The sequence below is a fragment of the Intestinirhabdus alba genome, from assembly GCF_009711095.1.
Lineage (GTDB): Bacteria > Pseudomonadota > Gammaproteobacteria > Enterobacterales > Enterobacteriaceae > Intestinirhabdus > Intestinirhabdus alba.
Window position 1 is genome coordinate 1 of the sequence record NZ_WMJZ01000023.1, and the last position, 56,968, is coordinate 56,968.

The 56,968-nt window shown below is 59.3% G+C and carries 52 protein-coding genes (1 of these 52 cut by a window edge); 27 read left to right on the top strand and 25 right to left on the bottom strand.

The annotated features are described in order from the left end of the window. The coding region (locus GJV78_RS23025) for a hypothetical protein (RefSeq protein WP_167519601.1) at positions 1–639 on the top strand (639 nt) is incomplete at its 5' end. Positions 640–802: 163 nt separating this feature from the next. Here GJV78_RS23025 and feoC read toward each other — a convergent pair. From feoC to greB, 5 genes are all read right to left on the bottom strand, one after another. Continuing rightward, a complete protein-coding gene (gene feoC / locus GJV78_RS15845) occupies positions 803–1,039 on the bottom strand; it encodes a [Fe-S]-dependent transcriptional repressor FeoC (protein ID WP_155109240.1) in 237 nt (78 codons plus the stop codon). Between the two features lie 11 nt (positions 1,040–1,050). Next, positions 1,051–3,378, bottom strand: a complete 2,328-nt coding sequence (feoB, locus tag GJV78_RS15850) for a Fe(2+) transporter permease subunit FeoB (RefSeq protein ID WP_155109241.1) — start codon at positions 3,376–3,378, stop codon at positions 1,051–1,053. A gap of 18 nt (positions 3,379–3,396) precedes the next feature. Continuing rightward, complete coding sequence (gene feoA, locus GJV78_RS15855) at positions 3,397–3,624, bottom strand: ferrous iron transporter A (RefSeq protein WP_155109242.1); 228 nt, start codon at positions 3,622–3,624, stop codon at positions 3,397–3,399. A gap of 448 nt (positions 3,625–4,072) precedes the next feature. Then, positions 4,073–6,400, bottom strand: a complete 2,328-nt coding sequence (locus GJV78_RS15860) for a Tex family protein (RefSeq protein ID WP_155109243.1) — start codon at positions 6,398–6,400, stop codon at positions 4,073–4,075. A gap of 99 nt (positions 6,401–6,499) precedes the next feature. Then, complete coding sequence (gene greB, locus GJV78_RS15865) at positions 6,500–6,973, bottom strand: transcription elongation factor GreB (protein WP_155109244.1); 474 nt, start codon at positions 6,971–6,973, stop codon at positions 6,500–6,502. 531 nt (positions 6,974–7,504) lie between these two features. Between greB and ompR the strand changes: the two genes are divergently transcribed. Next, on the top strand, positions 7,505–8,224 hold the full coding sequence (gene ompR / locus GJV78_RS15870; protein ID WP_155109245.1) for an osmolarity response regulator transcription factor OmpR: 720 nt from the start codon (positions 7,505–7,507) through the stop codon (positions 8,222–8,224). Continuing rightward, positions 8,221–9,573 carry a two-component system sensor histidine kinase EnvZ gene (gene envZ / locus GJV78_RS15875; RefSeq protein WP_155109246.1) on the top strand — a complete coding sequence of 451 codons (1,353 nt, stop codon included), beginning with the start codon at positions 8,221–8,223 and terminating at the stop codon, positions 9,571–9,573. Before ompR ends, envZ begins: the two co-directional genes overlap by 4 nt. Positions 9,574–9,648: 75 nt before the next feature. Here the strand turns inward: envZ and pckA are convergent, their stop codons facing one another. After that, on the bottom strand, positions 9,649–11,271 hold the full coding sequence (gene pckA / locus GJV78_RS15880) for a phosphoenolpyruvate carboxykinase (ATP) (protein WP_155109247.1): 1,623 nt from the start codon (positions 11,269–11,271) through the stop codon (positions 9,649–9,651). A gap of 380 nt (positions 11,272–11,651) precedes the next feature. Between pckA and GJV78_RS15885 the strand changes: the two genes are divergently transcribed. Next, positions 11,652–13,355, top strand: a complete 1,704-nt coding sequence (locus GJV78_RS15885) for a DUF4153 domain-containing protein (RefSeq protein WP_155109248.1) — start codon at positions 11,652–11,654, stop codon at positions 13,353–13,355. Between the two features lie 39 nt (positions 13,356–13,394). On the opposite strand, the gene hslO is transcribed toward GJV78_RS15885, so the two are convergent. The 4 genes from hslO to igaA form a co-directional block, all read right to left on the bottom strand. After that, positions 13,395–14,273 carry an Hsp33 family molecular chaperone HslO gene (gene hslO, locus GJV78_RS15890; protein WP_155109249.1) on the bottom strand — a complete coding sequence of 293 codons (879 nt, stop codon included), beginning with the start codon at positions 14,271–14,273 and terminating at the stop codon, positions 13,395–13,397. 24 nt (positions 14,274–14,297) lie between these two features. After that, entirely contained in the window at positions 14,298–14,699 is a 402-nt protein-coding gene (gene hslR, locus GJV78_RS15895) for a ribosome-associated heat shock protein Hsp15 (RefSeq protein WP_155109250.1), read from the bottom strand. Between the two features lie 10 nt (positions 14,700–14,709). Continuing rightward, the gene (gene yrfG / locus GJV78_RS15900; RefSeq protein WP_155109251.1) at positions 14,710–15,381 is read right to left on the bottom strand and encodes a GMP/IMP nucleotidase; all 672 of its coding nucleotides are present in this window, start codon (positions 15,379–15,381) and stop codon (positions 14,710–14,712) included. 242 nt (positions 15,382–15,623) lie between these two features. Next, positions 15,624–17,759, bottom strand: a complete 2,136-nt coding sequence (igaA, locus tag GJV78_RS15905; RefSeq protein ID WP_155109252.1) for an intracellular growth attenuator protein IgaA — start codon at positions 17,757–17,759, stop codon at positions 15,624–15,626. A gap of 558 nt (positions 17,760–18,317) precedes the next feature. On the opposite strand from igaA, the gene nudE reads away from it, so the two are divergent. Next, on the top strand, positions 18,318–18,878 hold the full coding sequence (nudE, locus tag GJV78_RS15910; RefSeq protein WP_155109253.1) for an ADP compounds hydrolase NudE: 561 nt from the start codon (positions 18,318–18,320) through the stop codon (positions 18,876–18,878). 197 nt (positions 18,879–19,075) lie between these two features. Here the strand turns inward: nudE and mrcA are convergent, their stop codons facing one another. Then, complete coding sequence (gene mrcA, locus GJV78_RS15915; protein ID WP_167519602.1) at positions 19,076–21,628, bottom strand: peptidoglycan glycosyltransferase/peptidoglycan DD-transpeptidase MrcA; 2,553 nt, start codon at positions 21,626–21,628, stop codon at positions 19,076–19,078. A gap of 120 nt (positions 21,629–21,748) precedes the next feature. Here mrcA and GJV78_RS15920 point away from each other — a divergent pair, with 120 nt between their 5' ends. The 12 genes from GJV78_RS15920 (at position 21,749) to trpS (ending at position 31,940) form a co-directional block, all read left to right on the top strand. Next, positions 21,749–22,531, top strand: coding sequence for a type IV pilus biogenesis protein PilM (locus tag GJV78_RS15920; RefSeq protein ID WP_155109255.1), 783 nt, complete (start codon positions 21,749–21,751; stop codon positions 22,529–22,531). Continuing rightward, positions 22,528–23,067 (top strand): PilN domain-containing protein, encoded by a 540-nt coding sequence (locus tag GJV78_RS15925; protein WP_155109256.1) that lies wholly within the window; start codon positions 22,528–22,530, stop codon positions 23,065–23,067. Before GJV78_RS15920 ends, GJV78_RS15925 begins: the two co-directional genes overlap by 4 nt. Further along, positions 23,051–23,503 carry a HofO family protein gene (locus GJV78_RS15930; RefSeq protein ID WP_155109257.1) on the top strand — a complete coding sequence of 151 codons (453 nt, stop codon included), beginning with the start codon at positions 23,051–23,053 and terminating at the stop codon, positions 23,501–23,503. Before GJV78_RS15925 ends, GJV78_RS15930 begins: the two co-directional genes overlap by 17 nt. Beyond that, a complete protein-coding gene (locus GJV78_RS15935) occupies positions 23,500–23,898 on the top strand; it encodes a HofP DNA utilization family protein (protein WP_155109258.1) in 399 nt (132 codons plus the stop codon). Before GJV78_RS15930 ends, GJV78_RS15935 begins: the two co-directional genes overlap by 4 nt. Beyond that, entirely contained in the window at positions 23,810–25,048 is a 1,239-nt protein-coding gene (gene hofQ / locus GJV78_RS15940; protein ID WP_155109259.1) for a DNA uptake porin HofQ, read from the top strand. Before GJV78_RS15935 ends, hofQ begins: the two co-directional genes overlap by 89 nt. A 403-nt stretch (positions 25,049–25,451) precedes the next feature. Continuing rightward, entirely contained in the window at positions 25,452–25,973 is a 522-nt protein-coding gene (gene aroK / locus GJV78_RS15945; protein WP_155109260.1) for a shikimate kinase AroK, read from the top strand. Positions 25,974–26,031: 58 nt separating this feature from the next. Then, positions 26,032–27,120: a 3-dehydroquinate synthase gene (gene aroB, locus GJV78_RS15950; protein WP_155109261.1), complete on the top strand. Its 1,089-nt coding sequence runs from the start codon at positions 26,032–26,034 to the stop codon at positions 27,118–27,120. A gap of 96 nt (positions 27,121–27,216) precedes the next feature. Continuing rightward, positions 27,217–28,545 (top strand): cell division protein DamX, encoded by a 1,329-nt coding sequence (gene damX / locus GJV78_RS15955; protein ID WP_155109262.1) that lies wholly within the window; start codon positions 27,217–27,219, stop codon positions 28,543–28,545. A 115-nt stretch (positions 28,546–28,660) separates the two neighbouring features. After that, complete coding sequence (dam, locus tag GJV78_RS15960) at positions 28,661–29,497, top strand: adenine-specific DNA-methyltransferase (protein WP_155109263.1); 837 nt, start codon at positions 28,661–28,663, stop codon at positions 29,495–29,497. 17 nt (positions 29,498–29,514) lie between these two features. Continuing rightward, the gene (gene rpe, locus GJV78_RS15965; RefSeq protein ID WP_155109264.1) at positions 29,515–30,192 is read left to right on the top strand and encodes a ribulose-phosphate 3-epimerase; all 678 of its coding nucleotides are present in this window, start codon (positions 29,515–29,517) and stop codon (positions 30,190–30,192) included. Continuing rightward, entirely contained in the window at positions 30,185–30,943 is a 759-nt protein-coding gene (gene gph / locus GJV78_RS15970; protein WP_155109265.1) for a phosphoglycolate phosphatase, read from the top strand. The genes rpe and gph overlap by 8 nt, the downstream gene beginning before the upstream one ends. Next, positions 30,936–31,940 carry a tryptophan--tRNA ligase gene (gene trpS / locus GJV78_RS15975; RefSeq protein ID WP_155109266.1) on the top strand — a complete coding sequence of 335 codons (1,005 nt, stop codon included), beginning with the start codon at positions 30,936–30,938 and terminating at the stop codon, positions 31,938–31,940. The genes gph and trpS overlap by 8 nt, the downstream gene beginning before the upstream one ends. Before the next feature lie 48 nt (positions 31,941–31,988). On the opposite strand, the gene GJV78_RS15980 is transcribed toward trpS, so the two are convergent. From GJV78_RS15980 to tsgA, 8 genes are all read right to left on the bottom strand, one after another. Then, complete coding sequence (locus GJV78_RS15980) at positions 31,989–33,050, bottom strand: ABC transporter substrate-binding protein (RefSeq protein WP_155109267.1); 1,062 nt, start codon at positions 33,048–33,050, stop codon at positions 31,989–31,991. Between the two features lie 33 nt (positions 33,051–33,083). Beyond that, positions 33,084–33,854, bottom strand: coding sequence for an ABC transporter ATP-binding protein (locus tag GJV78_RS15985; protein ID WP_209439259.1), 771 nt, complete (start codon positions 33,852–33,854; stop codon positions 33,084–33,086). A 3-nt stretch (positions 33,855–33,857) separates the two neighbouring features. After that, positions 33,858–34,895 (bottom strand): ABC transporter permease, encoded by a 1,038-nt coding sequence (locus tag GJV78_RS15990; protein ID WP_155109268.1) that lies wholly within the window; start codon positions 34,893–34,895, stop codon positions 33,858–33,860. Between the two features lie 590 nt (positions 34,896–35,485). Then, positions 35,486–35,653: a YhfL family protein gene (locus GJV78_RS15995; protein ID WP_155109269.1), complete on the bottom strand. Its 168-nt coding sequence runs from the start codon at positions 35,651–35,653 to the stop codon at positions 35,486–35,488. 417 nt (positions 35,654–36,070) lie between these two features. Further along, positions 36,071–37,444, bottom strand: coding sequence for a siroheme synthase CysG (cysG, locus tag GJV78_RS16000; protein WP_167519603.1), 1,374 nt, complete (start codon positions 37,442–37,444; stop codon positions 36,071–36,073). 240 nt (positions 37,445–37,684) lie between these two features. Beyond that, positions 37,685–38,011 (bottom strand): nitrite reductase small subunit NirD, encoded by a 327-nt coding sequence (gene nirD / locus GJV78_RS16005; RefSeq protein WP_155109270.1) that lies wholly within the window; start codon positions 38,009–38,011, stop codon positions 37,685–37,687. Further along, entirely contained in the window at positions 38,008–40,551 is a 2,544-nt protein-coding gene (gene nirB, locus GJV78_RS16010) for a nitrite reductase large subunit NirB (protein WP_155109271.1), read from the bottom strand. Before nirB ends, nirD begins: the two co-directional genes overlap by 4 nt. A 260-nt stretch (positions 40,552–40,811) precedes the next feature. Then, positions 40,812–41,993, bottom strand: a complete 1,182-nt coding sequence (gene tsgA, locus GJV78_RS16015; protein ID WP_155109272.1) for an MFS transporter TsgA — start codon at positions 41,991–41,993, stop codon at positions 40,812–40,814. Positions 41,994–42,300: 307 nt separating this feature from the next. On the opposite strand from tsgA, the gene ppiA reads away from it, so the two are divergent. The 5 genes from ppiA to argD all read left to right on the top strand — a co-directional run bounded on the left by ppiA (position 42,301) and on the right by argD (position 45,848). After that, positions 42,301–42,873, top strand: coding sequence for a peptidylprolyl isomerase A (gene ppiA, locus GJV78_RS16020; protein WP_155109273.1), 573 nt, complete (start codon positions 42,301–42,303; stop codon positions 42,871–42,873). A 311-nt stretch (positions 42,874–43,184) separates the two neighbouring features. Then, positions 43,185–43,352 carry a YhfG family protein gene (locus GJV78_RS16025; RefSeq protein WP_167519604.1) on the top strand — a complete coding sequence of 56 codons (168 nt, stop codon included), beginning with the start codon at positions 43,185–43,187 and terminating at the stop codon, positions 43,350–43,352. Then, on the top strand, positions 43,342–43,944 hold the full coding sequence (locus GJV78_RS16030; protein WP_155109275.1) for a putative adenosine monophosphate-protein transferase Fic: 603 nt from the start codon (positions 43,342–43,344) through the stop codon (positions 43,942–43,944). The genes GJV78_RS16025 and GJV78_RS16030 overlap by 11 nt, the downstream gene beginning before the upstream one ends. A 34-nt stretch (positions 43,945–43,978) precedes the next feature. Next, the gene (pabA, locus tag GJV78_RS16035; RefSeq protein ID WP_155109276.1) at positions 43,979–44,542 is read left to right on the top strand and encodes an aminodeoxychorismate synthase component 2; all 564 of its coding nucleotides are present in this window, start codon (positions 43,979–43,981) and stop codon (positions 44,540–44,542) included. An 85-nt stretch (positions 44,543–44,627) separates the two neighbouring features. Continuing rightward, positions 44,628–45,848 carry a bifunctional acetylornithine/succinyldiaminopimelate transaminase gene (argD, locus tag GJV78_RS16040; RefSeq protein ID WP_155109277.1) on the top strand — a complete coding sequence of 407 codons (1,221 nt, stop codon included), beginning with the start codon at positions 44,628–44,630 and terminating at the stop codon, positions 45,846–45,848. 17 nt (positions 45,849–45,865) lie between these two features. Here argD and GJV78_RS16045 read toward each other — a convergent pair whose 3' ends face one another. Both GJV78_RS16045 and crp read right to left on the bottom strand, forming a co-directional pair. Further along, positions 45,866–47,950, bottom strand: coding sequence for a YccS/YhfK family putative transporter (locus tag GJV78_RS16045; protein ID WP_155109278.1), 2,085 nt, complete (start codon positions 47,948–47,950; stop codon positions 45,866–45,868). 45 nt (positions 47,951–47,995) lie between these two features. Beyond that, positions 47,996–48,628, bottom strand: a complete 633-nt coding sequence (gene crp, locus GJV78_RS16050; protein ID WP_000242758.1) for a cAMP-activated global transcriptional regulator CRP — start codon at positions 48,626–48,628, stop codon at positions 47,996–47,998. 304 nt (positions 48,629–48,932) lie between these two features. On the opposite strand from crp, the gene GJV78_RS16055 reads away from it, so the two are divergent. Then, on the top strand, positions 48,933–49,337 hold the full coding sequence (locus GJV78_RS16055) for an OsmC family protein (RefSeq protein ID WP_155109279.1): 405 nt from the start codon (positions 48,933–48,935) through the stop codon (positions 49,335–49,337). A 31-nt stretch (positions 49,338–49,368) separates the two neighbouring features. Here the strand turns inward: GJV78_RS16055 and GJV78_RS16060 are convergent, their stop codons facing one another. The 4 genes from GJV78_RS16060 to GJV78_RS16075 all read right to left on the bottom strand — a co-directional run bounded on the left by GJV78_RS16060 (position 49,369) and on the right by GJV78_RS16075 (position 52,306). Beyond that, entirely contained in the window at positions 49,369–50,238 is an 870-nt protein-coding gene (locus tag GJV78_RS16060) for a phosphoribulokinase (protein WP_155109280.1), read from the bottom strand. 29 nt (positions 50,239–50,267) lie between these two features. Beyond that, complete coding sequence (locus GJV78_RS16065) at positions 50,268–50,486, bottom strand: YheU family protein (RefSeq protein ID WP_155109281.1); 219 nt, start codon at positions 50,484–50,486, stop codon at positions 50,268–50,270. Further along, the gene (locus tag GJV78_RS16070) at positions 50,483–51,505 is read right to left on the bottom strand and encodes a hydrolase (RefSeq protein ID WP_155109282.1); all 1,023 of its coding nucleotides are present in this window, start codon (positions 51,503–51,505) and stop codon (positions 50,483–50,485) included. The genes GJV78_RS16065 and GJV78_RS16070 overlap by 4 nt, the downstream gene beginning before the upstream one ends. 81 nt (positions 51,506–51,586) lie before the next feature. Then, positions 51,587–52,306, bottom strand: a complete 720-nt coding sequence (locus GJV78_RS16075) for an NUDIX hydrolase (RefSeq protein WP_155109283.1) — start codon at positions 52,304–52,306, stop codon at positions 51,587–51,589. 192 nt (positions 52,307–52,498) lie between these two features. Here GJV78_RS16075 and prs point away from each other — a divergent pair, with 192 nt between their 5' ends. The 4 genes from prs to GJV78_RS16095 all read left to right on the top strand — a co-directional run. Next, positions 52,499–53,356 carry a ribose-phosphate diphosphokinase gene (gene prs / locus GJV78_RS16080; RefSeq protein WP_155109284.1) on the top strand — a complete coding sequence of 286 codons (858 nt, stop codon included), beginning with the start codon at positions 52,499–52,501 and terminating at the stop codon, positions 53,354–53,356. 13 nt (positions 53,357–53,369) lie between these two features. After that, entirely contained in the window at positions 53,370–54,860 is a 1,491-nt protein-coding gene (locus tag GJV78_RS16085) for a nicotinate phosphoribosyltransferase (RefSeq protein ID WP_155109285.1), read from the top strand. A 218-nt stretch (positions 54,861–55,078) separates the two neighbouring features. Then, complete coding sequence (gene mdcA / locus GJV78_RS16090) at positions 55,079–56,734, top strand: malonate decarboxylase subunit alpha (RefSeq protein WP_155109286.1); 1,656 nt, start codon at positions 55,079–55,081, stop codon at positions 56,732–56,734. Then, positions 56,734–56,968: the beginning of a triphosphoribosyl-dephospho-CoA synthase gene (locus GJV78_RS16095; RefSeq protein ID WP_155109287.1), read on the top strand. Its footprint extends 623 nt past the window's final position; 235 of the gene's 858 nt are visible here — the first part of the coding sequence; the start codon lies at positions 56,734–56,736; the stop codon falls past the right edge of the window. Before mdcA ends, GJV78_RS16095 begins: the two co-directional genes overlap by 1 nt.

Consider the following 56,968-nt stretch of genomic DNA (forward strand, 5'->3'; position numbering starts at 1 on the left):
ACGGAAGCGTTACCGCTGGATGTGCTTTACCGCTCAGAGACCTGCAGGCGGAAAGATTATGACCCCACGACTGATTCACATATTCGTACCATACGGGGTTTTAATCCATTTCAGATCTCACTGAGTTCACCGGACAGTGGCGGTTATCGCAAAGCCCGCATCGCTCTTGACGGCGGAACAAAGTGTGGCTGGACCCTTAGTGGTATCAGGGTCGGGATTCAGCTAGCCAAAACCTCTGTACTGGCTAACGGGAAAGATATTACGCCTGCTAACTATGTGTTTGATTTTGATGATGAGGGGTACAGCAGTGCGTTTGGTAAAGGAAGGCCAACCCCTGTAAGTGGTGATCTATTCTTTAAAACTGAATTTTTCCCGATGGAATATGTATATCGCTCAATTAGTGAGATCGATCTGGACCTCTTTGCAGGAAATGAAAAATACGATAAATGGAATAGATATTATAGAGTTACTGATAGCAGGTTTATAAAAATTGAGCCTGTTTTATATTTGAATAAGGTAGTAAAACTTCAAACATCAGACTCGTCTCGCGGGAAGGTTGTTGTCACATATCCGGATGGTAGCTCGGAAAATATCAACGGCAGGGTTCCCGATTATGACAAGTTACTTCGGATGAAATAGCAGGCTCTTAAAAAGATCATTTTCCGCTGCGCGTAATCTCTTGCTCCATAACGGAAACAACCCGCCGGAAGGCGGGTTGTTTCCGTTATTTCCTTACGCGCTGGTTGTGCATGTACCGTTCCGTGAGAGATATATTATCGCAGAATTTCTGACACTCACGGCGTTAACGCAGCGCCCACCACTCGCGCAGGCAGGCTTTGCCTTCCGGGCAGCTTTTACAGCTGCCGGAGAGGCAGCCGTCTGGCTCCTCCTGTATTCGCGTCGCCTTGCCCATCTTTTCCAGCTGGTTCAGCATGGCGTCAATCATCGGCTGCGGGGCGTTAAGGGTACGGCTAATCTGCGCCGACTCCATCCGTCCCCGCAGGGCCAGTAAATCCCGAACCTGAATCAGTGAAGCCATTTTCTGTCTCCCTAGTGGCAGTCGCCGGTAGTGGCGCGGGTGCCGGCGCAGCAGGCGTCGGCGGCTGTGCCCGTCGTCAGCAGGTTGATATCCACCCGGCTGCGGGCGCGGCGCAGCAGGCCCAGCAGTACCACGTTGAACAGAATCACCGCCAGGATGCAGATCAGGCTATAAACCGGATGCTGCTCATAGCTGACCACCTGATAGAAGAGGGTGGCCAGCGAGTAAGCGACGTTCAGGCCCCAGAGAACCGAAAAGCCCATCCAGCCGCGGCTGGATTCGCGGGCGATGGCCCCCATCACCGAGATGCACGGCACGTACAGCAGCACGAAGATCAGGTAGCTGTAGGCCGCCGCGGCGCTGCCGAACTTGGCGTCCATCACGCCCATCGCCCCGGTGGCCATCTCGCCGTCGCCTTTGCTGGCTTCGATGGGGTTGGCCAGCACGCTCAGGCTGAAGGTGCCCTTCAGGCTCTCCCAGGTTTCATCCAGCGCGCCCAGCAGCTCATCGCCGAGGTGGAACTCCGCCGGGTTGAACGCCTCTTCCTGAATGTTTTCCGCGGTGTAGAGGGTGTTCAGCGTGCCGACCACCACCTCTTTCGCCATCGCGCCGGTGAACAGGCCGACCGTCGCCTGCCAGTTATCCTCATGAACGCCGATCGGCTTAAAGATCGGGGTTATCACGCGGCTGACGGAGGCGAGGGCAGAGTCGTTGATGTTGTCGACGGTCTTGCCGCTCAGGGAGAAGCTGTTGAAGGCGCTAAGGAAGATGCTGACGATAACGATGACCTTACCGGCGCGCAGGACGAACCCCTTCAGGCGCTGCCAGGTCTGAATCACCAGACTCTTAATATGCGGCACGTGGTATACCGGCAGCTCCATCACGAACGGAGAGGCTTCGCCGCGCATGATGGTGTGCTTGAGCATCAGGCCGGTCAGTACCGCCATCACGATGCCCAGCACGTACAGCGAAAAGACCGCCAGCGCGCCGTTTTGCCCGAAGAAGGCGGCGGCGAAGACGGCGAAGATCGCCAGGCGGGCACCGCAGGACATAAACGGTGCCATCATAATGGTCATCAGGCGCTCGCGCGGGGCGTCGAGGGTCCGCGCGCCCATCACCGACGGTACGTTGCAGCCGAAGCCGACAATCAGCGGTACGAACGATTTGCCCGGCAGCCCCAGCGCCTGCATCAGCCGGTCCATAACGAACGCCGCGCGCGCCATGTAGCCGGAGTCTTCCAGGAAGGAGAGGAACAGGTACATCATGCCGATCTGCGGCACTAACGGCAGCACGGTGTTGATGCCGCCGCCCAGCCCCTGGGCGAGGAAAATGGTCAGCCAGTCGGGGAAGTGGAGAGCGTAGCCAATCCACTGGATGCCGTGCACAAAGATCGCCACCGACCCCACGTCGAACAGCGGCTGCAGCGCGCCGCCGATGTTGATGGCCAGCAGGAACATCAGGTACATCACAAACAGGAAGATCGGCAGGCCGAGGAAGCGGTTAAGGATGATTTTATCCACCGCGGTGGTGAAGCGGCTGTGCTCCGCCGTCAGGGTGTTACTGACCACGTCGCAGAGGGCGGCGATGCACTGATAGCGGGCGTCGGCAATGTGCAGCGCCGGATCGTCCAGCTCGTCGCTCAGCCGGGCGAGGGAGGCGTCCAGCCGCTGTGCGGCGTGGCCGGCCCAGGCCCGGCTGTAGATGTCGCCTTCGAGCATCTGCAGCGCCAGCCAGCGGCGCTGCCGTGGCGGCATCTCTCCGTTCATCGCCGCCGCCAGAGTCTCAACCTCGCGCTGCAGCGGCCGGGCGTAGTGCACCAGATCGACGCTGGCGTTCGCCCTGTGGCGGTCAACGGCCAGCTTCAGCGCATCTATCCCGCGGCCGCGGGTGGAGACCAGCGGCACCACCGGGCAGCCGAGGCGGGCGGAGAGGGCGTCGATGTCGATGCGGATATTCTGCTTGTCGGCGATGTCGAGCATATTGAGCGCGACGATACAGGGAATGCCCAGCTCCAGCAGCTGCAGCGTCAGATAGAGGTTGCGCTCCAGGTTGGAGGCGTCCACGACGTTGATCAGCAGGTCGGCGTCGCCGCTCAGAATGTAGTGGCAGGCGATCTGCTCATCAAGCGAGGTCTGCGAAGAGATGGTGGTAAGAGAGTAGGTGCCGGGCAGATCCACCAGCGTGACCTGGTGGTCGGTGGTGGCGAATTGCCCCTCTTTACGCTCAACGGTGACGCCAGCCCAGTTGCCCACGCGCTGGCGCGCGCCGGTGAGCTGGTTAAACAGGGTGGTTTTGCCGGAATTTGGGTTGCCAATTAAACCAATGGTTAATTTTTTCATTTTTATAGACTCACTGTGTTAACAGGAAACCGCTTCCACTTCTATCAGGGATAAATCTTTTTTACGCAGCACCAGGCTCACGCGGCGCGTTTCAATATGAATCGGGTCGCCTAACGGTGCGACGCGCACCACGTTAAATGAGGAGCCGGGCAGCATACCGAGGGAGAGCAGTTTCTGACGGTATGCCGGACTGATTTCACGGGCAAAGCCGGTAATTTTCCACGCGGTGTCTGGGGTGAAGTTCATAAGAGCCTACTTATTTCTCGCTAACTGAATGTTTACCTCATGGGGCACAGAGAGCGGCATGAGTCCAGGTAAATCGCCAACGAAAGGGTGATGAAATAAACGACAATATAATGATAATGAGAATGGTTTTTATCATCAACCGATTAAATGTGACGGAATGTTGGTTTAAGGAATAATTTGCATCCGGCTTGATATGGCTCAACATTTATTTACTCCGGCGATAAGTAGGGCCGGAGGCATTATTTTGAGGTGGTTTTGTTTAATAAATGTTTAATTTGTTGGCTAATGGATAATTATTATCGAAACAATTAACGGAAAATTAAATAACCTCTCTTCGTCGGACTTCAGGCGGCAGGGGCGTCGCCCGATCGGCGGTGGAAAAACACCAGAAAAGGGGCAGCGCCCGGCGGGAAGACCGCGCCGGGCGCTGCAGGGGCAAAAGGGGCGGCTAGCGCTTTTTACCCAAGGCCGCCGCCAGGGCGTCCATCATTGCGCTGTTGCCTGCGGGCTGGGCATCGCGACCGCGCGGTTTGGCCGCCTTTGTCGCCGGGCGGCTGCCCGACGAACGATCGCCGCCGCCGCGCCGGACGCTGGCTTCGCCCGGCTGCTCGTCCAGGCGCATGGTCAGGGCGATGCGCTTACGCTGCAGATCGACCTCCAGCACCTTCACCTTAACGATGTCGCCCGCTTTGACCACGGTGTGCGGATCTTCCACGAACTTATTCGACAACGAAGAGATATGGACCAGCCCGTCCTGATGCACGCCGATATCGACAAAGGCACCGAAGTTGGTCACGTTGGTGACCGCCCCTTCGAGGATCATGCCCGGCAGCAGGTCGTTCATGGTCTCCACGCCGTCGGCAAACTGTGCGGTTTTAAATTCCGGACGCGGGTCGCGGCCCGGCTTTTCCAGCTCTTTGAGGATGTCGGTGACCGTCGGGACGCCGAACGTCTCGTCGGTAAAGTCTGACGCCTTCAGGCCGCGCAGCTCGCCGCTGTTGCCCATCAGCTCCTTCAGCGCCTGGCGGGTGGCGGCCAGAATACGCTCCACCACCGGATAGGCTTCCGGGTGAACGCCAGAGGCGTCCAGCGGGTTATCGCCGTGGTTGATGCGCAGGAACCCCGCGCACTGCTCAAAGGCTTTCGGCCCCAGACGGCTCACCTTCAGCAGCTGCTGGCGGTTCTGGAACTGGCCGTTTTCATCGCGCCAGGCGACGATATTCTGCGCCATCAGCCGGGTCAGACCCGCCACGCGGGTCAGCAGCGGCACGGAGGCGGTATTGAGATCCACGCCGACGGCGTTCACGCAGTCTTCCACCACCGCGTCCAGTTTACGCGCCAGCTGCGTCTGACTGACGTCGTGCTGATACTGGCCCACCCCGATGGATTTCGGATCGATTTTCACCAGTTCCGCCAGCGGGTCCTGCAGGCGTCGGGCAATGGAGACCGCGCCGCGCAGGGAGACATCCAGATCGGGGAACTCCTGGGCCGCCAGTTCGGATGCGGAATAGACCGAAGCCCCGGCCTCGCTGACGATCACCTTCTGGGCGGTGACCTTCGGGAACTGCTTCTGTACGTCGAGGAAGAAGCGCTCGGTTTCGCGGGAGGCGGTGCCGTTGCCGATGGCCACCAGCTCAACGTTATGCTTTTCACACAGCGCGGCGACCGCCACGGCGGCCTTTGCCGCCTGCCCGGTGTGCGGGTAAATGGTGTCGGTCGCCACCAGCTTGCCGGTGCCGTCAACCACCGCCACCTTCACCCCGGTGCGCAGGCCCGGATCGAGACCCATGGTGGCGCGCAGGCCGGCCGGTGCCGCCATCAGCAGATCGTGCAGGTTGCGGGCGAAGACGTTGATCGCCTCCTCTTCCGCGCGCTCGCGGACGGTGCCCATCAGCTCGGTCTCAAGGTGCATCAGCACCTTAATGCGCCACGTCCAGCTCACCACCCCTTTCCGCCAGGCGTCCGCCGGGGCGTTGTTCAGCCGCAGGCCGAGGTGATCGCTAATAATCTGCTCGCAGTAGCTCTCCTTCGGCGGCTCTTCGAACTGCGGATCGGCGTTCAGCGAAAGCTGTAGCACGCCCTCGTTGCGGCCGCGAAACATCGCCAGCGCGCGGTGGGAGGGGACGCCGGCGATCGGCTCGTGGTGGTCGAAGTAGTCGCGGAATTTGGCTCCCTCCTCCTCTTTGCCGCTCACCACGGCGGCGACCAGGTGGGCGTTTTTCCACAGGTAATCGCGCACTTTCGCCAGCAGCGCCGCGTCTTCGGCAAAGCGCTCCATCAGAATATAACGCGCGCCGTCGAGGGCCGCTTTGGTATCCGCCACGCCCTTGTCGGCGTCGATATAGCCTGCGGCTGCGGTTTCCGGATCGTGGGATGGATCGTTCCACAGCAGGTCGGCCAGCGGCTCCAGTCCGGCCTCAATGGCGATCTGCCCGCGGGTACGGCGTTTCGGCTTATAGGGGAGATAGAGGTCTTCAAGCTCGGTCTTGCTGAGGGTGCCGCGGATGGCTTTGGCCAGCTCGTCGGTCAGCTTGCCCTGTTCGCCGATGGATTTAAGAATGGACTGACGCCGTTCTTCCAGTTCGCGCAGATAGACCAGACGTGTCTCCAGATTACGCAACTGCGTGTCGTCCAGACCGCCGGTGATTTCCTTACGATAGCGTGCAATAAACGGCACGGTGTTCCCTTCGTCAAGCAGGCGAACGGCGGCTTCCACCTGTTCGGCGCGCGCCTGAAGTTCACCCGCAATAATGCGGCAGAGCGAATCATTCATCATGGGTTCAGTTCATCTGTAGGATCAAAAACAGGGATGTAGTTATACGGACTGGCCGGTAAAATTACCAGCCGCGGGCAGGAGGCTTCGGATTGTTCCTGCTCATTTGACGTAGGTAACCTCATTGACGTACCAGCTGGCCTCGCCTGCCGGCGTGTTGACCACCGCCAGATCTCCCGGCTCTTTTTTTAACAGCGCCCGCGCCATCGGTGAATCAATGGAGATATAATCCTTCCGGCCAAAAATTTCGTCATAGCCGACGATGCGAAAGCGGCGAATATCGCCCGCGTCGTTCTCAATTTCCACCCACGCGCCGAAGAAGACCTTGCCCTCCTGCTGGGGGGAGTAATCGACGATTTTGAGGTTTTCCAGACATTTGGTCAGATAGCGGACCCGGCGGTCGATCTCGCGCAGGCGTTTTTTATTATACTGATAGTCAGCATTCTCGCTGCGGTCGCCGAGGCTGGCGGCCCAGGTAACCTTTTTAGTGACCTCCGGGCGCTCTTCGCGCCACAGGTGGTTAAGCTCTTGTTTGAGTTTTTCGTACCCTTCCCGGGTAATCAGGGGCGTTTTCATTTGCCTGGTTTCTCGTTGACTGGCTGAAGAGGCGGCGTAAGCCCGGGTATCGACAGCGTTATATCCTGTTTGGGCTGAATGCCGTCGCCCATGATGCCTGAAGCAGGGCGGGGACACGCCTTAAATCATAAAGTAGCGGATTAATTGTATACTTAACCTGCTGTTTAATATGCTTTGTAACAATTTAGCCTGAAATTTATACCAGAATTCGCTGGTGGCGAAGACGCGCTTTTTGAAGAATATACACAAAATATTTCAGATTGCACCGAGGCGGCAGGTGAGCAGCACATCCGCCAGGAAAAACGGCCCGGCGGCGCGTGTCGGGGCGGTTAAAAAGGCAGTCTGAAGAAGGGTGTGTATACCCTAAATAATTCGAGTTGCAGGACAAAACGCAGCGCGTTTTGAACAGCCCCGGGGCTGGCCCCGAAGGGGTGAGGCCCCTGGGCCGAATAAAGTCAACACACGTGCAACTTGAAGTATGACGGGTATATGCACACTGACAACCGTTGCGAACCTTTGGGAGTACAACCAATGCAAGAGAATTATAAGATTCTGGTGGTGGATGACGATATGCGTCTGCGCGCGCTTTTAGAACGTTATCTGACCGAGCAGGGTTTCCAGGTTCGAAGCGTGGCCAACGCCGAGCAGATGGATCGCCTGCTGACACGGGAATCCTTCCACCTGATGGTGCTGGATCTGATGCTGCCGGGTGAGGACGGCCTGTCGATCTGCCGTCGTCTGCGCAGCCAGAGCAATCCGATGCCGATTATTATGGTCACCGCTAAGGGTGAAGAGGTGGATCGCATCGTGGGCCTGGAGATCGGTGCCGACGACTATATTCCGAAGCCCTTCAACCCCAGGGAGCTGCTGGCGCGTATTCGCGCGGTGCTGCGCCGTCAGGCGAACGAGCTGCCGGGCGCGCCTTCCCAGGAGGAGGCGGTGATCGCCTTCGGCAAGTTCAGGCTTAATCTCGGCACCCGTGAAATGTTCCGCGAAGATGAGCCGATGCCGCTGACCAGCGGCGAATTCGCCGTGCTGAAGGCGCTGGTCAGCCATCCGCGCGAGCCGCTTTCCCGCGATAAGCTGATGAACCTGGCCCGGGGCCGGGAATACTCCGCGATGGAGCGCTCCATCGACGTGCAGATCTCCCGCCTGCGGCGCATGGTGGAAGAAGATCCGGCGCATCCCCGCTATATTCAGACCGTCTGGGGTCTGGGCTATGTTTTTGTACCGGACGGCGCTAAAGCATGAGGCGAATGCGCTTCTCGCCGCGAAGCTCGTTTGCCCGCACGCTGTTGCTTATCGTCACCCTGCTGTTCGTCAGCCTGGTGACGACCTACCTGGTGGTGCTGAACTTTGCGATTCTGCCGAGCCTCCAGCAGTTTAATAAGGTGCTGGCGTACGAAGTGCGTATGCTGATGACCGACAAGCTGCAGCTGGAGGACGGCACGCAGCTGGTGGTGCCCCCCGCCTTTCGCCGGGAAATCTATCGCGAGCTGGGCATCTCTCTCTATTCCGACGAGGCCGCCGAAGAGGCCGGCCTGCGCTGGGCGCAGCATTATGGATTTTTAAGCCATCAGATGGCGCAGCAGCTGGGCGGCCCGACGGAGGTGCGCGTCGAGGTCAATAAAAGCTCGCCGGTGGTGTGGCTGAAGACCTGGCTTTCCCCCAATATCTGGGTGCGCGTGCCGCTGACCGAAATCCATCAGGGCGATTTCTCACCGCTGTTCCGCTATACGCTGGCGATTATGCTGCTGGCAATCGGCGGCGCGTGGCTGTTTATTCGTATTCAGAACCGGCCGCTGGTGGATCTGGAGTACGCCGCGCTGCAGGTGGGGAAAGGCATTATTCCGCCGCCGCTGCGCGAGTACGGCGCGTCGGAGGTGCGCTCGGTCACCCGCGCCTTTAACCATATGGCGGCGGGCGTGAAGCAGCTGGCCGACGATCGCACGCTGCTGATGGCGGGGGTCAGCCACGACCTGCGCACGCCGCTGACGCGCATCCGACTGGCGACAGAGATGATGGGCGAGCAGGATGGCTATCTCGCCGAATCAATCAATAAGGACATTGAAGAGTGCAACGCCATCATTGAGCAGTTTATCGACTACCTGCGCACCGGGCAGGAGATGCCGATGGAGCTGGCGGATCTCAACGCCGTGCTGGGGGAAGTGGTGGCGGCCGAGAGCGGCTATGAGCGGGAAATCGATACCGCGCTGCAGCCGGGCAGCATTCAGGTGCGGATGCACCCGCTGTCAATTAAGCGCGCCGTCGCTAATATGGTGGTGAATGCCGCCCGCTACGGCAACGGCTGGATTAAGGTCAGCAGCGGAACGGCGCTGCAGCGCGCCTGGTTCCAGGTGGAAGACGACGGGCCGGGAATCAAACCCGAACAGCGCAAGCATCTGTTCCAGCCCTTTGTGCGCGGCGACAGCGCCCGCAGTACCAGCGGTGCCGGGCTTGGGCTGGCGATCGTCCAGCGCATTATTGATAACCATAACGGGATGCTGGAGATCGGCGTCAGCGAGCGGGGCGGGCTGTCCATTCGCGCCTGGCTGCCGGTGCCGGCGGCGCTCGTTCAGAGCGCGGCGAAAGTGGGATAACCCAACGCCCGGCGTTCGCCGGACGTAAAAACCCCTTCTCCGTACGGAGAGGGGGGCTGCGCGGTAATCAGGAACTTACAGCTTCGGGCCGGCGCTGACCAGCGCCGCGCCCGCCGGCGTATCGGTATACTTCTCAAAATTTTCAATAAACAGCTTCGCCAGCGCGGTGGCTTTTTCCTGCCACTGCTCCGGTGATGCATAGGTGCCGCGCGGGTCGAGAATACGGGTATCCACGCCGGGCAGTTCGACTGGGATCGCCAGGTTGAATATTGGCAGGCTGAAGGTTTCCGCCTCATCCAGCGAGCCGTTCAGAATGGCGTCGATAATGGCGCGGGTGTCTTTAATCGAGATGCGCTTACCGGTGCCGTTCCAGCCGGTGTTGACCAGGTATGCCTGAGCGCCCGCCGCCTGCATACGTTTTACCAGCACCTCCGCGTAGCGGGTCGGGTGCAGCGACAGGAACGCCGCGCCGAAGCAGGCGGAGAAGGTTGGCGTCGGTTCGGTGATGCCGCGCTCGGTGCCCGCCAGCTTGGCGGTAAAGCCGGAGAGAAAGTGGTACTGCGTCTGCTCCGCCGTCAGGCGGGAGACCGGCGGCAGCACGCCGAAGGCGTCGGCGGTCAGGAAGATCACTTTGCCGGCGTGGCCCGCCTTCGATACCGGCTTAACGATGTTCTCAATATGGTAGATCGGGTAGGAGACGCGGGTGTTTTCGGTTTTCGAGCCGTCGTCGAAGTCGACGGAGCCGTCCGCGCGCACGGTGACGTTTTCCAGCAGCGCGTCGCGGCGAATGGCGTTATAGATTTCCGGCTCCGCCTCCTTCGACAGCTTAATGGTTTTCGCATAGCAGCCGCCTTCGAAGTTAAACACCCCGTCATCGTCCCAGCCGTGCTCGTCGTCGCCGATCAGGCGGCGTTTCGGATCGGTGGAGAGGGTGGTTTTACCGGTGCCGGACAGGCCGAAGAAGACCGCCACGTCGCCTTTTTCGCCGACGTTGGCGGAGCAGTGCATGGAGGCGATACCCTTCAGCGGCAGCAGGTAGTTCATCATCGAGAACATCCCTTTCTTCATTTCGCCGCCGTACCAGGTGCCGCCAATCAGCTGAATACGCTCGGTCAGGTTGAAGGCGACGAAGTTTTCAGAGTTCAGCCCCTGCGCTTTCCACTGCGGGTTGGTGCACTTCGCGCCGTTCATCACGATAAAGTCAGGTTTGAAGCCGGACAGCTCCTCGTCGTTCGGACGAATAAACATGTTTTTGACGAAATGGGCCTGCCAGGCGACCTCGGTGATGAAGCGTACGGAAAGGCGGGTATCGGGGTTGGCACCGCAGAAGGCGTCGATAACGAACAGACGTTTGCCGGAGAGCTGTTGGGTAACCAGGCTTTTCAGGTGCTGCCATGTTTCTGGAGAGAGCGGCTTGTTGTCGTTTTTGCCTTTGCCCTTGTCGGACCACCAGAAGGTGTCGCGGGTAGTGTCATCGCGGACGATATATTTATCCTTCGGTGAACGGCCGGTAAAAATACCGGTATCGACGGCAACAGCGCCAAGGTTTGTCAGGACGCCGCGCTCGTAGCCCTGCAGGGCCGGATCGCACTCTTCCTGATAGAGGGTTTCATAATCGGGATTGTAGACGATATCCTCGACGTCATTGATACCATAAGCCTTGAGATCCTGCGGAGATAAGCGGGTATTCGCGCGCATTTTACTGCTCCTTAACCAAGATGAATTACCTGAAATAGTAAGGTTTTTTTGCGTTTGTTAACCGCGACAAGGCTCATGATTTATTTATCTGGTCAACATCACGATCGACTGAAAACGCTGTGACTCCCGTCACGAAGCGGCACTTATTATGGCAGGAAAGCCTTTTTTGTTGAGAAAAATGTTCTATTAACGTTAAAAAGTCGTGTTTTTGTGGGGGGTAATGTGAGTGTAATCGCATTCACGTAAGAAATTCACGTAACAATAACATTTAGTATATCGATTCACCTCGCATTGATATTTTCTGAAACGGAGGTGCCGTCGTCCTTTTTGTCGGCCGGGATGCGATACTTCCACCCTTTACCTTTATTCGGGATAAGCACATGGAGAGTGTTGAACTTTCACGCGCCGCTCGCTACGGCATGGTAGTCACCGGCCTGCTGCAGGGGATGGTCTGTTATCTGATAAGCGCCTGGCTTGTACCGCAGAGCAGCGGCTGGATGTTCTACGGTATCCCCGCCATTATGGTTTGCTCCGCGATGCTGTTGTTAACCGTCACCTCCTTCAGACAGCGGGCGCTGTGGGGCTGGATGGCGCTTATTGCCGCCGTGGTGTCAGCTACGGGCTTCTGGCTGAGGCAGCATATTGAGGTGTGGGAGCAGACCGATATCTATGTTCTCTACAGTTTTCATTTACTTTTTATCGCCATGCTGGCTTTGCCCTGGATCCAGTACCACCTGTGGCCATCTGCCGGAGCGTCACGCTATGCCCATTTTTATACCAATGCCTGGCGTAATGCGTTAACCCTGCTGCTGGTTCTGACGCTCTACGGCCTTCTCCTGCTGGCGCTTCTGCTCTGGAGCCAGATGTTCGAACAGATAGGTATTTCATTTTTTCACACCCTTTTCTTTGATACCGAGGGGATGGTTTACATTATGTTGGGCCTTATCAGTGCCCTGGGGGCGATTCTGGCGCGCACCCACGGGCGGCTGGTTGCGGCGATGCAAAAGCTGCTGACGCTGATGGCTACCGGCCTGCTGCCGCTGTTTGCGCTGCTGGCGCTGGTGTTTATAGCCACCTTGCCTTTCACCGGGCTGGCGACGCTTTCCCGGCGCTTTTCTGCGGCCGGATTGCTGTTAACGCTGGCCCTGACGCTGCTGATATTAATGACCGCCGTGCGTGAACCGCAGAGCAAGACGTCGCCCTGGCCCCGTGCGCTGCGCTATCCGATCCACGCCTCGCTGCCGATCGCGCCGGTTTATGTCCTGCTCGCCGGCTGGGCGCTGTGGCAGCGTATTGAGCAGTACGGCTGGACGCCGCAACGGCTGTACGGTGTGCTGGTCACTCTGGTGGCGCTGGTCTGGTCTCTCGGCTATCTGTTGAGCGTTTTACTGCGTCGGTACAATGCACAGCGGCTGCAGGGAAAGGTGGTCCTGGGCGTTTCGCTATTGGCGTTGGGCATACAACTGCTGCTGTTATCCCCTGTGCTCGACGTCTGGCGCATTAGCGTTAACAGCCATATGGCGCTGTATCGTAGTGGCAGTATTGATGCCGATGAGGTGAGTTTATATATGCTGCAGCAGAGCGGCAGGCCCGGACATGAGGCGCTGGAGCAGCTGCGAAAAGATGAACGCTATATCGCGGACCCGGAGCGTAAGCGAGTGCTGGAACGCATTCTGCGCGATCAACAGAGTGCGATTAAGGCGTTGAGCGCAGAGGGGTTGGTGAAAAGGGTAGTGCTGGCACCCGGCAGCAGGGCACCGGAACCGGCGTTCTGGAGCGCGTTGATAAAGACCACCTATGACATTTCACCCTGCGTTGAACAGGATGCGTGCGTAGTCGTCGAACAGGATCTTAACGATGACGGTAAGTCGGAGCTGATGCTGTACGTCTTTGGCGACGCCAATATCCTGATTTATCACTTTATCGATAACGGGTGGAAAGTGAAAGGCGTTGGCTCTCTACCGCCGTCGTTGAGCAAGGATAAACTTCTGCAGGCCGCAGCCGCACGTCAGCTGAACTCTGCGCCGAAGGTCTGGCGCGACACCGTTATTAACGGCGAGCGGCTGGAGCTGATTTATTATTAGACTGTGTCCGACAGCCGCCTTCGGCTGCCGGAGAGGCGCTTAGTGTACCTGCGGATCGGCGGGAGAGGCGTTGTTGCGAATTTCCGCGATATCCATGGCGTTGAAAACATAGTGGCTACCGCAGTAGTCACAGTGCATATCGATCTCGCCATCCTCGGCCAGGATGCTGTCTATCTCTTCGTCCGGCAGGGTTTTCAGCGCGCCGGCGCAGCGCTCGCGGGAGCAGGTGCACCTGAACTCCACGTCCTGCGGATCGTAAAGAGTCACCTCTTCTTCATGGTACAGCCGCCATAGCACGTCGGTGGCCGGCAGGGTTAACAGCTCGTCCGTTTTGATGGTGGCGGTCAGGGTCGCCAGGTGATCGAAGTCGTCCGCCTGGGCGTTCTGCGCCGGCATAACCTGCAGCAGCATACCGCCCGCAGCGGGCCTGCCGTCCACCTCGCCGGTGCGGATGAACAGGCGCGTCGGCAGCTGTTCAGAGCGCAGGAAGTAATCTTCCAGGCAGGCGGCCAGCGTCTCGCCCTCCAGGCCGACGACGCCCTGGTAGCGCTCGCCCTCTTCCGGCGTGATGGTGATGACCAGATAGCCGTTGCCGACCAGCGTTTTCAGATCCGCGTTTTCCGGCACGTCGCCCTGCACGCGCGCCACGCCGCGCATCTGCTGGCTGTTGTTGCCGTTGATCACCGCCAGGTTCATCGGGCCGTCGCCCTGCAGCTGGACGGTGATATCGCCAGCGAACTTCAGCGTGGCGGTCAGCAGGCTGGTGGCGACCAGCAGCTCGGCCAGCACGGTTTTGACCGGCTGGGGGTAGGCGTGGTTGTCGAAGATCTGCTGCAGGGTTTCCGAAACGGTTACCAGCTCGCCGCGTACGGCAAAGTTTTCAAACAGATAGCGATGTAATTGGTCATGTTGCGGCATAATCATCTCTCTTGCGGGCGGCAGCTATTCGCTGTCGCCATGTTTAAATCGTAACAGGTGGCGGCGCTCTTTTTTATCTGGCCGTCTCTCCGGATGGGGCATGGTCAGCGCGTTAAGTTTACGCGCCAGCGCCGTTTTCTCGCGTTTTTCCACGCTTTCGGCCGTCTCTTCATACAGCATGGCGGCTTCGCTTGCCGGACGACGTTGCCCAATGATACCTTTTACCACCACCGTCCGCTCGTCGTTTCCCTGGCGCAGGGTTAAGGTGGCGTTCAGCTCGACGAGCTTGCCCGGCTTGCTGCGCTGTCCGTTGTAGTGCACCTTGCCGCCTTCAATCATCTCGCGGGCCAGCGCCCGGGTTTTGTAGAACCGCGCGGCCCATAGCCACTTATCCAGCCGGACCTCATCAGCGGGTTTGTCTTTCATCACGCCTCCTTTACATAAGCGAGGGGATCAGCCGTCGGTAGTCGTTCAGCGACGGGTGGCGGGCAAACGGCTTTTCTGCCAGGCCGGAGTCGGGGTTGGCTACGCCGAGGCAGTAACGAATGCCGAATCGCGCGGCGGCGTCAAGAACAGGCTCGCTGTCGTCAATAAACAGCGTTCGCTGCGCCGCTATGCCCGTCTCCTCAACCACCGCGTGCCATAACCGCCGATCCTCTTTGGGATAACCAAATGTGTGGGTGGAAAGCAATAAATCAAGGTGTGAGGCAAGGCCGGTATGCGCCAGCTTGACGGCAAGATTGTGCGGGTGGGCGTTGGTCAACAGAATGCGCCGCTTGCCGCAGGCTTTCAGCGCCTGAAGAAACGGCAGCGTATCCTCGCGCAGAGCGGCACGAGGCCCCATTTCGGTCGTCATGGCGCGGATGTCCAGCCCCAGCCGCTCGCTCCAGTAATCAAGACAGTACCACTCCAGCCTGTGCTGCACCGCGTGGTACTGTTCGCGTATTCGCTCCCGCGCCGCCTGTGGTGAAATACCCTGCTGCGCGGCCCAGGCTTCCGGCACCAGGGTCTGCCAGAAATAGTTATCGAACGCCAGATCGAGCAGCGTACCGTCCATATCCAGCAGAACGGTGTCGACCTCTCGCCAGGCGATAGTTATCTGTTTCATTTTTCAGTTCGCCCCTCGCCGCAGCGGTTCCGGCTACCGGCATCAGCGGGATTACAAAGGGCGGGGTGGAGATGCTGGAGCCTTAACAAAGGCAGCCCGCAGCCGGAAAAAATCCCGCGTTGCCAAAGCATAATAGATGACGTTGTGTACATACCCAGGGGTACTCTACAGAAGGAAACAGCCTGTGCGACAGGGTAGCATACCTGCCGCATGGGCGGATCGCGCAGTGTCCTTCGACGCCACTAGTCTGGCGTATTTTCAGCGGAGGCGATCAGCTGTGGGTTCAGGCAGCTGGCGTAATACTGCTGGATTTTCACAATGCGGACACGATGCTGCTGGTAGCGGCGAAACGCCTGTATGCCGTTGTAGAGCGCGCTGCCCAGCATGGCCAGCATCAGCAGCGTGGTGCCAAGATAGCGCCACAGGCCTGCGCGATCCGGAATGCGATGCAGGCCGATATGGCGGGTGCCGTTGGCGTCGGTGTACAGGCTGGTGACGATCCCCTCGGCGCTGAACGGCGTCTGCATCAGCGTCTGGGCCAGGCGCTGGAAGGCACCCCACTGTTCCAGGGCCGGATAATCGTACAGGGAAACGGAGGGATAGCTTTGATCCACCAGCTCGCTGCCTTCATCGCTGACGATCAGGAATCCGCCCGGTGCCGGGCTGTTCAGCGACTGGGCGGCTCTGGCCGTTTCACGCACAATAAAGGGGGCCGTCGAGGTGGTCACCAGGTTGTCCAGCGACTCCGCGCTGACCGGGCGCAGCAGCACGTTCACGCCGTTCAGCTTGCCGGCGTTAGCGCGTTTGACCAGCGCGTTCCAGTCCTTGCTGTTGCCGAGGTTGACCAGCGCGTTCTTCAGCCGTACGCACTCGTCGTCGGCGGCGCACAGATCGGCGGTTTTCAGCACGATGTCGCCAAAATCGTCCAGCAGCACCATGCCGGATTTCTGTATTGCCGAGCGCAGCGAGGCGCTGACCCGGGAGTCATCATTCGCTTTCGGATGCAGCTGGCGGTTGAGCGCCTGGGAGAGCGCCATCGCTTTATCGACCAGCTCGGATTCCGGCAGCGGCAGCGGACGGGCATCGTTCCAGACGATCTGCGAACAGTCGAACGGCATAAAAGGCAGGTTGCTCCGGGCCTTCCAGCTGCCGGCCGCCGGGATGCTGCACATTCCGGTCCCGCTCAGGTGCAGCGTATCGCCAACCCGGACGCCCGACGCCTCAAGCTGCTTAACGCTGGTCGCCTCGATGGTCTGCGCCCCTTTCATCCAGGACAGGGTGAATTTGATCGGCATATCCAGCGGGATCCAGATCAGCAGCATAAACAGCACCAGCAGCGAGCCGGCGGCAATGACGGTACTGCGCACCCAGCGCTGCAGCGGGAAGTGCTTGACCTCGTCGTGCAGGGAGAGAAAGCGGCCCTGACGAACGACGTGACGATCGAGATAGATATCAATATCCGTTTGCTGACCCAGATCCTGGGCGATATAGGGCTGCCAGTGGGGAGGGTAGAGCAGATCGACAATGCCCAGAGAGATGTTATTGATTTGTTCCTGATTGTTTTCCCCGAACAGCCCCCAGCGACGCGGCGTGCCGCGCAGGCAGTGAATCTCCCGGAGCGCGTTTTTCGTCGGCGGGGCGAACAGCCCCCAGCCTCCCGCCGCCAGCAGCAGCAGAGCGCCGCCGACCAGCCAGGAGACAAAAACGTCCGGCGCGACCAGGCAGAAGAAGAACAGCAGAAATGACGCCACGATAAGCAGCGCTTCGCGACAGCCGGTGGGGCGGTTAAGGGCGTGCTCCTCGTGCGTCTCATGGCGAATACTCAGCAGCTCGATCCGTTCGCTCTCTTCGCCGCGGATTGACGCCTGGGTCGCGCTGGCAGGCTGCAGCGCGTAGCCGCGATTCTCCTGGGCGTACTCCTGCAGGGTATGTCCGTTGAGGGAAATAACCAGCGGCAGCGTATCGGTCAGGATCAGTTCGATGCTGTTTTCATCATTGATGTACTGCTCCCAGAAGGGCGGCAGATGCACCTCAATTGAATCAAGAAAATAGCGCCATCTGTTAGGATCGTCGGCGGTGATGCCATAGCGCGTGATGGCGTGGACGAGGGAGATGACGTTGCCGCTTTGAGCGTTGAGCGACAGCGATACCGGCGCGGTGCTGGCCCCGGTCGGCCCCGGCGCGCCCAGAGTCTGGCTAAGATTTTCGAGATAGTTTTCCACCGCGCTGCGCTCGGCGGACGTCAGCTTGCGGGTTGCCGCGTCCGGGAAGGCGTGGGGCCAGGGGAGATTTCGCCGCCTGGCGCGCGCGCTGAGCAGCACTGCCGCCAGCAGCGAGCAGGCCAGCAGGGCCGCGATAAAAAAGAGAGTGGTGCTCATGCTATCCCCATCGTACTTAGGCTGTGTCCCTTAATTGTTCTTGAGCGTCGCTGGCGGCCATTCGGGTCCGGAGCAAGGCGCGAGCCGTAAGGTTTGGTTATTCTGAATGCGCGGCGAGTCGCGCGGCGACGGACCTGAATGACCCCCAGACCTGCGGAACGCGAGCCAGAAATGCGAACGCTGTATGGTCATTGAACCACGACCTGCGCCTTAATTACGCGCTTCTGGCCCCGCGCCGACGCCACGCCCGATTAAGGGTTTCAGGCGTGATTTATCGTACCCCGCCACGGTACACGCGATTCAGCAGTGGGCTATCGGCAAGCGTGGAGCGTAACTTGAGCATCTTAAGCGCATCCTGCTGAATGCAGATCATAGCAAAACCCGCAAAAATGGGATATCAGCAAATTCCTGGAGGTATTTCAAGCTATTAACCCCACTAACTTGCGATGAATTTAATATTGGAAGGTTGCGTAAATGTAAATAAACGGCAATACGCATTGCCGAAACCGTGCTGCATATCGCACAATAAACGCAGTTTTCACTGCATAGATTCTCACGATGAGCAAATCATTACAAAAACCCACCATTCTGAAGGTCAGGACCGTCGCGCAGTCACAGCTGTTTAACGTTGAAAGCGTGGACCTGGAGTTCAGCAACGGCGTGCGTCGCGTCTATGAACGTATGCGACCATCAAACCATGAAGCGGTAATGATTGTGCCAATCGTTGACGATTGCCTGATCCTGATCCGCGAATATGCGGTAGGAACCGAATCCTACGAGCTGGGATTCCCCAAGGGCCTGATTGATCCTGGCGAAACGGTTTTTGAAGGCGCGAACCGCGAGCTAAAGGAGGAGGTGGGATTTGGGGCCGGGGATCTGACGTTCCTGAAAAAGCTCAGCATGGCCCCCTCCTATTTTTCCAGCAGAATGAACATCGTGGTGGCTGAAAGTCTGTATCCGGAGTCGCTGGAAGGCGACGAGCCGGAGCCGCTACCGCAGGTGCGCTGGCCGCTGGCGCATCTGATGGATCTGCTGGACGATCCTGATTTCACCGAAGCGCGCAACGTTAGCGCGCTGTTTCTGGTTCGGGAGTGGCTGCGGGGACAGGGCCGGGTTTAATCTGATTTTGCCCGTTTTGTGAGCGGGCAAGGGCCGGGTGGCATCGCCCTCTCCGCCAGGCCAGAAAACGCCGCCTCATCACTTCACAGATCTTATCCCATGCCGTCGGCGGTTGCCCCCGGATGATAACGCCTTTTCACTGTCGAAAAATGAGGCGGGAAAGAGGCCCGGCGGGAAAAGTGCCGGGCGCAGGACGCTTAAAACAGTTCTTGCGTTTCGCCGTTATCAATAATCGTGGTGCCGACTTCGCGCACCACCTGCTGCGTTGGCTGAGTACCTTCGATAAAATACTCCGCGCGGCTGTTGCCGCCGCTTGCCAGCTGCCCGGTGTTGCGATCGATATTCACCGTTACGATCCCCGGCGGCGGCGTTAACGGCTGTTCGGGAACCCCCTCCAGTACCGCCTTCATATAGGCATCCCAGGCCGGCTGCGCGCTCTTCGCGCCGCCCTCATAGCCGGAGATCTGATCCTTAATCGCGCCGGAGGCGGTGGTGCGCCCCAGATCGCGGCGATGATCGTCAAAGCCTATCCACACCGAGGTGACCACGCCGGGGCCGTAGCCGGAGAACCAGGCGTCTTTCGAGCCGTTGGTGGTCCCGGTTTTCCCACCGATATCGCGGCGCTTCAGGTCGCGACCCGCGCGCCAACCGGTGCCCATCCAGCCCGGTTCGCCGAAGATATTGCTGTTCAGCGCGCTCTTGATCAGGAACGCCAGCGGCGTATTGATCACGTGCGGGGCGTACTCCTGCTTCCCGTTCCGGGCGACCAGCGCCTGGTTGGCCTGCTCAAGCCTCGGCATCGGTACGGGGGTATTCTGCTGCTCCTGAGAGAGGGAGACATCTTCCACATCGCTATTTTCCAGAGCGTTCAGCTTCGGAGTATCGCCGTAAATGACCGGGATATTGCATTCCGGACAGGCGATCTTCGGCTGTGCTTCAAAAATCGTACCACCCTGATCGTTCTCAACTTTGCTGATAAACCAGGGGTCCACCAGAAAGCCGCCGTTGGCCATCACCGCGTAGCCGCGCGCCACCTGTAGCGGCGTAAAGGAGGCCGAGCCCAGCGCCAGCGATTCAGTACGCACGATGTTTTGCGCCGGGAAGCCGAAACGCTGCAGATACTCCGCCGCGTAGTCCACCCCCATGGCGCGCATGGCGCGTACCATCACTACGTTCTTCGACTGCCCCAGCCCCTGGCGCAGGCGAATCGGCCCGGCGTACTGCGGCGGCGAGTTTTTGGGACGCCAGTCGGAGCCGGCACCGGCGTCCCAGCGGGAGATCGGCACGTCGTTCAGCAGGCTGGCGAGGGTCAGGCCTTTATCCATCGCCGCGGTATAGAGAAACGGTTTGATGTTGGAGCCGACCTGACGCAGCGCCTGGGTGGCGCGATTAAACTTGCTCTGGTTGAAGTCGAATCCGCCGACCAGCGCCAGCACCGCACCGTTCTGCGGGTTGATGGAGACCAGCGCCGAGTTAACCTCCGGCACCTGCGCCAGCCACCAGTCGCTGCCCATCCGGCGAACCCAAATCTGCTGTCCCGCCTGCACGACGTCGGTGACTTTGCGCGGTGTCGATCCCTGCTGGGTATCGGAGCGGTAAGGGCGCGCCCAGCGCAACCCCGCCATCGGCAGCGTCACCGGGGTGCCGTCCGCCAGTAGGGCGGTTGCCTCCTGCGGGGCGACGCCGGTGACCACCGCCGGCAGCAGCGGTCCGTAGGTTGGCAGCGCCTTCAGCGTCTCAACGATCTTCTCTTTGCTCCAGGGCGTTTCTCCCACTTTCCACAGGACGTTTGCCGGGCCGCGATAGCCGTGGCGCATATCGTAATCCAGTACGTTATTGCGCACCGCCTGCTCCGCCGCCTGCTGAACCTTGCGGGTGATGGTGGTGTAGATGCGGTAGCCGTCTTCATAGGCGCTTTCGCCATAGCGGGCGTACATCTCCTGGCGCACCATTTCAGTAAGCCAGGGGGCGGAGAAGGCGATTTCCGGGGCGTGATAGCCGGCGTTGATGGCTTCGCTACGCGCCTGGTTGTACTGCGCCTGGGTGATATAGCCTTCGCTCAACATCCGCGACAGCACCACGTTACGGCGGGCGGTGGCGCGGTTCAGCGAATAGAGCGGGTTAAAGGTGGAGGGGGCCTTTGGCAGGCCGGCAATCACCGCCATTTCGCCCAGGCTGAGTTGATCGAGGGTTTTGCCGAAATAAACGTGCGCCGCGGCCCCAACGCCGTAGGCGCGGTAGCCCAGGTAAATTTTATTCAGATACAGCTCAAGGATCTCATCTTTACTCAGCAGCTGCTCAATGCGGATGGCGAGGAAGACTTCCTTAATTTTACGCATCAGGGTGCGCTCAGGGCTGAGGAAGAAGTTTCTCGCCAGCTGCTGGGTGATGGTGCTCGCCCCCTGGGTCGCACGGCCGGAGAACAGCGCCACGCTGGCTGCGCGGAAGATCCCTACCGGGTCCACCCCATGATGCTCATAAAAGCGGCTGTCTTCCGTCGCGATGAAGGCTTTGATCATCTCCGGGGGCATCTGCTCCAGCGTTACCGGAATTCGCCGTTTCTCGCCATATTGCGCGATCAGCTCGCCGTCGGCGCTGTAGATTTGCATCGGAATTTGCAGACGTACGTCTCTTAGCGTCGCGACGTCAGGCAGCTGCGGCTCGATATAGCGGTAAAGACCATAAATCGAGCCTGCTCCCAGCAGGATGCAACATACTGCAAGGATCAATAAATACTTTACGAACTTCACTGGCGATTTCCCATTTAGTTTCATTTGGGCAGTTTATAAACAAACGCGCGGTAGTATAAAGGCAAGCCAGACGCATTGATATACCCGTAAGAGCGACGGGTGATAAGGAGATCGACGATCATGGCTTTCAGATTCTGGAAAATTGGCCTTCATATTCAGCAGCATGTGGCGCTGGCGGTCGCCGTGACGAAACTCGCGACGGGCTGGCAGCTCCAGCGCTGGTGGCGTCTGCCGCTGACGCCGGGGGTGATTGACGACGGGTATATTCGCGACCCTGAGCTGCTTACCCGGACGCTGCGACCCTGGAGCCGGGAACTGCCCCGCCGTCACCGGCTGCACCTCTCTTTCCCGACCGGTCGTACGGTGCAGAAAAGCCTGCCGCGTCCCTCCATGGCCCTGCGCGAGCGCGAGCAGAGCGCGTGGCTGGGCGGTACGCTGGCCCGCGAGCTGAATATGGAATCGGACGCGCTGCGCTTTGACTACGGTGATGACGCCCTCGCTCCGGCCTTTAACGTCACCGCCGTGCAAAGCCGGGAAATAGCGACCCTGCTAACGCTGGCGCAAACCCTTAACCTCCGGGTTGCCGCCGTGACGCCGGACGCCTGTGCGCTGCAGCGCCTGCTGCCCTATCTGCCGTCGGAACAGCGCTGTCTGGTCTGGCGCGATGAGGCGCAGTGGCTGTGGGCCACGCGCTACGCCTGGGGACGAAGGGCGGCCGGGACGCTGGACGATGCGACGGCGCTGGCGGCGCAGCTCTCCCTCCCGCCTGAGGCGATCGCCTTCAGCCGTCCGGATGATTTCGATCCCTGGCGCGCGGTCTCCGTCCGCCAGCCACCCGTTCCCGACGGGGGCCATGCTTTTGCCGTCGCGCTTGGGCTGGCGCTGGGCGAGGTGCAGATATGAACGGCCCGGTCAACCTCCTGCCCTGGCGCGAAGCCCGGCGAACGGCCTGCCTGCGCCGCTGGAGCGTGCGGTTTGTCGGCGCGTTGCTGGCGGTTTTCGGCATCTCGTCTTGCTATTACCTTAAGGCCGAGACCGCGCGGCGGATCGGTGACGCCCAGTATGTCGCTGAGACCCGCTGTACCGCCGCGCTGCAGGCCGCCAGACTCCGCCTGCAGGCGCGCCGTCTGCTGTGGCTGGAAGCGGAGCGCAGAGCGCGGCTGCGGGATGAGACCCGGCGCTGGCAGCCCGCGCTTCAGGGGCTTGCCGCCTTACTGCCCGAGCGGGCGTGGCTGACGCAGATCGCCTTTCAGCAGGGGGCGCTGTCGCTAACGGGGCTGGCGTTAAACCTGGCGGCGCTGGCGGAGCTGGAGCAATCGCTAGACCGCCAGTCCGCCTTTTTGCTCAGCAGAACCGGGGCCGTGCAGCAGGACGCCCAGGGGCGCTGGCAGTTTTTCTATCAGCTAACGAGGGCGGACGACGATGCGCAGGCTGACTGACGGCTGGTGCAATTTGTCACCGCGGGTGCGCTGCCTTTTCTGGGGCGGCTGGACGCTGGCGCTGAGCCTGCTGGCGGTCCTGGGCCTGCCCGGAGGGCGGCCGCCGGTTGTCGGGGCGCTGCTGCGACAGCAGGAAGCCAACCGCACCCTGTGGCCAGAGCTACGGCAGCTGGCGGCCCTGCCGGAGCGCCGGGCCGACGCTCCCCGGGCGCAGGCGCTTTCCTTCTCTCCGCTCGCCTTTCAGACCCCGGCAGTTCATCTGGTGCGCTGGCAGCCTGCCGGCGCGGGGGGCGAGCTGAGCGTCAGAATGCGCTGGTCGGAGATGGGGCCGCTGTTTGTCCGCCTGGCGGCGCAGGATATGCGCGTCAGCCGCTTCACGCTTGAGCCGGATGGTGATGCGTTATGCCTGACGCTGCAGCTGGAGCGGGGCCGATGAGGCGGCTGCTGGCGGGCGTTTCGTTACTTCTGTTGACCGGCCTGCGCGATCCGTTTCAGCCGCCTGTAGACCACTGCCGCACGGGGGAGCTTGCCGGGTGGCGTTATCAGGGGGTGGTGAGCTGCGGAGCGCGCCCCATCGCTCTCGTCCGGGACAGCGCGCAGAGGTGGCACCGGGTGGAGCGCAATGACGTGCTGGAAAACGGTTGGACGGTCTCCCGGGTGACGATGCAGAGCATTACCCTGATCAACGACAAAAAGTGCGATCCGCCCCGGTGGCGGTGGCAGCGACAAGGAGAAGAAGTGGATGAAGCGATGGATCGCCGCGGCGCTGATGGCGGCTCTCTTCAGCGCACAGGCGGCAAAAGCGCCCAACGTCACCCTGGTGGTGGATGAGGTGCCGGTGGCGCAGGTCCTGCAGGCGCTGGCCGAGCAGCACAATAAAAATCTGATCGTTTCGCCGGACGTCAGCGGCGCGATCTCATTACGTCTGCAGAACGTGCCCTGGCAGCAGGCGCTGCGGGTGGTGGTAAAAAGCGCCGGACTGGTGCTGCGCCAGGAGGGCAATATTCTGCACGTCCATTCCGTAAGCTGGCAGAATGAGAACGCGGCGCGTCAGGCGGCCGAGCAGGCGCGGCGGCAGGCGAATCTGCCGCTGGAGCAGCGCAGCCTCGCGCTGCGCTATGCCGATGCGGGCGAGCTGGCGAAGCTTGGCGAGAAGCTGCTGAGCGCCAGGGGGAGCATGACCGTGGATAGCCGCACCAACCGGCTGCTGCTTCGCGACCATAAAGCCGCGCTGGCGACGCTGGAGCAGTGGGTGCGGCAGATGGACCTGCCGGTGGCCCAGGTTGAGCTGGCGGCGCATATCGTGACCATCAACGAAAAAAGCCTGCGCGAGCTGGGGGTCAAGTGGACCCTGGCGGAGTCGCAGAGCGCGGGGGCTAAGGGCCAGGTTAGCGGAATTAACGGGGATCTTTCCGTGATCGGTGCCGCCACGCGGGTTGGCTTTAATATTGGTCGTATCAACGGTCGCCTGCTGGATCTGGAACTGTCGGCCCTGGAGCAAAAGCAGCAGCTTGATATTATCGCCAGCCCGCGGCTGCTGGCGTCGCACCTGCAGCCCGCCAGCATTAAGCAGGGCAGCGATATCCCCTATCAGGTCTCCAGCGGGGAGAGCGGTGCCACGTCGGTGGAGTTTAAAGAAGCGGTGCTGGGGATGGAGGTGACGCCGACGGTGCTGGCGAACGGGCGTATTCGTCTGAAGCTGCACATCAGCCAGAACGTGCCGGGGCAGGTGCTGCAGCAGGCGGACGGCGAAATAATGACCATCGATAAGCAGGAGATTGAAACCCAGGTGGAGGTCAACAGCGGTGAAACCCTCGCGCTGGGAGGCATTTTTTCGCGCAAAAGCCGGTCCGACAAAGAGAGCGTGCCGCTGCTGGGGCATATCCCCTGGCTCGGCCAGCTGTTCCGTCATGATGGCAAAGAAAATGAGCGCCGCGAACTGGTGGTTTTTATCACGCCACGGCTGGTCCCGAACGAATAATTGAGGCATTCAGCGCCGCTGCTTTTGCAATTTACCCGGCGCAGAGATTTGACGTACGGAGGTATTTAGCATACAAGGAGTACCGATTTGAGAGTCGGTACTTTTCATCGCTCATGTGTACATAAATACCCTTTGCCTTTCCGGCAGTATGTTCCTGGCCCGTTTCGTCTTGTCTGGCCGCGCCGCTTTTCAATGGGTCTGATGTTTGCGCAACGCCACGCTTGTCGCGGCCTGAAAAGCGGGGGGATGGCGATTTATTCAGTTGCCAAACCCGCTTGAGTATTGAGATAATTTTCAGTCTGACTCTCGCAATATCTTATGAGGTTTCAGTTCATGTCCTGCAGCGCTCAGTGTCCGCGACGCGGGTTTATCATTAACGAATAGTCTTAGTAGTACCGAAAAAATGGCAGAGAAACGCAATATCTTTCTGGTTGGGCCTATGGGTGCCGGAAAAAGCACTATTGGGCGGCAGTTAGCTCAACAACTCAATATGGAATTTTATGATTCTGATCAGGAGATTGAGAAACGAACCGGAGCTGATGTGGGCTGGGTCTTCGACGTAGAGGGCGAAGACGGCTTCCGCGATCGTGAAGAGAAAATTATCAACGAATTGACGGAAAAACAGGGTATTGTGCTGGCCACCGGCGGTGGTTCTGTAAAATCGCGTGAAACCCGTAATCGTCTCTCCGCGCGCGGCGTCGTGGTCTATCTTGAAACGACTATCGAAAAACAGCTGTCGCGTACGCAGCGCGATAAAAAACGTCCGTTGCTGCAGGTTGAGGCTCCGCCTCGCGAGGTGCTTGAAGCGCTGGCCAACGAGCGCAACCCGTTGTATGAAGAGGTTGCCGATGTAACCATTCGCACTGACGATCAGAGCGCTAAGGTTGTGGCAAACCAGATCATTCATATGCTGGAAAGCAGCTGATTCAGGCTTTACAGGCACCCGGTTCGCGGGTGCAAGTCATTAAGGTGGATGTCGCGTCATGGAGAGGATTACTGTTACGCTCGGGGAACGTAGTTACCCCATTGCCATAGCGGCCGGTTTGTTCAACGAGCCAGCCTCGTTCTTACCGCTAAAGTCAGGCGAGCGGGCCATGCTGGTGACCAACGAAACTCTGGCTCCCCTGTACCTTGACAAGGTTCGCCGCGCGCTTGAGCAGGCGGGTGTCAGAGTTGACAGCGTCATTCTTCCCGACGGCGAGCGTTATAAAAGCCTGGCGGTGCTGGATACCGTATTTACCGCGCTGCTGGAGAAATCCCACGGTCGCGATACCACGCTGGTAGCCCTTGGCGGCGGCGTGATTGGCGATCTCACCGGCTTTGCCGCCGCCAGCTATCAGCGCGGCGTACGCTTCATCCAGGTACCAACCACCTTATTGTCGCAGGTCGACTCCTCCGTCGGCGGCAAAACTGCGGTCAACCATCCCCTCGGCAAAAACATGATCGGCGCGTTTTATCAGCCCGCCTCCGTGGTGGTGGATCTCGACTGCCTGAAAACCCTGCCCGCGCGCGAGCTGGCGTCGGGGCTGGCGGAGGTCATCAAGTACGGCATTATTCTCGACGGTGAATTTTTCCGCTGGCTGGAAGAGAATCTGGACGCGCTCCTGCGTCTCGACGGCCCGGCGATGGCATACTGTATTCGCCGCTGCTGCGAGCTGAAGGCCGAAGTTGTCGCCGCGGACGAGCGCGAAACCGGCTTACGTGCTTTACTGAATCTGGGGCATACCTACGGTCACGCTATCGAAGCGGAAATGGGCTACGGCAACTGGCTGCACGGCGAAGCCGTCGCGGCGGGAATGGTCATGGCGGCGCGAACGTCTGAGCGTTTAGGGCAGTTTGACGCGGCGGACACCGGGCGGATTATCGCCCTGCTCCAGCGCGCCGGCCTGCCAACCTGCGGGCCGCGCGAGATGTCGGCGCAGGCCTGGCTGCCGCACATGCTGCGTGATAAAAAAACGTTGGCGGGGGAGATACGTTTAGTGCTCCCGCTGGCGATAGGGAAAAGCGAAGTGCGCGGCGGAGTGCCGCATGAAGTCGTTCTTAGCGCTATTGCTGACTGTCAGCAGGCGTAACAACAAGAAAGGTCAGATCGCTGCGGCCATGTGGCGATCGCGTAAATTCAGGTTAGCGGCAACGTGGTAAGCGCTAACCTTTGAGCGGGGTGTTAAATGGATGAATTCAAACCAGAAGACGAGCTGAAACCCGATCCCGGCGATCGTCGCACTGGTCGTTCTCGTCAGGCTTCTGAACGCGGTGAGCCGCAGATCAACTTCGATGACGTCGATCTGGACGAGGACGAGCGCCGTCCGGCCCGCGGGCGTCAGACTCGCCTGAACGAGCGAGCGCGTGAAGACGAGTATGAATCCAGCGATGATATCGTGGGCGAGGAGCGCGCTGAGCGCTATCCGCGCCGGCAAAAAAAGGCCGCCGCTACCCCCGCATCCCGTCAATACATGATGATGGGCATCGGCGTGCTGGTACTCCTGCTGCTTATTGTTGGCATCGGCTCCGCCCTGAAATCCCCCACCTCCCCTTCCGGGAACCAGACGGCATCCGGTGAAAGGAGCATCGCGCTTTCCGGCGATGATGACGCCGATCGGAATATCCGCTCTCAGACCGCGACGGACGCCGCCTCCGCTGAACAGACGGCGGGCGGTTCCCGGCAGGATATCGCTCTGCCACCGATCGCCTCTACGCCGACCCAGGGCCAGGCACCCGCCGTCAGCGAAGGCCAGCAGCGCGTCGAGGTACAGGGCAATCTGAATAACGCCCTGACCCAGGACGCTCCGCAGATCAATGACGCGGTGGTTAACTCCACGCTGCCGACCGAGCCTGCAACCGTTGCGCCGGTTCGCGGCGGCAGCGCCCAGCCCCATCCGGTCGTGCCATCCCATAGCGACAGCGCGCCGCGTCAGACCGCCGCGCATCATACCGCCCCGGCGCGCCCGGAGCGTAAGCAGACGGCGATCGAGCCGAAGAAAACCCAGCCTGCCGCCAGAACGACGCCGGCCGGGTCGAAGCCCGCCGCCCAGGCGAAACCCAGCGAACCTGCCGCGATGCCGAAGGCTCCGGCGGTGAGTTCCGCACCGGCAGCAACCACCGCGCCGAAGGCGACCGCCAGCGCAGCGCCTGCGCAAACCGCGACGCCGGCGGCGAAAGCGACTGCCAGCCCGGTGCCTGCACAAACGGCGACGAATAGCGCCAAAAGCACAGGTAACGTTGGCGCGCTGAAGTCTGCGCCTGCCGGCCACTACACCCTGCAGCTTAGCAGCTCCTCTAACTACGACAATCTGAACGGCTGGGCGAAGAAAGAGAATCTGAAAAACTATGTGGTTTACCAGACGACGCGCAACGGGCAACCGTGGTATGTTCTGGTGACGGGCGTGTATGCCTCGAAAGAGGATGCGAAACGCGCGGTATCGACGCTGCCGGCCGATGTGCAGGCAAAAAATCCGTGGGCAAAACCGCTGCGTCAGGTACAGGCCGATCTGAAGTAATACAGGCTGCGTCCCGCAATGGGTCGACGTTTCGTCCATTGCGGGACCAGACTACAGCGCAGGATGCTGTCGGAGCTTTCTCCACAGCCGGAGAAGGTGTAATTAGTTAGTCAGCATGAAGAAAAAACGCGCTTTTTTGAAGTGGGCAGGGGGGAAATACCCTCTGCTTGATGATATTAAACGGCATTTACCCGAGGGCGAATGTCTGGTTGAGCCCTTTGTCGGGGCCGGGTCGGTGTTTCTCAATACTGACTTTTCTCGTTATATCCTCGCCGATATCAACAGCGACTTGATCAGTCTCTACAACATCGTAAAGAGCTGTACGGAAGAGTACGTGCACGCCTCGCGCGAGCTGTTTTCGCCCGCGACCAACCGGGCCGAAGTGTACTATCAGCTGCGCGATGAGTTTAACGCCTGCCAGGAGCCGTTTCGGCGCGCGGTGCTGTTTCTGTACCTGAACCGCTTTGGCTATAACGGCCTGTGCCGCTATAACCTGCGCGGTGAGTTCAACGTGCCGTTTGGTCGCTACAAGCGCCCCTATTTTCCGGAAGCGGAGCTGTATCACTTTGCGGAAAAGGCGCAGAATGCCTTTTTCTACTGCGAATCCTATGCCGAAAGCATGGCCCGGGCGGACGGCAGCTCGGTGGTGTATTGCGATCCGCCCTATGCGCCGCTGTCGGCCACGGCGAACTTTACGGCATACCACACCAACAGCTTTAGCCTGACGCAGCAGGCGCATCTGGCGGAAATTGCCGAGGGCCTGGTCAACAACCGCATTCCGGTGCTGATCTCTAACCACGACACGGCGCTGACGCGCGAGTGGTATCAACTGGCAAAACTGCACGTCGTTAAAGTTCAGCGCAGTATAAGCAGCAACGGCGGCACACGTAAAAAGGTGAACGAACTGCTGGCATTGTACAAACCAGGAGCCGCAACGCCTGCGAAAAAATAACTCTTAAGGAGAAGCGGATGAAACAGTATTTGATCGCCCCCTCTATTCTGTCGGCTGATTTTGCCCGTCTGGGCGAAGATACGGCGAAGGCGCTGGCCGCCGGTGCGGACGTCGTGCATTTCGACGTCATGGATAACCACTATGTTCCGAACCTGACCATCGGCCCGATGGTCCTCAGGTCGCTGCGTGACTACGGCATCACGGCCCCTGTTGACGTGCATCTGATGGTTCAGCCGGTCGATCGTATCGTGCCGGATTTTGCCGCGGCGGGTGCCAGCATTATTACCTTTCATCCGGAAGCGTCCGGGCACGTTGACCGCACGCTTCAGCTGATTAAAGAGCACGGCTGCAGGGCGGGGCTGGTGTTCAATCCCGCCACGCCGCTCAGCTATCTGGACTATGTCATGGATAAGCTCGACGTGATCCTGCTGATGTCCGTTAACCCCGGCTTCGGCGGGCAGTCTTTTATTCCACAAACGCTGAATAAGCTGCGTGAAGTGCGCCGCCGCATCGACGCCTCTGGCTACGATATCCGCCTGGAGGTGGACGGCGGCGTGAAGGCGAGCAATATTGGCGAAATCGCCGCGGCGGGGGCCGATATGTTCGTGGCCGGTTCCGCTATTTTCGGCCAGCCGGACTACAAAAAAATCATTGATGAAATGCGCAGCGAACTGGCAAAGGTAAGTCATGAATAAACTGCAGGATATTCAGGGCATCGCCTTTGATCTCGACGGCACGCTGGTGGACAGCGCGCCGGGATTAGCCGCCGCAGTGGACATGGCGCTCTATGCGCTGGAGCTGCCGACGGCGGGTGAGGCGCGGGTGATAACCTGGATCGGCAACGGTGCCGATGTGCTGATGGAGCGCGCGCTCGTCTGGGCGCGCCGGGAGCGGGACACGCTGCGTGAAGCCGTGGGTAAATCGCCGATCGATGAGGAAGGCCCCGTCGAAGCGCAGGCGCGCATAATGCGCAGGCTGTTCGACCGCTACTATGCCGAGGTCGCCGAAGAGGGAACCTTCCTGTTCCCCCAGGTGGTCGAAACGCTGGCCGCTCTGCGCGCCAAGGAGCTGCCGCTGGGGCTGGTGACCAACAAGCCGTCGCCGTTCGTTGCGCCGCTGCTGGAAGCGCTGGATATCGCCGGCTATTTTAGCGTGGTTATTGGCGGCGACGACGTGCAGAACAAAAAGCCGCACCCGGAGCCGCTGCTGCGTGTGGCGAGCCTGATGGGGATTGCGCCGGCGCAATTGCTCTTTGTCGGCGATTCGCGTAATGATATCCAGGCTGCCAAAGCGGCCGGCTGTCCGTCGGTTGGCCTGACCTACGGCTACAACTACGGCGAAGCTATCGACCTCAGCCAACCGGACGTGGTTTTCCACACCTTTAATGAACTATTGCCCGCACTTGGGCTACCGCATAGCGAAAATCAGGAATCGAAAAATGACTAAGCCCATCGTTTTTAGTGGCGCACAGCCCTCAGGTGAACTGACCATTGGCAACTACATGGGTGCGCTGCGTCAGTGGGTAAACATGCAGGATGACTACCATTGCATCTACTGCATCGTTGACCAACATGCCATTACCGTGCGCCAGGACGCGCAGCAGCTGCGGAAAGCGACGCTGGATACTCTCGCGCTTTACCTGGCCTGCGGCATCGATCCTGAAAAAAGCACCATCTTCGTACAGTCCCACGTGCCGGAGCACGCGCAGCTGAGCTGGGCGCTGAACTGCTATACCTACTTCGGCGAGCTGAGCCGCATGACGCAGTTCAAGGATAAGTCCGCGCGCTATGCGGAGAATATCAACGCCGGGCTGTTTGGCTATCCGGTACTGATGGCGGCCGACATTCTGCTTTACCAGACCAACCAGGTGCCGGTCGGCGAAGACCAGAAGCAGCATCTGGAGCTGAGCCGCGATATCGCCCAGCGCTTTAACGCCCTGTACGGCGAGATTTTCAAGGTGCCGGAGCCGTTTATTCCGAAATCCGGCGCGCGGGTGATGTCCCTGCTGGAGCCGACGAAGAAGATGTCCAAGTCGGACGACAACCGCAACAACGTGATCGGCCTGCTGGAAGATCCTAAGTCGGTGGTGAAGAAGATCAAACGCGCGGTGACCGATTCCGACGAGCCGCCGGTGGTGCGCTACGATCTGCAGAACAAAGCCGGCGTCTCCAATCTGCTGGACATTCTTTCCGCCGTTACCGGCCAGAGCATTCCGCAGCTTGAGCAGCATTTTGCAGGCAAGATGTATGGTCACCTGAAGGGGGAAGTGGCGGAGGCCGTTTCCGGTATGTTGACCGAGCTGCAGGAGCGCTATCACCGCTTCCGCAACGACGAAGCCTTTCTGCAGAAGGTGATGAAAGAGGGGGCGGAGAAGGCCAGCGTTCGCGCTTCCGCCACCCTGAAGGCGGTGTACGACGCCATTGGCTTTGTGGCGAAGCCGTAATAGCACGACGGGCCTGCGCGCTGCTGTTCTCAGGGCGCAGGCCGCAGGTCAGACCCCCACGCCCATTGGATCCCATAGCCGGTTTTTGAGCTTTTCGGTGTCCATTCTGCTGTTTAAAATCCCCAGCTTTTTATAGTCGTCGATCACCCTGACGATGGTTCGCTCCGTGGTGTGCGCATCCACGGTAAAGTCATAGGTCAGCAGCATTTCCCGCACCAGCGAGGGATCGCCAGAGGCCCAGCGGTTTTTAAGCATCATCGCCACGGTCTCCGTCGGGTTCGCCGTCACCCATTTTTTGGCGCGCTCATGGGCGCGTGTAAGCCTGGCCGCCGTGATGGGGCTTTGTTCATAGAGATCCCGGGAAACGGCGTGCACGCAGCAGACCTCGTGCTTAAAGTCCTCATCAAAGGTAATTGAGCGCACGATCCTTAGCGTTCCGCTATCGACAAACCCTTTGGCGAACTGATCGCTGAGGATGGCCCCCTGAATCTCGCCTGACTCCATCGCCATCACCGCCGCGCCGGGATCGGTGACTTTATATTTGATCGCCAGCGGATCGACGTGGTCAGCGATAAAAAAGCGCAGCGCGATATTATGGTCGGCATTGCCAATGCCGCCGGGAATGGCCACGGTTTTTTTCGCCAGATCGCGGGTGGAGCGGATGTCCGATGCCGCCAGCACATAGAGTGATTTACAGCCGGTCTGAACGCCTGCGGTAAAGACCGCCCGGATGCCGTTGGCGACGGGAACCAGCATCGAGGCGATGTGCGCTGCCGAAGCATCGACCTTGCCCGTTCCCAGGGCGTCGATTTCCGTCGTGTTGCTGCGCACCAGCTGCGTTTTTAACCCCTCATCGGCGTAGAACCCCAGCTCATGAGCGACGCCGAGCGTTCCAATGCACAGCCCTTCGCTGAATCCGATGTTGATCGTCCGGCCTGACGCCGGCTCCTTGCGCCATGCCGCATCTTCATCCGCAGCCGTTAGTAGCGGATAGGCCCGGCTTGCCGGACAGCTGAATGCCGCCAGCGCGCCGACGGCGGCACCAATCTTTAATACTTCTCGTCTTGAAAAATCCCGGTTACTTCTGTCCTTAGCGGTTAAAAAGCGCATAATCAGCCCCCGTTGGTAGAGTAAGTGCGCGACCTAAGCGTCCGCATGGCTAAAATTGAGGAGTTGCATAATTTGCTGGCGGTAAGCAAGAAACTGCCCGCTGGTTCGGTTGCGGGGGTAATCCATATCAATTGTGATATCCCGTTTGATACGTCCCGGACGCGGCTCCATGATCAGGATACGGGTGCCCATATAGATCGCTTCATCGATATCATGGGTTACCAGCAGCATCATGCGCCTTTTCTTCAGCCACATTTCGAGGATTTCGTCCTGCATTTTCATGCGGGTAAAGGCGTCCAGCGCCCCCAGCGGCTCATCCATCAGCAAAATTTCTGGGTCGGTGACCATACTGCGGATCACCGCGACGCGCTGCGCCATGCCGCCGGAAAGCTGATGGGGATAGGCGTGGCTAAACTCTTCCAGCCCCGCAGCCCGAATCAGACGTTGAATAGTAGGGGCGTATTGCGCGTATTTTCCCTGCATACGCGCGCCCAGCGAGACGTTTTTTTCCACCGTCAGCCAGGGGAAAAGCAGCGGCTTCTGAAAAACAACCGCGCGGTCTGGGGACGGGCCTGTAATAAGCGCCTCATTGAGAGATAATTCACCGCGGGTTGCCGTTTCAAGCCCGGCGATAAGCATCAGCAGCGTTGTTTTTCCACATCCGCTGGGGCCGACAATACAAACAAATTCTTCTTTCGCGATGGCTAAATTAATCGTATTTAATACGCAAACCGACGCGCCGTTTCCGGGACGGGAAAAGGCTTTTGATACGGCGTGCAGCCGCAGACCCATAGATATTGGCATGAATTAATTCCGTATAACACCGTCCTGCCAGCGTAAAACGTATCTCCTCAGGCGTGACAATGCATAATTAACCAGAATAAAGATGATGCAAATTAAAATAATTGCCGCATACATTTTGCCATACTGCGCCCAGCTTTTTTGCCACGAGATATACCAGCCCAGTCCGGATTCAACGCCGATCATTTCGGCAACCATCAGGGCCGTACAGGCAGAGCTCATTCCCTGCGTCAGCCCCTGAAAAATAGCCGGCAAAGCAAAGGGGATGGCCACGCGGAAAATAAGCTGTGGCTCCGTAGCGCCCAGCGTCTTTGCGGCCTGGAAATAGGCTTTTTCAATATGAGTAATGCCGGTAATGGTTGCCAGCGTCACCGAAAACCAGACGCCCAGCGCAATAATAAAAACGCTTCCCTTGAACAGCGAGGCGGCAAGCACCATCACCACCGGGATCCAGGTGGTGGAAGGTATCGCCCCCAGCAGGCGCATGAATGGCGCAATCCAGTAATTGACGCGCTTACTGTAGCCGCAGGCGACGCCGGTTAATAATCCGCTTAACGTTCCGGCGAGGTAGCCGCTAAACAGCAGGATTAATGAGTTGAGAGCGCACTCCGTCAGGTAGGCGCGATCGTCAATACAAGCGACTAATATCTGGTCCACCCACGGGAAGTAGGGCAACAGCAGGGTGCCGGTTTTTAGCGTCAGATAGTCCCAGACGATCAGCAACAGAAAGATAAACGTGTAGAAGGGGGACTTATAGCGTAAAACGGCAAACAGGCCCGGATGATTAATAGCAATAATCAGCGTCAGGCTCAGCAGCAGAAGTAAAAAGAGCAGCAGACAGAGATAGGCTGAAGTGCTTTCATTGCCGGCCAGGTTGGGCACGGCGATGTATTCAAGAATAGCTAAAAACCCGCTGAGCAGCGGCAGCAGACAGATAATATAATCCTGCCAGCGCTGAACGACGCTTCCGCGGCGAGGCTGAAGCTGGCGAAGATCGCGTTCAGTAAACAGCTCTGTTGGTTCGCTAATATTATTCTGGGTCATTACGCTTTACCCCGCACGAGCGGCGATAAGCTGTCGTGAACCGTTGCAAACCTGTTGCTGTGGACGCTGAAATCACACGTATTACCGGCGGCCATTAATTTATCCTTGTCGTATTAACATGAATAGCGAATAACGATATGGACAGGTATCATCACGCTAAAAAATTATAAAACAGCCAGGCTGTCGATTCGATTATAAGCACTTTGCCGACCCGATTAGTCAATCTGGATCACCTTTTTGCATCAGGGAAGTGTTAAGAGGGAATATTTTTACAGGGATACGAAATATATACCCTAAATAATTCGAGTTGCAGGACAAAACGCAGCGCGTTTTGAACAGCCCCCGGGCTGGCCCCGAAGGGGTGAGGCCGCAGGCCGAATCACGCGGCAAGCGAGCGACAAATTCGTCAGGAAAGAATTTGCCCGACCGCAGGTCGTCTTCGGTGTGGGACAAGGATGTTCATCATTCATCCCCCTTCTGTCACCCTGAAGGCGGCGCGCGGTGCGGCTGGTCGAAACCGCAGCAGGCGACGAAAAAAACCGGGAAATTTAAATTCCCGGTTTTCAACGGATTACAGATGCGTTCCGCGATTACTCAGCTGTCGGGCCGCAGCCGCCAATGATTTTAGAAATTGAAATAGCCGGGTGCAGCAGGTAATCGTAGGAGCAGGTTTTATTACGATTTTCCACGTGACCGGTACATGCTGTCAGAGTAGCCAGTGCCGCGCCAATCAGCGCAATTTTAAAAAACTTAGTCATTTAACATTCCCTATGTATGAAAAATATTATCATTAACTTATTGAAGAAGCGCATATAATTTGCTGCCCGGCTAAGACGATATCGTAATATTTCTGTGACGTCAGTACGACAGGTGACTATCTACGGTGCCTGGTTTGTAATTCATTGTAATAAAAAGGAAAAGAAAAAAGTCCGAATTCAGACAAATGCCCAATCCGGATCGTACCCTGCGGGCGGGCGGAGCGGGCAGGCGAGTCGCCGGAGAGGGGCTGAGTCCGCGTCTTTATAGAAAACCGTATGAGGTTCGCCCGGCGAGGCGCAGGTCATAAAGCGAGGGGGCCTCGCGGCGGCTGGCGGGCATCTCGGCGGCTGGCCGCCGTGGCCAACGGGCAATAAAAAAGGCCAGACGCGGCTGGCCCTGGTGCAAAATCAGAGCGTTTAGTGGTTTGAAAACCAGTTCAGTTTATTGCGCAGCCCGACGACGCGGCCGACGATAATCAGCGCCGGGCTGGCCACCTGCTGCGCCAGCTCTCCCAGTTGAGACAGCTCGCCGTTGACCACGCGCTGATTCGCCGCCGTGCCGTTTTCCACCAGCGCGACGGGCATATCGGCCTGCATACCGAAGGCTATCAGTTTTTCCTGAATGGTCGCCGCCTGGTTCAGGCCCATATAGAACACCAGCGTCTGCTTCTCGGCCGCCAGGTTTTCCCAGTCCAGCTCGCCGCCGGTCTTCAGGTGGCCGGTAACCAGCCGCACGCTCTGGGCATAGTCGCGGTGGGTGAGGGGGATTCCGGAATAGGCGGAGCAGCCGGAGGCGGCGGTAATGCCCGGCACCACGGAAAATGGAATGCCCGCGTGGCAGAGGGTTTCCAGCTCTTCGCCGCCGCGGCCGAAGATAAAGGGATCGCCGCCTTTCAGACGCACCACGCGCTTACCCTGCCGGGCCTCGCGCAGCAGTATCTGGTTGATCTCCTCCTGGGGCACGCAGTGGTAGCCAGCCCGCTTGCCGACGAAAACCCGGTCCGCATCGCGGCGCACCAGGTTCATGATGTCGTCGGAGACCAGGCGGTCATACACCACCACGTCCGCCTGCTGGATCTGCTGCAGCCCTTTCAGGGTGAGTAGCCCGGCGTCGCCGGGGCCGGCCCCCACCAGCACCACTTCGCCCCGGTGATCCAGCGGTTCGCTGAGCAGCCGCTCCGTTGTCTCATCCACCGCCTGCCCGTCGCCGTTGGCCAGCGACTGGGCCAGCCTGTCGTTAACGAATAGCTTTTCCCAGAAGCGGCGACGTTCCCCCATCGTGGCGAACCGCTGTTTTACCCGGGAACGCAGCCTGCCGGCATAGGCTGCGACCTGACCCAGATGCTGGGGCAGCAGGGATTCCAGCTTTTCCCGCAGCAGGCGGGCGAGCACCGGCGAGGTGCCGCCGGAGGAGACGGCCACCATCAGCGGTGAGCGGTCGATAATCGAGGGCATAATAAAGCTGGCGGCCGTCGGGGCGTCCACCACGTTGCAGAAGATGCGGCGCGCCTCGGCGGCATCGCGGACCCGCTGGTTTACGGCACCGTCGTCGGTGGCGGCGATGACCAGCCAGCAGGAATCGAGCAGAGCCTCGTCGAACGGCCCCTCGACCAGCCTCAGCATGCCTTCATTCGCCCATACGGTGAACTGTGGAATAAACGTCAGCGCGTTGACCGTCAGCCTGGCTCCCGCCTCCAGCAGCAGCCGCGCCTTACGTTCCGCGACGTCGCCGCCGCCGATAACCAGGCAGTCGCGATCGCGAAGTTGACAAAATATGGGCAAATGATCCACGACATTACTCCTTAATGATTGGCTGTTGCCTCGGTTTGTTTAAGCGTGGCGGGCGTCTGCCGCCCGGCCGTTGGCGTAGCATACCAATAACCCTGGCCCGTGAATACGACGCCGGACAAGGTATGGCCCGCTGCCGTCCGGGTTGGGACAGGCGTTGCGCTGCAGGGATTGCTCCTGCTATCAGAAAGCGTGGCCGGACAGGTCGTTAAAAAAGGGAGGCGCTGTGCCTCCCAAAGGGGGTTAACCGCGCAGCTGCACCACGCCGTCCTTCACGCGGGCCTCATAGTGCGCCACGGAGCGGCTTTCGTCCTCCATGCACAGGCCGTCGCTGAGGCGGAAACGCTGCTTCTTCAGCGGGCTGGCGATCCACAGCTCGCCCTGATGTTCGGCAATCAGCCCGCGCGAGAGCACGCTGGCTTCAAAGAACGGATCGATGTTGCTGATGGCAAACACCTGGTCGCTGTGCCAGGGCCGGAAAATCGCCACCTGCCTGTCGCCCAGCAGGGCGCAGACGCCGGTGGCGGGCAGAATGTCATCGATATTGCAGATGTTAACCCACTGGCTCATGCCTTTTCCTCCACCAGAGTTACCGGAATACGTTCGTACGGCGCGGCCGGACGATGCTGCTCGCGCTCAGGAACCACCTGAACGTTCGGGTCGCGCCTGTCGCTGTTAATAAAGTGTCTGAAGCGGCCCTGGGCGGACGGGGTGTTGACGGTTTCGGTCCACTCGCAAACCACCGCTTCGCGCAGGCGCGTCATCTCTTCTTCCAGATGGGCGTTCAGGCCCAGGCTGTCGTCGATAATGACCGACTTCAGGTAGTCGATGCCACCTTCCAGATTGTCCAGCCACGGCGCGGTGCGGGTGAGTTTATCCGCCGTACGGATGTAGAACATCATAAAGCGGTCGAGGTATTTGAGCAGCGTTTCGCGATCGATATCAGCCGCCAGCAGGTCGGCGTGGCGCGGCTTCATCCCGCCGTTGCCGCAGACGTAGAGGTTCCAGCCTTTTTCGGTCGCGATGATGCCGACGTCTTTACCCTGGGCCTCTGCGCATTCGCGGGTGCAGCCGGAGACGCCGAACTTCATTTTGTGCGGAGTACGGATGCCCTTGTAGCGGTTCTCCAGCTCTACGCCGAAGCCGACGCTGTCGCCCACGCCGTAGCGGCACCAGGTGCTGCCGACGCAGGTTTTCGCCATCCGCAACGCCTTGGCGTAGGCGTGGCCGGTTTCGAAGCCCGCGTCAATCAGCTGACGCCAGATCTCCGGCAGATCGTCCTTCTGCGCGCCGAACAGGCCGATGCGCTGGGAGCCGGTAATCTTGGTGTACAGATTAAATTCTGCCGCGATGCGGCCCACCGCCATTAGGCCTTCCGGGGTAATTTCACCGCCGGCGGAGCGCGGGATCACCGAGTAGGTGCCATCTTTCTGGATATTGGCCAGGAAGTTGTCGTTGGTGTCCTGCAGCGGCGTGTGCTGCGGTTTCAGAATGTATTCGTTCCAGCAGGAGGCCAGCAGAGAGCCGACGGTGGGCTTGCATACTTCGCAGCCGTAGCCTTTGCCATGTTTTGCCAGCAGCTCCTCGAACGTTTTAATGCCTTCAACGCGGATCAGGTGGAACAGCTCCTGGCGAGAGTAAGGGAAGTGTTCGCACAGGCTGTGGTTAACCTCGATGCCCTGTTTGGCCAGCTCGGCGTTCAGCACCTGGGTCACCAGCGGAATGCAGCCGCCGCAGCCGGTGCCGGCTTTGGTTTCTGCCTTCAGGGCCGCCACGGTATGGCAGCCCTTGTTAATGGCGGCCACCAGCATCCCCTTGGTGACGTCGAAGCAGGAGCAGATCTGGGCGCTGTCCGGCAGTTTATCCACGCCGATCGACGGCTTGCCGCTTCCGGCATGAGCCGGCAGGATCAGCGAGTCCGGATTTTCCGGCAGCTCGATGGCGTTCAGCACCAGCTGCAGCAGATTGCCGTAATCGCTGGTGTCGCCAACCAGCACCGCTCCGAGCAGGGTTTTGTTGTCCTGGCTGACGATGAGGCGCTTGTAGACCTCTTTGCTTTCGTCGAGATAAACGTAGCTACGCGCGCCCGGCGTATGGCCGTGAGCATCGCCGATACCGCCTACGTCAACGCCCAGCAGCTTTAGCTTGGCGCTCAGGTCCGCGCCTTCAAAGGCGTTTTCGGTTCCGAGCAGGTGATCCACGGCAACCTGCGCCATTTTATAGCCCGGCGCAACCAGGCCGTAAACGCGGTCGTTCCAGCTGGCGCATTCGCCGATGGCGTAGATGTCAGGATCGGAGGTCTGGCAGGCGTCGTTAATCACGATGCCGCCGCGCTGCGCCACGTCAAGGCCGCACTGGGTGGCCAGCTTGTCACGCGGACGAATACCGGTGGAGAAGACGATGAAATCGACCTCCAGCTCGCTACCGTCGGCAAAACGCATGGTTTTACGCGCTTCGCTGCCTTCCTGAACAATCTCTTTGGTGTTTTTGCTGGTATGGACGCGCACGCCCATGCTTTCGATCTTGCGCTTTAGCTGTTCGCCGCCCATGCGATCCAACTGTTCAGCCATCAGCATCGGGGCGAATTCGATCACGTGGGTTTCGACGCCGAGGTTTTTCAGCGCTCCGGCGGCCTCGAGGCCCAGAAGGCCGCCGCCGACCACCGCCCCGCGCCTGCTGCGACGGGCGCAGGCTTCGATGGCGTTGAGATCTTCAATGGTGCGGTAAACGAAGCAGTCCTGGGTTTCCGAGCCGGCAATCGGCGGGATCCAGGGATACGAGCCTGTCGCCATAATCAGTTTGTCGTAGAAGACCGTGCGCCCGGCGCTGGAGTGGATTACTTTCTCCTGGCGGTTGATGGTGATGGCGCGCTCGCCCACCAGCACCTTCACGCCGTGCTTCTCGTAAAATCCTTCACGTACCAGAGAAAGCTCTTCGGCGGTGTGGTGGGAGAAGTAGGAGGAGAGGTGGACACGGTCGTAGGCTTTGCGGGATTCTTCACAGAAGACGGTAATATCGAACCGGCTGGCGTCGGCCTTATCAAGAAGCTCCTCAATAAAGCGATGGCCGACCATGCCGTTCCCGATAATTGCGAGTCTGACTTTGCTCATTTTTGCCTCAATTTCTATTCTAATACCGCCTACCTTATCGATTCAGCTACCCCACTTATTGATGCAAATCAAATTCACCTTTATATACCCCTTAAGGATTATATTGCTGATTTCTCTGGATTTTCTTAAGTAACGGAAATGTCAGACTTTTCATGATTGCGCAAAATTCACACAATGTGCAGGGTTTTCGGCGCGCAGAGAGGGCGGCGGCAACTTCCGCCTGGGGGGGGGGCCCGGATAGCGGCTATCCGGGCGGCATATTAGCGGGGAAGCGGGGCGCTATGCTGACGATGGCGGGTGACAAAGCCCAGCGCAAAGCACATCACAAAAACGACCGCATACAGGGCGTTGGCGGTTATCAGCGCCGCCAGCGGGCCGCGGTGGGCGACGATTGGGCCGGTCACCACGAAGGTCAGCATGGTGCCGATCGTGCCGCAGGTCAGCACAAAATTTACCAGCTTCGGCGATGCCACCCTGGTCTGCAGCGAGCCAAGGGTAATAATCGAGGTATAAATGGCGCTGGAGAACAGGCCGAGGGTTAAAATAAACCACGGCATATGCTCTGGCTCGCCGGTGATGAACAGATACATCAGCAGCGTCGCCATGCCCGCCAGTACGGTAAGAATGCGCTGCAGGTCGAAGAAGCGCAGAATAACGCTGAACGCCCACATGCCGATCATGTACGACATCCAGAAATCGCTTACCAGATTGCCCGCGTCGCTGAGGCTCATGCCCAGGCTTTTAGCGTACTCCGGCACCCAGGAGATAAAGCCCAGTTGGCCGAGGATATAGCACAGCGCCGCGATGGAAAGAAACAGCACGCCGATGCCCCATTTCTCTTTTGCCACCGGCGCGTCGCTCTGCCGGGCGCGCCTGCCCAGCGCCGGGAAGTTGCAGCCGAAGGTCAGAATAAAGATAGCGAGATAGATCAGGCCAATGCAGGCGTAAACCCAGTACCACTCCACGCTGCGCGCCAGCAGGAAGGCGGCGACGATCGGAAAGATCATCCCCGCCATGCTGAAGAAGGAGTCGGTGAACAGCAGACGTGAACCGCGCTGACGGCCTTCGTACATCTGGGTGATCAGGAAAGTACCGATCGACATGGTGATGCCGCTGACCAGCCCCAGCACGAACATCGAGGCGGAAAACAGAGCGAGGCTGTGGCTGACCATCAGCCCGATGACCGCCAGCACCATCAGGATAAAGCCAAAGCGCAGCTGTGTTTTCAGCGGGATGATTTCCATTAGCCAGGCGTTGAGAAAAATAGAGATCAGGATCCCGGCGTTCAGAAAGGTGAAGGTGTTGCTCATCGCGGAGACCGGCTGGTGGAAGTATTCCGCGATATTTCCCATCACCATCCCGGTGACGATGACCAGCGCGCCGGTAAGGGCGTAGGAGAGAAAGCTGATCCAAGTGAGCTTGATGCGATTGATGTTAGTCATAGCTGGCCTGTGTAGAGACACGTCATTCTTCAGAGCCGTTGGCGGTGGCATCGCGCCCGCGCTCTGAAGGTTTGCAGGAGCAGGAGATTCCGCGGGCAGATTTTAGGATGTTTTGTGATTCATTTAAATGTTTGTTGATGACTGTTATTTTTGTTGCATATTTAATAGTGACTTAAATCACATTTAAAGCGGGCTTTAGCGGATTACATTTGTTTCAGATTGGTAAAATTAGGTAAAGGGATAGCCTTGACATAGAAGGCTCTTTAGAATCAAAAAGACTTGTTTCTGCTCAACTTAAGGACATCACATGCTCAAATCCACACTGGCGGCTGTTGCAGCTGTTTTCGCGCTTTCAGCCCTCTCTTCCGCAGCGCTGGCAGCGAAAGCGGAGCCACACGTTCTGCTCTCCACCTCCGCGGGTAATATTGAGCTTGAGCTAAACAGCCAAAAGGCACCGGTTTCCGTACAAAACTTCGTCAATTATGTTAACAGCGGCTTTTATAACAACACTACCTTTCACCGCGTGATCCCCGGCTTTATGGTACAGGGCGGCGGTTTCAACGAGCAGATGCAGCAGAAGAAGCCCAACCCGCCGATTAAAAATGAAGCCGACAACGGGCTGCGTAACGTGCGCGGCACGATAGCCATGGCGCGTAGCGCCGATAAAGACAGCGCGACCAGCCAGTTCTTTATTAACGTTGCGGACAACGCTTTTCTCGATCACGGCCAGCGCGATTTCGGCTATGCGGTGTTCGGGAAAGTTGTGAAAGGGATGGAGGTGGCCGATAAGATTTCCCAGGTGCAGACGCACAACGTTGGTCCCTATCAGAATGTCCCCTCAAAACCCATCGTTATCCTTTCCGCTAAGATTCTGCCGTAACGCTTCTCCGCGCGGGCCACAGCGCCCGCGCAGCGCCGCCTACCTTATTCTTATCTGAAAACGCCCGGCGCGTTGAGCCGCCGCAGGCTGTCCACGGGAGCGCCCGCACGTAATCTTCCGAAGCACAGGCTATGACTGGCTATACTCTGTGACTGGAGCGTGACAAAACGACCATGAACCACGCCGCGAGGCGGCGGCCCGTAAGGGCGAGGCTCAGGGAGGTGCCGGGTCATTCCGTAGCCGCCGCACAGGCGGCCTGATGTTTAACGACGCCATCCTTGTGCAAACAGGGATCTGACGGAGAAGCACCAGTGAAGAAGCTCACCGAGAGACAGAAATCCCGCCTGTGGGAACAGCTGCGCAACGCGAATTTCCAGGCCAGTTACCGCCTTGAGGGGATAGATATTCCGCAGGTGACGTTAACCGCCGAACAGGCGCTGCAGCGCATTGAGACGTTAAGGGGGCGCGATGAGCGATAAATATGGCGACGGGCGCGATCCCGGACTCTACGCCGGCCTGAACGTGCTGCGCAACCGCTTAGGGATTCGCCAGGCCCGGCGGCTTGAGCAGGTGACCCGGGAGCTGACCGCCCTGCGCGCCGCCACGATTGAACTGGGGCCGCAGGTACGCGGCCTGCCCTGGCTGTGCGCCATTCACCGCCAGCTCTATCAGGATATTTTTGACTGGGCGGGCCAGCTGCGTGAAATTGATATCTACGAGGGAGAAACCCGCTTCTGTCATTTCGCCTATCTCGAAAAAGAGGGCAACGTCCTGATGCAGCGCCTTGAGGAGGAGGGCTACCTGGCCGGATTGCCGAAGGATAAGTTCGTTGAACGTCTGACCTGGTACTACGGCGAGATTAACGTTCTGCACCCGTTTCGCCTCGGCAATGGGCTGGCGCAGCGCATTTTCTTTGAACAGCTGGCGATCCACGCCGGCTATACGCTGGACTGGCGCGAAATTGGCGTAGCGGAGTGGCGGCAGGCCAACCAGAGCGCCGCGATGGGCGATCCGGCGGCCCTTGAGGCGATATTTCGACAAGCAGTAAGCGAAGCCGGGGAAACGGCGTAAAATAGCGCGTTTCTTCCGCTATACCGGAGCCGCGATGATCCTGCTTATCGACAATTATGACTCTTTTACCTGGAACCTTTACCAGTACTTTTGCGAGCTGGGCGCGCATGTGCAGGTCAGGCGTAACGATCGGCTAAATCTGGCGCAGATCGAGGCGCTCGCCCCGCGAAAGATCGTTATCTCCCCCGGCCCCTGCACGCCGGATGAGGCGGGTATTTCGCTGGCGGTGATTAAACAGTATGCCGGTCGACTACCGATTCTCGGCGTTTGCCTGGGGCACCAGGCGATAGCCCAGGCGTTCGGGGGGGCGGTGGTTCGCGCCGCCAGGGTGATGCATGGTAAGACCTCGCCGATAATTCACGGCGGAAAGGGGGTTTTTCACGCTCTTCGTTCTCCCTTAACGGTTACCCGCTACCATTCGCTGATTGTCGATCCCGCCACGCTGCCCACCTGTTTTGAGGTGACGGCCTGGAGCGAAGCCGGGGAAATTATGGGGATTCGCCACCGTGAGTGGGATCTGGAAGGGGTGCAGTTTCATCCGGAAAGCATTCTTAGCGAACAGGGGCACCTGCTGCTGGAGAACTTTCTTCGCCGCTGATTTGTAGTTGCCATCGCGTGATTTTTTATGCATATTTCGTGATTATATTTTCACATCTCTTTCGGCATAACCGGGTGGCTATAAGATGGCAACTGAACAAACTGCAATTACCCGCGCGACCTTTGATGAGGTTATCGTGCCCATTTATGCTCCGGCGGATTTTATTCCGGTAAAGGGCAGGGGCAGCCGGATCTGGGATCAGCAGGGTAAAGAGTACGTTGACTTCGCGGGCGGTATCGCGGTGACCGCGCTGGGCCACTGCCATCCGGCGCTGGTGGCGGCGCTTCACGCTCAGGGCGAAACCCTGTGGCACACCAGCAACGTGTTCACCAACGAGCCGGCCCTGCGTCTGGGGCGCAAACTGATCGACGCGACTTTCGCCGGGCGCGTGCTGTTTATGAACTCCGGCACCGAGGCCAACGAAACTGCCTTTAAGCTGGCGCGCCACTACGCCTGCGTGCGCCATAGCCCCTTCAAAAGCAAAATCATCGCCTTTCATAACGCCTTTCACGGCCGCTCGCTGTTTACCGTCTCCGTAGACGGCCAGCCGAAGTATTCTGACGGCTTCGGGCCGAAGCCGGCGGATATTATCCACGTGCCGTTTAACGATCTGCATGCGGTGCAGGCGGTTATGGATGACCATACCTGCGCGGTAGTAGTGGAGCCGATTCAGGGCGAAGGTGGCGTGACGGCGGCAACCCCGTCGTTTTTGCAGGGGCTGCGTGACTTGTGCGATCGGCATCAGGCCCTGCTGGTATTTGATGAGGTCCAGTGCGGAATGGGGCGGACCGGGGATCTGTTCGCCTATATGCATTACGAGGTAACGCCGGACATCCTGACCAGCGCTAAGGCGCTGGGCGGCGGTTTCCCGGTGAGCGCGGTGCTGACAACCCAGGAGATCGCCTCTGCGTTTCACGTCGGCTCCCACGGCTCCACCTACGGTGGCAATCCGCTGGCCTGTGCGGTGGCGGAGGCGGCGTTTGATATTATCAACACGCCAGCCGTGTTAAACGGCGTACGGGCTAAGCGGCAGAAATTTGTTCAACATCTGCGGCGGATTGACGCGCAATTTGAAATTTTCAGCGATATTCGCGGCATGGGGCTGCTGATTGGCGCGGCGCTGAGGCCGCAGTACAAAGGTCGGGCGCGGGATTTTCTCTATGCCGCGGCGGAGGCGGGAGTGATGGTGCTCAACGCCGGGCCTGACGTGATGCGTTTCGCCCCGTCGCTGGTGGTGGACGAGGCGGATATTGATGACGGCATGGCGCGCTTTGCGCGGGCGGTGGCGAAGGTGCTGGCCGCCTGAGGGCGTGGCCGGTGTCGTTATCCGCTGCCTGGGCCACGCAGCCGTCGGCTGAGCCAGTTGCCGTGGTGCGGACGCTGACGCCAGGCCACCGACGAGATAGTATGCATGGTGTTGAGATGGCCCAGCACCCGCTGCAGGTGCTGCTCCAGCGTGCTTAACGGGCCGTGGGACAGCGGTTCAGATGATTCAAGCACGTTACCGGTGCTGCCCGGTCCGTCGTACTCCAGCCGCTGCTGGCAGCGCTGGAGGGCAATTTCACAGGATTCCAGATAGCGCTGCGCCAGCTCCGGCGTCAGCATGGTGTGCTCGCGCGCCAGGGTGGTCATGGCGTTAATATGCTCGACGATAAACTGGCTGTGGGTGACCCACAGCTTCATATCATCCAGATAATTACTGTTAAAGCCCGGCTCCTGCATCGCCTGGTTCAGGGAGTTAAATAGCGTATTGTGCGCCTGGTTAACCCGCATTCGCTGATACGCCAGCGGAGTGGCCTGCGGGTCGTCGCTGAGGATCAGGCGGATAGCCTGCTGGTCCGCCTCCAGCGCGTCGTGGGCGTTTTTACGCAGCAGGCCGCTCTGCCACTGGGGCCACAGCCAGACGGTGCCGCCGAAGGCAATCAGGCAACCTATCACTGTATCGACAAAGCGGGGAATAATAAACTGCTCGCCGTTGAGGGTCAGCAGCTGCAGGGTATACACGGCGGTCACCGTAAAGCCGACGGTGGCCCAGCCGTAATTTTTACGAATGATCAGATAGCTTCCCAGGGTGATTATCAGCATTAGCGCCAGCGTGTAGCCCTGGGGGATATGAAAGTGCAGCGCCACCCCCGCCACCACCAGCCCCGCCAGCGTGCCCGCCGAACGATGCAGAATGCGCACCCGCGTTGCGCCGTAGCCGTTCTGGGTAACGAACAGAATGGTCATTAAAATCCACCAGGGCTTGGGCAGTTGCAGAGCGCTGCCCATCAGGCTGGCGATGCTCAGCATTACGCTGATGCGCGCGGCGCTGCGCAGCGCCGGTGATTTAAGCGAGAGATAGCTTTTTAGCGCCGGCAGCAGCGGCAGCCGACGCTGCTTGTCGGCCATCAGATCGCGGGCGTAAAGCGGTCGCTGGGTGCGCAGGACGCGAGCGATGCGGCTGAAGTGCCAGTAGCAGAACTGGCCAACCGGATTTTCCGGGTGCTGATTGGCGATCTTTTCCAGCGCGCCGATCTGCTTGCGCATGGAAAAGCGCGTCGGGAGCCGGTGATACAAAATGTCATCGGCCAGCACGCGCAGGCGAGCGGCGACGGTCCTGGCGTTCCAGCGGATCACCGCTTCGGCGTGGCTGCGTTCTACCAGTTTCTGCACCTCTTCCGGCTGATGCAGGCTGACGGAGATATGCTCCTGGAGATCCAGCGCCTCCTGAAAGACGCGCAGCATACGCCGGTAGTCGGCGCTGTGGTGCGCCGAGAGCATATGCATCTGCTGATAGCACTGGGTGATCAGATCGACCGCCTTCTGCTGGCGTACCAGCAGCGGCGGCAGCGCCTTTTCCGGATCGATATGCTGGGTCAGCAGGCTGTATTTGGCTTCGCAGTAGGCGGCCAGTTCGCGGTACAGCAGGCTAAGGGATTCGCGCAGCGGCTGTTCACGCCACAGCCAGAACCAGAACCAGTTGAACAGGCCGTACCACAGGGTGCCCAGCGCGTAGATCAGCAGCGGCTCCCAGACGGGCATGTTGCCCGCCAGGCTCAGGGTGAAGATGGCGGCGATCAGCGAGGCGGGCAGCAGCCGGGCGTGCAGCGCGCTCAGTTCGGCGGTGACGCCAAGGATCATCGCCAGCCCGGAGAGGATCAGCGGCAGCGGCACCGCCTGGGCCAGCAGCAGCTGCACCACCAGGCTACACCCGGCGAACAGCGAAGCACCGATAATTAAACGTTTAAAAAAGCGCTTGTGCGGCGTATCCAGGCCCGCGATATTGCAGCAGGCGGGAACAAGAGAAAAGAGCAGGCCCAGATGGAGCTGGCCTGCCAGCAGGCCGATAACCACGGGTAAGCACAGCACCAGCGTCTGGCGTAGTGCGTAGTTGATCTCCGGGTGATAAATCAGCCTGCGCCACATCGGTGAGATAAAACGGCACGCCGGACGGCGCGCCGCTCCGATGGTTTAACGGGTGCCGTAAACGACGATGGTCTTACCGTGCGCGGAGATCAGGTTTTGATCCTCGAGCATTTTCAGAATACGGCCTACGGTTTCGCGGGAGCAGCCCACGATCTGACCAATCTCCTGGCGGGTAATTTTAATCTGCATTCCGTCCGGGTGGGTCATGGCATCGGGCTGTTTCGCCAGGTTCAGCAGCGTCTGGGCGATGCGGCCGGTAACGTCGAGGAAAGCGAGGTTGCCGACCTTTTCCGAGGTCACCTGCAGGCGACGCGCCATCTGGGAGGAGAGGCGCATCAGAATATCCGGGTTCACCTGGATCAATTGACGGAATTTTTTGTAGGAGATTTCAGCCACTTCGCAGGCCGTTTTCGCCCGAACCCAGGCGCTGCGCTCCTGGCCCTCTTCGAACAGGCCCAGTTCGCCAATAAAATCGCCCTGATTCAGATAAGAAAGGATCATCTCTTTCCCTTCTTCGTCTTTGATCAGCACTGCCACTGAGCCTTTAACGATGTAATACAACGTTTCCGCTTTTTCACCCTGGTGAATCAGCGTGCTCTTTGACGGGTACTTATGAATATGGCAATGAGACAAGAACCATTCGAGAGTCGGGTCTGTTTGCGGTTTGCCAAGCACCATGCGCGGTTATCCTCTGTTATAAGCTGTCTCCGAAGCAAATACGACGTGGCTCCGGGGTTGCAAAAATATGCTTCCCGCTACCTGGGAAGGGGCTGTCAAAAAAGCGCTGCAGCCTGTAATGTGATCTCCTCTGCATATAGGCAGAACGTCAATATATTACCGTAGCTTCCCGATTGTTTTAGCATAGCTTTTGCCGTGTGTCTCCTGGTGTCTCGCTTCAGCATGACGCAGGTCGCCTTCCGTTGCGAGATTTAACGCAGGCGCGTAATCTGTCGGGAAAAATGCAACACTGGAGTGACAAAATATGCAAGCGCGCGTTAAGTGGGTTGAGGGGTTAACCTTCCTTGGGGAGTCCGCTTCCGGACATCAGATCATGATGGACGGTAACTCCGGCGACAAGGCACCCAGCCCGATGGAAATGGTGCTGATGGCCGCCGGCGGCTGTAGCGCCATCGACGTCGTTTCTATTCTGCAAAAGGGCCGCCAGTCGGTGACCAACTGCGAGGTAAAGCTGACCTCCGAGCGCCGCGAGGAAGCGCCCCGGCTGTTTACCCATATCAACCTGCACTTTGTGGTCACCGGTCGCGATCTGAAGGACGCCGCCGTGGCGCGCGCGGTCGATCTGTCGGCGGAGAAGTATTGCTCCGTGGCGCTGATGCTGGAAAAAGCGGTAAACATTACCCACTCGTATGAAGTTATCGTCGCCTAGACGTTGCCGGACGGCGCTGAAACCGCCGTCCTTAGCCGATCTGTTTTCCTTCCATTAGCCGCTGCACCAGCGGCAGCATGATCAGCTCCATCGCCAGACCCATCTTGCCCCCCGGCACCACTAATGTATTGATGTGGGAAATGAATGAACCTTGTAACATCGCCAGCAGCCAGGGGTAGTCGATGCCTTCCAGATTGCGGAAGTGGATCACCACAAAACTTTCGTCCAGCGAGGGAATGCCTCTGGCGGCGAACGGGTTGGACGTATCCACGGTCGGCACGCGCTGAAAGTTAATATGGGTCCGGGAGAACTGCGGGGTAATAAAGTTAATGTAGTCGTCCATTGAGCGAACCACGGAGTCCATTACCGCCTCCCGGGAGTGGCCGCGCTCGCTGGTATCGCGGGTAAGCTTCTGGATCCACTCAAGGTTGACGATGGGCACCACCCCCACCAGCAGATCGACATGGCGCGCCACGTCGTGCTGCGGCGTGACAACGCCGCCGTGCAGCCCCTCGTAAAACAGCACGTCGGTGGGCTCCGGCAGCGGCTGCCACGGGGTAAAGGTGCCGGGTACCTGGTTCCACGGCACCGCTTCATCATAGGTGTGCAGATATTTTCGCGCCTGGCCCCTGCCGCTCTGGCCGTAGCCGGCGAAGGTTTGCTCCAGCAGGCCGAAGTCGTTGGCCTCGGGGCCAAAGTAGCTGATATGCCGCCCGGCGTCGCGCGCTTTGCGGATCGCCATATCCATCTCCGGACGGGTATAGCGGTGAAAGCTGTCGCCTTCCACTTCCGCCGCGCGCAGGCCCAGCTGGGCGAAAATCTTACGAAACGCGAGGCTGGTGGTGGTGGTTCCCGCGCCGCTGGAACCTGTTACCGCAATTACCGGATGTCTGGCGGACATAGCAACTCCTGGCTGGAAAGTGGTAGAGATCAGACGTGAAGCTGGCCGCGCGGCATAATATTGATCGTCTCGTGCAGTTCGGACCACACCAGCACAACATCGCCGCTTTTCAGCTGCCGCTTGACGTCGGCAACCTTCTGTACAAGCGTTCGTTCATGCTCACCATAATCGGTGCCTTCACGCAATACAAAGCTTTCAATCAGGTTGTCGAGCGTCTCCGGGGCCAGCTCCTGCCAGGGAATAATCATTTTACACCGTCCAGATAGGGGGTTAACCAGTCGGGGATCCGCCTCTCCAGCCACATCTGCGGCCGTCGCAGCGTACCGCCGACGAAGCCAACGTGGCCGCCGCGTTCGGTCAGCTGGTAGTGCACGTTGGCGGGAAGCTGATCCTGGGCCGGAATCGAGTGATGATCCATAAAAGGATCGTCTTTAGCATGGATGATCAGCGTCGGTTTGGCGATCCTGCCGAGCAGCGGCATGGCGCTGCACTGGCGGTAGTAGTCAATAGCGTCGGCGAAACCGTGAATGCGGGCGGTGATCAGATCGTCAAATTCGCGGATACGCCGCACGCGCCGGAGCTGCTGCAGGCTGACAGGCAGGGTATCCGGCCAGGCCTTCAGCTTGCGGGCGGCGTTGGCCTTCAGCAGATTAAGCAGGTAGCGCTGATAGATCCGCGAGAACCCCTTATCCATGTGATAGCTGCACTGCTCCAGCATAAAGGGGGCGGAAACAATAACCGCCGCGTCGACGGGCGTCTCCTTGCCCTCCTGGGCCAGCAAACAGGCCAGCATATTGCCGCCGAGCGAATAGCCGACCGCCGCGGTTGGCGCGACCCCCCAGGTCCGCCGCAGCCAGTGCAGAAACCAGCTGCCGTCTCCGGTTTCCCCGGAGTGATAGATCCGCTTCTGGCGGTTTGGCTCGCCGCTGCAGCCGCGAAAATGCATCACCACTCCGAGCCAGCCGCGCGCCTTTGCCGCGTGGATCAGGCCGTGAACATAGGGGCTGCGCAGGCTGCCTTCCAGCCCGTGAAAAACCACCAGCCGTGGCTTATGCCGGGCCTGCTGTGGATCTTCGCTCCAGGCCAGATCGACAAAATCATCATCGGGTAACTCCAGGCGCTGCCAGTGGGCCTTAAACTTCACCCGGCGGCGGAGCAGCCGCGGCAGCATCGTTTGCAGATGGCGATTAGCAAACCCGCGCAGGGGGCGAAACTCGTGCGAATCGTGGGCCGGCGGGGCTATTTCTGTGGGGGTAATCTCAGGCATAGTTCCAGGATAATAAGCGGACAAGAACAAATACTATACCGCGCGACGCGGGCGCAGGTTAGCCAATATCGGACTTTACCGCTAATCGGCCAGCAGGTTGCGTGAAAAAAGGTGAATGTCGACGCCGGGCTTGCGCCGCCACAGCCGGGCCTTGCGCGCGCCGGTCGCCAGGCTTTCGCCGGTCTCTTCAAACATGCCCGAAGCCTCAAAACGGCGAATCAGGCTTTTACGCTGGATAGGCTGGCCGAGAACAATTTCGGTCGCCTCCTGCAGCTGTCCGTGGGTAAAGGTGTCCGGCAGGCAGTAGACGGGCAGTAGTGAATACATCGTCTTTTGCCGCAGCCGGCGCAGGGCGGCGGCAACGATCTCGCCGTGATCGAAGGCGAGCGGGTAGTCGCCCAGCGCTCCCACCGGCACCCAGCGGGCGTCGCTGACGCTGGTGATGCGCGGCTGGCAGTCTGCCCAGGCAATAAGGGCAAACCAGGCGACGGTCAGGCTCCAGCCGCGCGGGTCGCGATCCGGTCCGGAAAAGGTGTCCAGCTGCTCCAGCCAGGCGGGGGAGATCCCGGTTTTTTCCGTCAGTTTGCGTAGCGCGGTGGCGCGGGTGGAGTCGTCGTGGGCCATATCGATAAAGCCGCCCGGCAGCCCCCAGCGCCCTTCCTGGGGCGGCTGCGCCCGCTCAACCAGCAGTACGCAGAGCGCCTGCTGGTGCAGGGTGAACAGCACGCTGTCTACGGTGACCAGCGGCGCAGGAAAGCGGCTGGCGTCGTACTGCTTCAGATAGGCGGCTTCGGTAGTCATAGGCTTCTCGCAGAGAATCGGAACGTTGCACAGTGTACCAGTCCGTGAGGGGGCGGCAAGTGGCGTTTTTTCATCAATATAATTAAAGGATTAGCTTATGTTGATAAAAAAGCATCATTTTGCTTGCCAATTTAGTGTCACAAGGACATTATTAATTGTGTCTCATAGACACAATTAAAGGCAGGAGGACCCATGACTGAAAAATTGACCTTAACCCTCGATGAGCGCCCGCTGGCGATCGCTCATGGTGTTTTTCCGGACGGGGCGGTATGGCTGAAGGTGATCGACCCGCTGCCCTCCTCTGCCCGGCTGATGCGCATCCGCGCCGTCGCCATGGGCGATATGAACGACTTTATGCTGCTGGCGCAGCTGGTGGAGGCGGTGCGCCATCGTACCGACGTGTTGGTCAGCCACCTGGAACTGCCCTGGCTGCCGTGGGCGCGACAGGATCGACATATGGTCGCCGGAGACAGCCTGGCGCTGAAGGTTTTTGCCAGCCTGCTCAATACCCTGCGGTTTGACAAAGTGAAAGTGCTCGATCCGCACAGCGAGGCGGCCGCCGTGGTTGATAACCTGGTGGCGATCCCCCAGCACCGCTGCCTGATGCAAAGCGCGACCCTGCGCCGCCGGTTTGCGCAGCAGGCGCTGATGCTGGTCGCGCCGGATGCCGGCGCGCTGAAAAAAATCGACGGCGTCGCCAGAGCGGCGGGGAGCGGGGAGTATGCCATTCTCAGCAAACGGCGCGATGTGGCGAGCGGCAAGCTTTCCGGCTTTACGCTGATGGCGGGCGCGGTAAAGGGGCGGGATCTGCTGATTGTCGATGACCTGTGCGATGCGGGCGGCACCTTTATCGGTTCGGCCCAGGTGCTGCGCGACGCCGGTGCCCGCAGCGTCAGCCTGTATGTTACCCACGGCATTTTCTCCAGAGGCGTGGCGCATCTGCTGGAGAACGGTATTGACGCCGTCTGGACCACTACCTCTTTCGCCGCGCCGACCCTGGCGCATCCGCAGCTTGAACTTATCGACGTTGACGCAATTTACCGCGCCTGAGGGAGAGAAAATCATGAAGATAAACCCCATTCTGGCCATTGATGGCTACAAAGTGTCTCACCGCGTGCAGTATCCGGCGGGAACCACCCGCGTATACGCCAACTTTACGCCGCGCAGCGATCGCTTCTTTCGCTCGCCGCTGGCGGACGGCAGGCTGGTCTTTTTTGGCCTGCAGGGCTTTATACAGTGGTTTCTGGTGGATCTGTTTCACGACGCCTTTTTCGCCCGGCCGGAGGCCGAGGTGGTGGATGAATATAAGCGGCTGATGGACGGCTATCTGGGGCGCGACGCCGTTGCCGTTGAACATATTCGCGATCTGCACCGCCTGGGCTACCTGCCGTTGCATATTAAGGCGCTGGACGAGGGCAGCAAGGTGCCGATGGCGGTGCCGGTGTTAACCATCGTCAACACAAAGCCGGCGTTCTTCTGGCTGGTCAACTACCTGGAAACCGTGCTGTCGGCGGAACTGTGGAAGGCCTCCACTAACGCCACCATCGCCCACCATTACCGCAAAATCTGCGCCCGCTGGGCGGAGCAAACCTGTAGCGATCTGGCGCATCTTGATTTTCAGTGTCATGACTTCTCCTTTCGCGGGATGTCTGGCCTGCAGGACGCGATGCAGGCGGGGGGCGGGCATCTGCTGAGCTTTAAGGGCACCGACAGCATTCCGTCGCTGCACTACGTGCGCGATTACTACACCGACGGCGGGGACTACTTTATTGGTGCCGGCATTCCGGCCACCGAGCACAGCGTGATGTGTATGGGCGAACGCGAACACGAAATTGAGACGTTCCGGCGGCTGATCGTCGATCTCTATCCGCAGGGCTTTATATCGATTGTTTCCGATACCTGGGACTACTGGCGGGTGCTGACGGAGTACGCGCGCGAGCTGAAGCCGCTGATTATGGCCCGCGAAGGGCGGGTGGTGTTTCGCCCGGACAGCGGCGATCCGGTGGCTATCCTCTGTGGGACGGCGGCGGACGACGACCTCAGGCCGGAGCGCAGCGCCGAAGAGAAAGGCTCTGTGGAGGTGCTGTGGGAGCTGTTCGGCGGCAGCATCAACGATAAAGGCTATAAGGTGCTCGATCCGCACGTCGGGCTGATCTATGGCGACTCCATCACCCTGGAACGGGCAAACGAGATCCTGCGCCGCCTGGCGGCAAAGGGCTTTGCCAGCTCAAATGTGGTGTTCGGCGTCGGCTCTTTTACCTACCAGTACACTACCCGCGACACCTTTGGTTTTGCGATGAAGGCCACCTGGGGGGAGGTGAATGGCGCAGGACGGACTATCTTTAAAGAGCCGAAAACTGATAACGGCCTGAAGCGTTCCGCCCGCGGCCTGCTGCGCGTGGCGCGCGATGAGCAGGGGGAGCTGCGCCTGTACGATGAGCAAACCTGGGCCGGAGAGCGGGAGGGCGAGTTGAAAACCCGTTTTCTTGACGGCAGGCTTTATCATTGCGAGCACTTCGAACAGATCCGCCAGCGGCTGGCGGCGCAGCGCTGACTGACGTAACGCGATCGCCAGAGCCTGTCTTTGCGCCGGATCATTATCCGGCGATTTTCTCTCTGCCATGTATGTTGATCTCTGTCACAAAAACTTACCGAAATTATTACTCTCAGGCTAACAATACTCCTCTACGCTTAATTGATAGGTTGCCTGTCATAGCGCAAACTTTACTCAACGTAAGCAATCAAAAGATGTGCTGAATCAGGAGGTTAATAATGTTATCTGGGCAAACACCGACCCGGTCATGGAATACGCGACGCACTGAGAAGCAGCGTCGTCTGGCTTCCGTCCCGGTGCAGGGCAAGGTTCTGCCAACTGGCGACCTCGTCGCTATGCTGGAAAAACTGCTGGCGCCAGGCGACAGAGTCGTACTGGAAGGGAATAACCAGAAGCAGGCGGACTTTCTTTCCCGCTCGCTTGCTGAAGTCAACCCGCAAATTGTGCACGACCTGCACATGATTATGCCGAGCGTCGGGCGTAGCGAACATCTCGATATTTTTGAAAAAGGCATTGCCCGCAAGCTGGACTTCTCCTTCTCCGGCACTCAGAGCCTGCGTATTTCGCAGCTGCTGGAAGATGGGCAGCTCGAAATTGGGGCGATTCACACCTATATCGAACTTTATTCTCGCCTGTACGTTGACCTGGCACCGAACGTGGCGCTGATCGCCGGCTTTAAAGCCGACAGTAAAGGTAACCTCTACACCGGACCAAGCACCGAAGATACCCCGGCGCTGGTTGAAGCCGCGGCTTTCCACGACGGCATCGTTATCGCACAGGTTAACGAGCTGGTGGACGATGAGACCGACCTGCCGCGCGTAGATATCCCCGGCTCATGGATCGACTTTGTGGTGGTGGCCGACAAGCCGTTCTTTATTGAACCGCTGTTCACCCGTGACCCGCGCCTGATCAAGCAGGAACATATCCTGATGGCGATGATGGCGATCAAAGGCATCTACGCTGAACACCAGGTGCAGTCGCTGAACCACGGTATCGGCTTTAATACCGCCGCCATTGAGCTGCTGCTGCCTACTTACGGCGAACAGCTGGGCCTGAAGGGTAAAATCTGTAAGCACTGGACCCTGAACCCGCATCCGACGCTGATCCCGGCGATTGAGAGCGGCTGGGTTGAGAGCGTGCACTGCTTCGGCGGCGAGCTGGGGATGGAAGAGTATATCCGCGCCCGTCCGGACATCTTCTTCACCGGTGCTGACGGCTCCATGCGCTCTAACCGCGCCTTCTGCCAGCTGGCGGGCCAGTATGCGGTGGATATGTTCATCGGTTCTACCCTGCAGGTTGACGGCTACGCCAACTCCTCTACCGTGACCCGCGGCCGTCTTTCCGGCTTCGGCGGCGCGCCGAATATGGGTCATGACCCGCACGGCCGTCGTCACGCCACGCCGGCGTGGCTGAACATGATCACCGAGCCGGATCCGATGCAGCGCGGGAAAAAACTCGTCGTGCAGATGGTGGAAACCTTCCAGGCGGGCGTGAAGCCAACCTTCGTGGAGAAACTGGACGCCGTTGAGGTTGCCAAAGCTTCCGGTATGCCGCTGGCACCGGTGATGATCTACGGCGATGACGTTACCCACGTGCTGACCGAGGAAGGTATTGCCTACCTCTACCGGGCAAAAGACCTGGAAGAACGCCGGGCAATGGTCGCTGCCGTAGCCGGTATTACCGACATCGGCCTGGGCGTTGACGCCAAACGTGTAGCCGAACTGCGCCAGAGCGGCAAAGTGCTCTACCCGGAAGATATGGGCATCCGCCGTACCGACGCCACCCGCTCTCTGCTGGCGGCCGGCAGCGTCTCCGAGCTGGTCGAATGGTCCGGCGGGCTTTACAACCCACCTGCGAAATTCCGGAGCTGGTAATGAAACTACTGTCCCGGATTCAGGCCGAAGGCGGCGCTGAATGGCTGGCGCGAGCCGCCACCCAGTGTCTGATAGACGAAGCGCGACTCAGCCCTAAGCCTGGTCTGGTGGACAGTCGGGGGAATGGCGCGCATCACGATCTGTCGCTTGCGCTGATGGAGCGCTCTGCGCACAGCCTGACCCCCACGTTTCAGGCGCTGGCGCAGCAAAGCTGGCAGCGTCCGGCGGACGTTG

What these genes read in the sequence shown, in the direction of transcription:
- GJV78_RS15885 (WP_155109248.1), top strand. Translation starts at nt 11,652, where the DNA reads ATGGAGAGTGTTGAACTTTCACGCGCCGCTCGCTACGGCATGGTAGTC.
- GJV78_RS15930 (WP_155109257.1), top strand. Translation starts at nt 23,051, where the DNA reads ATGCGCAGGCTGACTGACGGCTGGTGCAATTTGTCACCGCGGGTGCGC.
- GJV78_RS16065 (WP_155109281.1), bottom strand. Translation starts at nt 50,486, where the DNA reads ATGATTATTCCCTGGCAGGAGCTGGCCCCGGAGACGCTCGACAACCTG.
- ompR (WP_155109245.1), top strand. Translation starts at nt 7,505, where the DNA reads ATGCAAGAGAATTATAAGATTCTGGTGGTGGATGACGATATGCGTCTG.
- prs (WP_155109284.1), top strand. Translation starts at nt 52,499, where the DNA reads ATGACTGAAAAATTGACCTTAACCCTCGATGAGCGCCCGCTGGCGATC.
- nirB (WP_155109271.1), bottom strand. Translation starts at nt 40,551, where the DNA reads ATGAGCAAAGTCAGACTCGCAATTATCGGGAACGGCATGGTCGGCCAT.
- tsgA (WP_155109272.1), bottom strand. Translation starts at nt 41,993, where the DNA reads ATGACTAACATCAATCGCATCAAGCTCACTTGGATCAGCTTTCTCTCC.
- damX (WP_155109262.1), top strand. Translation starts at nt 27,217, where the DNA reads ATGGATGAATTCAAACCAGAAGACGAGCTGAAACCCGATCCCGGCGAT.
- GJV78_RS16045 (WP_155109278.1), bottom strand. Translation starts at nt 47,950, where the DNA reads ATGTGGCGCAGGCTGATTTATCACCCGGAGATCAACTACGCACTACGC.
- ppiA (WP_155109273.1), top strand. Translation starts at nt 42,301, where the DNA reads ATGCTCAAATCCACACTGGCGGCTGTTGCAGCTGTTTTCGCGCTTTCA.
- pabA (WP_155109276.1), top strand. Translation starts at nt 43,979, where the DNA reads ATGATCCTGCTTATCGACAATTATGACTCTTTTACCTGGAACCTTTAC.
- GJV78_RS15860 (WP_155109243.1), bottom strand. Translation starts at nt 6,400, where the DNA reads ATGATGAATGATTCGCTCTGCCGCATTATTGCGGGTGAACTTCAGGCG.
- argD (WP_155109277.1), top strand. Translation starts at nt 44,628, where the DNA reads ATGGCAACTGAACAAACTGCAATTACCCGCGCGACCTTTGATGAGGTT.
- rpe (WP_155109264.1), top strand. Translation starts at nt 29,515, where the DNA reads ATGAAACAGTATTTGATCGCCCCCTCTATTCTGTCGGCTGATTTTGCC.
- GJV78_RS16055 (WP_155109279.1), top strand. Translation starts at nt 48,933, where the DNA reads ATGCAAGCGCGCGTTAAGTGGGTTGAGGGGTTAACCTTCCTTGGGGAG.
- greB (WP_155109244.1), bottom strand. Translation starts at nt 6,973, where the DNA reads ATGAAAACGCCCCTGATTACCCGGGAAGGGTACGAAAAACTCAAACAA.
- hslR (WP_155109250.1), bottom strand. Translation starts at nt 14,699, where the DNA reads ATGAAAGACAAACCCGCTGATGAGGTCCGGCTGGATAAGTGGCTATGG.
- hslO (WP_155109249.1), bottom strand. Translation starts at nt 14,273, where the DNA reads ATGCCGCAACATGACCAATTACATCGCTATCTGTTTGAAAACTTTGCC.
- GJV78_RS15985 (WP_209439259.1), bottom strand. Translation starts at nt 33,854, where the DNA reads ATGCCAATATCTATGGGTCTGCGGCTGCACGCCGTATCAAAAGCCTTT.
- hofQ (WP_155109259.1), top strand. Translation starts at nt 23,810, where the DNA reads ATGAAGCGATGGATCGCCGCGGCGCTGATGGCGGCTCTCTTCAGCGCA.
- dam (WP_155109263.1), top strand. Translation starts at nt 28,661, where the DNA reads ATGAAGAAAAAACGCGCTTTTTTGAAGTGGGCAGGGGGGAAATACCCT.
- yrfG (WP_155109251.1), bottom strand. Translation starts at nt 15,381, where the DNA reads ATGAAACAGATAACTATCGCCTGGCGAGAGGTCGACACCGTTCTGCTG.
- gph (WP_155109265.1), top strand. Translation starts at nt 30,185, where the DNA reads ATGAATAAACTGCAGGATATTCAGGGCATCGCCTTTGATCTCGACGGC.
- trpS (WP_155109266.1), top strand. Translation starts at nt 30,936, where the DNA reads ATGACTAAGCCCATCGTTTTTAGTGGCGCACAGCCCTCAGGTGAACTG.
- feoA (WP_155109242.1), bottom strand. Translation starts at nt 3,624, where the DNA reads ATGAACTTCACCCCAGACACCGCGTGGAAAATTACCGGCTTTGCCCGT.
- GJV78_RS16060 (WP_155109280.1), bottom strand. Translation starts at nt 50,238, where the DNA reads ATGTCCGCCAGACATCCGGTAATTGCGGTAACAGGTTCCAGCGGCGCG.
- feoB (WP_155109241.1), bottom strand. Translation starts at nt 3,378, where the DNA reads ATGAAAAAATTAACCATTGGTTTAATTGGCAACCCAAATTCCGGCAAA.
- crp (WP_000242758.1), bottom strand. Translation starts at nt 48,628, where the DNA reads ATGGTGCTTGGCAAACCGCAAACAGACCCGACTCTCGAATGGTTCTTG.
- feoC (WP_155109240.1), bottom strand. Translation starts at nt 1,039, where the DNA reads ATGGCTTCACTGATTCAGGTTCGGGATTTACTGGCCCTGCGGGGACGG.
- pckA (WP_155109247.1), bottom strand. Translation starts at nt 11,271, where the DNA reads ATGCGCGCGAATACCCGCTTATCTCCGCAGGATCTCAAGGCTTATGGT.
- nudE (WP_155109253.1), top strand. Translation starts at nt 18,318, where the DNA reads ATGAGCAAATCATTACAAAAACCCACCATTCTGAAGGTCAGGACCGTC.
- GJV78_RS15935 (WP_155109258.1), top strand. Translation starts at nt 23,500, where the DNA reads ATGAGGCGGCTGCTGGCGGGCGTTTCGTTACTTCTGTTGACCGGCCTG.
- GJV78_RS15925 (WP_155109256.1), top strand. Translation starts at nt 22,528, where the DNA reads ATGAACGGCCCGGTCAACCTCCTGCCCTGGCGCGAAGCCCGGCGAACG.
- GJV78_RS15980 (WP_155109267.1), bottom strand. Translation starts at nt 33,050, where the DNA reads ATGCGCTTTTTAACCGCTAAGGACAGAAGTAACCGGGATTTTTCAAGA.
- nirD (WP_155109270.1), bottom strand. Translation starts at nt 38,011, where the DNA reads ATGAGCCAGTGGGTTAACATCTGCAATATCGATGACATTCTGCCCGCC.
- GJV78_RS16075 (WP_155109283.1), bottom strand. Translation starts at nt 52,306, where the DNA reads ATGACTACCGAAGCCGCCTATCTGAAGCAGTACGACGCCAGCCGCTTT.
- GJV78_RS16085 (WP_155109285.1), top strand. Translation starts at nt 53,370, where the DNA reads ATGAAGATAAACCCCATTCTGGCCATTGATGGCTACAAAGTGTCTCAC.
- GJV78_RS15990 (WP_155109268.1), bottom strand. Translation starts at nt 34,895, where the DNA reads ATGACCCAGAATAATATTAGCGAACCAACAGAGCTGTTTACTGAACGC.
- envZ (WP_155109246.1), top strand. Translation starts at nt 8,221, where the DNA reads ATGAGGCGAATGCGCTTCTCGCCGCGAAGCTCGTTTGCCCGCACGCTG.
- GJV78_RS16030 (WP_155109275.1), top strand. Translation starts at nt 43,342, where the DNA reads ATGAGCGATAAATATGGCGACGGGCGCGATCCCGGACTCTACGCCGGC.
- aroB (WP_155109261.1), top strand. Translation starts at nt 26,032, where the DNA reads ATGGAGAGGATTACTGTTACGCTCGGGGAACGTAGTTACCCCATTGCC.
- mdcA (WP_155109286.1), top strand. Translation starts at nt 55,079, where the DNA reads ATGTTATCTGGGCAAACACCGACCCGGTCATGGAATACGCGACGCACT.
- GJV78_RS16070 (WP_155109282.1), bottom strand. Translation starts at nt 51,505, where the DNA reads ATGCCTGAGATTACCCCCACAGAAATAGCCCCGCCGGCCCACGATTCG.
- GJV78_RS15920 (WP_155109255.1), top strand. Translation starts at nt 21,749, where the DNA reads ATGGCTTTCAGATTCTGGAAAATTGGCCTTCATATTCAGCAGCATGTG.
- aroK (WP_155109260.1), top strand. Translation starts at nt 25,452, where the DNA reads ATGGCAGAGAAACGCAATATCTTTCTGGTTGGGCCTATGGGTGCCGGA.
- igaA (WP_155109252.1), bottom strand. Translation starts at nt 17,759, where the DNA reads ATGAGCACCACTCTCTTTTTTATCGCGGCCCTGCTGGCCTGCTCGCTG.
- GJV78_RS15995 (WP_155109269.1), bottom strand. Translation starts at nt 35,653, where the DNA reads ATGACTAAGTTTTTTAAAATTGCGCTGATTGGCGCGGCACTGGCTACT.